Annotated in this window: 54 protein-coding genes (2 of these 54 cut by a window edge); 28 read left to right on the top strand and 26 right to left on the bottom strand. The window is 62.0% G+C overall.

The window, feature by feature from the left end; genetic code table 11:
- Both QCE79_RS16285 and QCE79_RS16280 read right to left on the bottom strand, forming a co-directional pair.
- A protein-coding gene (locus QCE79_RS16285) for a maleylacetate reductase (RefSeq protein ID WP_309845983.1) crosses the window boundary here: on the bottom strand, window positions 1-796 show its 5' portion. It extends 284 nt beyond the left edge of the window; 796 of the gene's 1,080 nt are visible here — the first part of the coding sequence; it begins with the start codon at window positions 794-796; its stop codon lies off the left edge, out of view.
- Window positions 796-1,395, bottom strand: a complete 600-nt coding sequence (locus tag QCE79_RS16280; RefSeq protein ID WP_250494843.1) for a nuclear transport factor 2 family protein — start codon at window positions 1,393-1,395, stop codon at window positions 796-798. The genes QCE79_RS16285 and QCE79_RS16280 overlap by 1 nt, the downstream gene beginning before the upstream one ends.
- Before the next feature lie 215 nt (window positions 1,396-1,610).
- Between QCE79_RS16280 and QCE79_RS16275 the strand changes: the two genes are divergently transcribed.
- The 10 genes from QCE79_RS16275 to QCE79_RS16230 all read left to right on the top strand — a co-directional run bounded on the left by QCE79_RS16275 (window position 1,611) and on the right by QCE79_RS16230 (window position 10,419).
- Entirely contained in the window at window positions 1,611-3,041 is a 1,431-nt protein-coding gene (locus QCE79_RS16275) for an MFS transporter (RefSeq protein ID WP_250528192.1), read from the top strand.
- Window positions 3,038-3,940 carry a shikimate dehydrogenase gene (locus tag QCE79_RS16270; RefSeq protein ID WP_250528193.1) on the top strand — a complete coding sequence of 301 codons (903 nt, stop codon included), beginning with the start codon at window positions 3,038-3,040 and terminating at the stop codon, window positions 3,938-3,940. Before QCE79_RS16275 ends, QCE79_RS16270 begins: the two co-directional genes overlap by 4 nt.
- Window positions 3,941-3,943: 3 nt before the next feature.
- The gene (locus QCE79_RS16265; protein WP_250469599.1) at window positions 3,944-4,846 is read left to right on the top strand and encodes an alpha/beta fold hydrolase; all 903 of its coding nucleotides are present in this window, start codon (window positions 3,944-3,946) and stop codon (window positions 4,844-4,846) included.
- A gap of 20 nt (window positions 4,847-4,866) precedes the next feature.
- On the top strand, window positions 4,867-5,910 hold the full coding sequence (locus tag QCE79_RS16260) for a Gfo/Idh/MocA family oxidoreductase (RefSeq protein WP_309845975.1): 1,044 nt from the start codon (window positions 4,867-4,869) through the stop codon (window positions 5,908-5,910).
- A 57-nt stretch (window positions 5,911-5,967) separates the two neighbouring features.
- Window positions 5,968-6,228 (top strand): DUF3072 domain-containing protein, encoded by a 261-nt coding sequence (locus tag QCE79_RS16255; protein WP_244831600.1) that lies wholly within the window; start codon window positions 5,968-5,970, stop codon window positions 6,226-6,228.
- Window positions 6,229-6,362: 134 nt separating this feature from the next.
- Complete coding sequence (locus QCE79_RS16250) at window positions 6,363-7,445, top strand: ABC transporter substrate-binding protein (RefSeq protein ID WP_309845972.1); 1,083 nt, start codon at window positions 6,363-6,365, stop codon at window positions 7,443-7,445.
- Window positions 7,442-8,272, top strand: a complete 831-nt coding sequence (locus QCE79_RS16245) for an ABC transporter ATP-binding protein (RefSeq protein WP_244831593.1) — start codon at window positions 7,442-7,444, stop codon at window positions 8,270-8,272. Before QCE79_RS16250 ends, QCE79_RS16245 begins: the two co-directional genes overlap by 4 nt.
- A 109-nt stretch (window positions 8,273-8,381) precedes the next feature.
- Entirely contained in the window at window positions 8,382-9,137 is a 756-nt protein-coding gene (locus QCE79_RS16240) for an ABC transporter permease (protein WP_244831955.1), read from the top strand.
- A complete protein-coding gene (locus QCE79_RS16235) occupies window positions 9,130-10,008 on the top strand; it encodes a transporter substrate-binding domain-containing protein (RefSeq protein WP_309845969.1) in 879 nt (292 codons plus the stop codon). Before QCE79_RS16240 ends, QCE79_RS16235 begins: the two co-directional genes overlap by 8 nt.
- A 69-nt stretch (window positions 10,009-10,077) precedes the next feature.
- Window positions 10,078-10,419 (top strand): hypothetical protein, encoded by a 342-nt coding sequence (locus QCE79_RS16230; RefSeq protein ID WP_244831589.1) that lies wholly within the window; start codon window positions 10,078-10,080, stop codon window positions 10,417-10,419.
- A gap of 243 nt (window positions 10,420-10,662) precedes the next feature.
- Here QCE79_RS16230 and QCE79_RS16225 read toward each other — a convergent pair whose 3' ends face one another.
- Window positions 10,663-10,941, bottom strand: coding sequence for a hypothetical protein (locus QCE79_RS16225; RefSeq protein WP_244831587.1), 279 nt, complete (start codon window positions 10,939-10,941; stop codon window positions 10,663-10,665).
- Between the two features lie 390 nt (window positions 10,942-11,331).
- On the opposite strand from QCE79_RS16225, the gene QCE79_RS16220 reads away from it, so the two are divergent.
- From QCE79_RS16220 to QCE79_RS16205, 4 genes are all read left to right on the top strand, one after another.
- Window positions 11,332-12,342: a hypothetical protein gene (locus QCE79_RS16220; protein WP_244831576.1), complete on the top strand. Its 1,011-nt coding sequence runs from the start codon at window positions 11,332-11,334 to the stop codon at window positions 12,340-12,342.
- Window positions 12,343-12,352: 10 nt separating this feature from the next.
- Window positions 12,353-12,790 carry a phosphate ABC transporter substrate-binding protein gene (locus tag QCE79_RS16215; RefSeq protein ID WP_244831575.1) on the top strand — a complete coding sequence of 146 codons (438 nt, stop codon included), beginning with the start codon at window positions 12,353-12,355 and terminating at the stop codon, window positions 12,788-12,790.
- Between the two features lie 13 nt (window positions 12,791-12,803).
- Window positions 12,804-16,070, top strand: a complete 3,267-nt coding sequence (locus tag QCE79_RS16210; RefSeq protein WP_309845963.1) for an EAL domain-containing protein — start codon at window positions 12,804-12,806, stop codon at window positions 16,068-16,070.
- 113 nt (window positions 16,071-16,183) lie between these two features.
- Window positions 16,184-16,912: an SDR family oxidoreductase gene (locus QCE79_RS16205; protein ID WP_309845960.1), complete on the top strand. Its 729-nt coding sequence runs from the start codon at window positions 16,184-16,186 to the stop codon at window positions 16,910-16,912.
- A gap of 21 nt (window positions 16,913-16,933) precedes the next feature.
- Here QCE79_RS16205 and QCE79_RS16200 read toward each other — a convergent pair whose 3' ends face one another.
- The 4 genes from QCE79_RS16200 to QCE79_RS16185 all read right to left on the bottom strand — a co-directional run bounded on the left by QCE79_RS16200 (window position 16,934) and on the right by QCE79_RS16185 (window position 20,494).
- Entirely contained in the window at window positions 16,934-18,109 is a 1,176-nt protein-coding gene (locus tag QCE79_RS16200) for a tyrosine-type recombinase/integrase (RefSeq protein ID WP_244831954.1), read from the bottom strand.
- Window positions 18,110-18,221: 112 nt separating this feature from the next.
- Window positions 18,222-18,560, bottom strand: a complete 339-nt coding sequence (uraH, locus tag QCE79_RS16195; RefSeq protein ID WP_244831569.1) for a hydroxyisourate hydrolase — start codon at window positions 18,558-18,560, stop codon at window positions 18,222-18,224.
- Window positions 18,561-18,588: 28 nt separating this feature from the next.
- Complete coding sequence (locus QCE79_RS16190; protein WP_309845957.1) at window positions 18,589-19,113, bottom strand: hydroxyisourate hydrolase; 525 nt, start codon at window positions 19,111-19,113, stop codon at window positions 18,589-18,591.
- Between the two features lies 1 nt (window position 19,114).
- Entirely contained in the window at window positions 19,115-20,494 is a 1,380-nt protein-coding gene (locus QCE79_RS16185; protein WP_309846561.1) for an MFS transporter, read from the bottom strand.
- A gap of 360 nt (window positions 20,495-20,854) precedes the next feature.
- Between QCE79_RS16185 and QCE79_RS16180 the strand changes: the two genes are divergently transcribed.
- Together QCE79_RS16180 and uraD are read left to right on the top strand one after the other, a co-directional pair.
- Window positions 20,855-21,799 carry a LysR family transcriptional regulator gene (locus QCE79_RS16180; protein ID WP_244831564.1) on the top strand — a complete coding sequence of 315 codons (945 nt, stop codon included), beginning with the start codon at window positions 20,855-20,857 and terminating at the stop codon, window positions 21,797-21,799.
- Between the two features lie 142 nt (window positions 21,800-21,941).
- Window positions 21,942-22,469, top strand: a complete 528-nt coding sequence (gene uraD, locus QCE79_RS16175) for a 2-oxo-4-hydroxy-4-carboxy-5-ureidoimidazoline decarboxylase (protein WP_250469589.1) — start codon at window positions 21,942-21,944, stop codon at window positions 22,467-22,469.
- Here the strand turns inward: uraD and QCE79_RS16170 are convergent.
- Window positions 22,449-22,913 (bottom strand): cupin domain-containing protein, encoded by a 465-nt coding sequence (locus QCE79_RS16170; RefSeq protein ID WP_244831561.1) that lies wholly within the window; start codon window positions 22,911-22,913, stop codon window positions 22,449-22,451. The two genes, uraD and QCE79_RS16170, sit on opposite strands and share 21 nt — an antisense overlap.
- 547 nt (window positions 22,914-23,460) lie before the next feature.
- Here QCE79_RS16170 and QCE79_RS16165 point away from each other — a divergent pair.
- Window positions 23,461-24,288: a class I SAM-dependent methyltransferase gene (locus QCE79_RS16165; RefSeq protein ID WP_309845952.1), complete on the top strand. Its 828-nt coding sequence runs from the start codon at window positions 23,461-23,463 to the stop codon at window positions 24,286-24,288.
- Between the two features lie 88 nt (window positions 24,289-24,376).
- On the opposite strand, the gene QCE79_RS16160 is transcribed toward QCE79_RS16165, so the two are convergent.
- The gene (locus tag QCE79_RS16160; protein ID WP_250469588.1) at window positions 24,377-24,664 is read right to left on the bottom strand and encodes a hypothetical protein; all 288 of its coding nucleotides are present in this window, start codon (window positions 24,662-24,664) and stop codon (window positions 24,377-24,379) included.
- An 851-nt stretch (window positions 24,665-25,515) separates the two neighbouring features.
- Window positions 25,516-26,427: an AraC family transcriptional regulator gene (locus QCE79_RS16155; protein ID WP_250469587.1), complete on the bottom strand. Its 912-nt coding sequence runs from the start codon at window positions 26,425-26,427 to the stop codon at window positions 25,516-25,518.
- Window positions 26,428-26,528: 101 nt separating this feature from the next.
- Here QCE79_RS16155 and QCE79_RS16150 point away from each other — a divergent pair, with 101 nt between their 5' ends.
- The 4 genes from QCE79_RS16150 (at window position 26,529) to QCE79_RS16135 (ending at window position 32,558) form a co-directional block, all read left to right on the top strand.
- Window positions 26,529-27,284 carry an SDR family oxidoreductase gene (locus QCE79_RS16150; RefSeq protein ID WP_309845944.1) on the top strand — a complete coding sequence of 252 codons (756 nt, stop codon included), beginning with the start codon at window positions 26,529-26,531 and terminating at the stop codon, window positions 27,282-27,284.
- Between the two features lie 452 nt (window positions 27,285-27,736).
- The gene (locus tag QCE79_RS16145) at window positions 27,737-30,130 is read left to right on the top strand and encodes a filamentous hemagglutinin N-terminal domain-containing protein (protein WP_309845941.1); all 2,394 of its coding nucleotides are present in this window, start codon (window positions 27,737-27,739) and stop codon (window positions 30,128-30,130) included.
- Between the two features lie 180 nt (window positions 30,131-30,310).
- The gene (locus QCE79_RS16140; protein ID WP_309845938.1) at window positions 30,311-31,039 is read left to right on the top strand and encodes a TonB family protein; all 729 of its coding nucleotides are present in this window, start codon (window positions 30,311-30,313) and stop codon (window positions 31,037-31,039) included.
- Window positions 31,040-31,358: 319 nt separating this feature from the next.
- Complete coding sequence (locus QCE79_RS16135; RefSeq protein WP_250469583.1) at window positions 31,359-32,558, top strand: mechanosensitive ion channel family protein; 1,200 nt, start codon at window positions 31,359-31,361, stop codon at window positions 32,556-32,558.
- A gap of 35 nt (window positions 32,559-32,593) precedes the next feature.
- On the opposite strand, the gene QCE79_RS16130 is transcribed toward QCE79_RS16135, so the two are convergent.
- The 11 genes from QCE79_RS16130 to QCE79_RS16080 form a co-directional block, all read right to left on the bottom strand.
- The gene (locus QCE79_RS16130; protein WP_309845935.1) at window positions 32,594-33,529 is read right to left on the bottom strand and encodes an MxaL protein; all 936 of its coding nucleotides are present in this window, start codon (window positions 33,527-33,529) and stop codon (window positions 32,594-32,596) included.
- The gene (locus QCE79_RS16125; RefSeq protein ID WP_309845932.1) at window positions 33,526-34,071 is read right to left on the bottom strand and encodes an MxaL protein; all 546 of its coding nucleotides are present in this window, start codon (window positions 34,069-34,071) and stop codon (window positions 33,526-33,528) included. The genes QCE79_RS16130 and QCE79_RS16125 overlap by 4 nt, the downstream gene beginning before the upstream one ends.
- Entirely contained in the window at window positions 34,068-35,048 is a 981-nt protein-coding gene (locus QCE79_RS16120; RefSeq protein WP_250528206.1) for a VWA domain-containing protein, read from the bottom strand. Before QCE79_RS16120 ends, QCE79_RS16125 begins: the two co-directional genes overlap by 4 nt.
- Window positions 35,049-35,052: 4 nt before the next feature.
- The gene (locus tag QCE79_RS16115; protein WP_309845927.1) at window positions 35,053-35,922 is read right to left on the bottom strand and encodes a hypothetical protein; all 870 of its coding nucleotides are present in this window, start codon (window positions 35,920-35,922) and stop codon (window positions 35,053-35,055) included.
- Entirely contained in the window at window positions 35,919-36,782 is an 864-nt protein-coding gene (locus QCE79_RS16110) for a VWA domain-containing protein (RefSeq protein ID WP_309845925.1), read from the bottom strand. The genes QCE79_RS16115 and QCE79_RS16110 overlap by 4 nt, the downstream gene beginning before the upstream one ends.
- Before the next feature lie 4 nt (window positions 36,783-36,786).
- Window positions 36,787-37,806, bottom strand: coding sequence for a MoxR family ATPase (locus QCE79_RS16105; protein ID WP_309845922.1), 1,020 nt, complete (start codon window positions 37,804-37,806; stop codon window positions 36,787-36,789).
- Window positions 37,807-37,989: 183 nt separating this feature from the next.
- A complete protein-coding gene (locus QCE79_RS16100; protein WP_244831535.1) occupies window positions 37,990-38,250 on the bottom strand; it encodes a hypothetical protein in 261 nt (86 codons plus the stop codon).
- Between the two features lie 218 nt (window positions 38,251-38,468).
- Complete coding sequence (locus QCE79_RS16095; protein ID WP_244831533.1) at window positions 38,469-38,792, bottom strand: hypothetical protein; 324 nt, start codon at window positions 38,790-38,792, stop codon at window positions 38,469-38,471.
- 254 nt (window positions 38,793-39,046) lie between these two features.
- Window positions 39,047-40,654 carry a GMC family oxidoreductase N-terminal domain-containing protein gene (locus QCE79_RS16090; RefSeq protein WP_309845919.1) on the bottom strand — a complete coding sequence of 536 codons (1,608 nt, stop codon included), beginning with the start codon at window positions 40,652-40,654 and terminating at the stop codon, window positions 39,047-39,049.
- Window positions 40,655-40,660: 6 nt separating this feature from the next.
- Entirely contained in the window at window positions 40,661-41,518 is an 858-nt protein-coding gene (locus QCE79_RS16085) for a TIM barrel protein (RefSeq protein WP_309845916.1), read from the bottom strand.
- Window positions 41,519-41,522: 4 nt separating this feature from the next.
- Complete coding sequence (locus QCE79_RS16080; protein WP_309845914.1) at window positions 41,523-42,488, bottom strand: NAD-dependent epimerase/dehydratase family protein; 966 nt, start codon at window positions 42,486-42,488, stop codon at window positions 41,523-41,525.
- A 143-nt stretch (window positions 42,489-42,631) separates the two neighbouring features.
- Here QCE79_RS16080 and QCE79_RS16075 point away from each other — a divergent pair, with 143 nt between their 5' ends.
- From QCE79_RS16075 to QCE79_RS16060, 4 genes are all read left to right on the top strand, one after another.
- Window positions 42,632-43,318, top strand: a complete 687-nt coding sequence (locus tag QCE79_RS16075) for a TetR/AcrR family transcriptional regulator (protein ID WP_309845911.1) — start codon at window positions 42,632-42,634, stop codon at window positions 43,316-43,318.
- Between the two features lie 127 nt (window positions 43,319-43,445).
- Complete coding sequence (locus QCE79_RS16070) at window positions 43,446-44,603, top strand: Gfo/Idh/MocA family oxidoreductase (RefSeq protein WP_309845908.1); 1,158 nt, start codon at window positions 43,446-43,448, stop codon at window positions 44,601-44,603.
- Window positions 44,600-44,725, top strand: coding sequence for a hypothetical protein (locus QCE79_RS16065; RefSeq protein ID WP_309845906.1), 126 nt, complete (start codon window positions 44,600-44,602; stop codon window positions 44,723-44,725). The genes QCE79_RS16070 and QCE79_RS16065 overlap by 4 nt, the downstream gene beginning before the upstream one ends.
- 39 nt (window positions 44,726-44,764) lie before the next feature.
- Window positions 44,765-46,411: a glycoside hydrolase family 15 protein gene (locus tag QCE79_RS16060; protein WP_309845905.1), complete on the top strand. Its 1,647-nt coding sequence runs from the start codon at window positions 44,765-44,767 to the stop codon at window positions 46,409-46,411.
- 227 nt (window positions 46,412-46,638) lie between these two features.
- Here the strand turns inward: QCE79_RS16060 and QCE79_RS16055 are convergent, their stop codons facing one another.
- Window positions 46,639-48,060, bottom strand: coding sequence for a DHA2 family efflux MFS transporter permease subunit (locus QCE79_RS16055; RefSeq protein ID WP_244831515.1), 1,422 nt, complete (start codon window positions 48,058-48,060; stop codon window positions 46,639-46,641).
- 284 nt (window positions 48,061-48,344) lie between these two features.
- Here QCE79_RS16055 and QCE79_RS16050 point away from each other — a divergent pair, with 284 nt between their 5' ends.
- Window positions 48,345-49,334, top strand: coding sequence for a molybdopterin-dependent oxidoreductase (locus QCE79_RS16050; RefSeq protein ID WP_309845903.1), 990 nt, complete (start codon window positions 48,345-48,347; stop codon window positions 49,332-49,334).
- 19 nt (window positions 49,335-49,353) lie between these two features.
- Here QCE79_RS16050 and QCE79_RS16045 read toward each other — a convergent pair whose 3' ends face one another.
- Window positions 49,354-50,289: a GlxA family transcriptional regulator gene (locus QCE79_RS16045; protein WP_309845900.1), complete on the bottom strand. Its 936-nt coding sequence runs from the start codon at window positions 50,287-50,289 to the stop codon at window positions 49,354-49,356.
- 133 nt (window positions 50,290-50,422) lie between these two features.
- On the opposite strand from QCE79_RS16045, the gene QCE79_RS16040 reads away from it, so the two are divergent.
- Both QCE79_RS16040 and QCE79_RS16035 read left to right on the top strand, forming a co-directional pair.
- Window positions 50,423-51,217 (top strand): SDR family oxidoreductase, encoded by a 795-nt coding sequence (locus tag QCE79_RS16040; protein WP_244831504.1) that lies wholly within the window; start codon window positions 50,423-50,425, stop codon window positions 51,215-51,217.
- Window positions 51,218-51,250: 33 nt separating this feature from the next.
- Window positions 51,251-52,012: an SDR family oxidoreductase gene (locus tag QCE79_RS16035; protein WP_250469568.1), complete on the top strand. Its 762-nt coding sequence runs from the start codon at window positions 51,251-51,253 to the stop codon at window positions 52,010-52,012.
- A gap of 48 nt (window positions 52,013-52,060) precedes the next feature.
- On the opposite strand, the gene QCE79_RS16030 is transcribed toward QCE79_RS16035, so the two are convergent.
- From QCE79_RS16030 to QCE79_RS16020, 3 genes are all read right to left on the bottom strand, one after another.
- A complete protein-coding gene (locus QCE79_RS16030; RefSeq protein WP_404989377.1) occupies window positions 52,061-54,190 on the bottom strand; it encodes a TonB-dependent siderophore receptor in 2,130 nt (709 codons plus the stop codon).
- A gap of 293 nt (window positions 54,191-54,483) precedes the next feature.
- Window positions 54,484-55,380 carry an NAD(P)-dependent oxidoreductase gene (locus QCE79_RS16025; protein ID WP_309845891.1) on the bottom strand — a complete coding sequence of 299 codons (897 nt, stop codon included), beginning with the start codon at window positions 55,378-55,380 and terminating at the stop codon, window positions 54,484-54,486.
- A 46-nt stretch (window positions 55,381-55,426) separates the two neighbouring features.
- Window positions 55,427-56,220, bottom strand: the 3' portion of a protein-coding gene (locus QCE79_RS16020) for an MFS transporter (RefSeq protein WP_404989376.1). It continues 532 nt past the right edge of the window; only the last 794 of its 1,326 coding nucleotides appear in the window; its start codon lies off the right edge, out of view — the gene reads right to left on this strand; the stop codon is at window positions 55,427-55,429.

Genomic DNA, 56,220 nt, shown 5'->3' with positions numbered 1-56,220 from the left:
CGATCATGATGGCATGGGTCTGCGCGTGCGGCAGATCGAATGCGCCGCCAAGCACATGGCAGATCTTGTGATGCAGACCCATGCCGACCGAAGCCAGACACGTGCCGCACAACCACGCGCCATATTGCGCGGCGCGTCTTGCGTCGATCGATTCGGGCGCGCGCGCCACGTCGGGTAACGCCGCCGCCAGCGACGCGATACCTTCCTCCGCCATCAGCGATGTGATCGGATTGCCGTCCATGGCATAGAGCGCCTCGACCGCATGCGCAACGGCGTTGAGCCCGCTTGCCACGCTCATCGCAACGGGAAGACTCAAGGTCAGCTCGACATCGTAGATGACGATTTCGGGCAGCACCTTGAGCGTGCGCTGTGTGCGTTTCTCGCCGTCACGCGTCTCGCCGATGATCGGCGTGACTTCGGAGCCCGCATACGTAGTAGGCAGCACGATCTGCGGCAGGTCCGTCTGCAATGCAATGGCCTTGGACAGACCGACCGCCGAGCCGCCGCCAATTGCGATCACACAGTCGGCGTGCGCGCGGTCTACGGCTTGCAAGGCGCGCGCCGTGACGTCCCAGGGCGTGTGCATGGTGGCATCGGCGAAACGGTGTGTCGATTCCGGATCGAACTGCTGCGCGATGGCATCGCCCAATGCGGCCTGTTCGCGCGTCGTCACGATGAGTGGACGCGTACAGTCGAGCCGTGCGGCTTCGGCGGCCGTCTCCGAGCGCCGGCCCGCACCGAAGATCACGCGGGCGGGCAACGCGTTATAAACGAACTCTGTTGCCACGGCGTTCATCACAGCGTGCCTGTATCGAGCCACGCACGGCCACGCGCATAAAGCGCTTCGACCACGGGACCGGTTAGTCCCGGCATGTCGCGCTTGACCTTGTAGCCGATCTTCGTCTGAATGTACGCGAGATGCCGGTAACCCTCGGGAAAGAGCCCGAGTATCTCGGGATCGAGTTCGAGCCGCACACCCGTTTCGACGGGGTCCAGACGGTCTTTCTCGTAGATAGGCTGACGCAGGCGCAAGAGCCACTTGCCGTCCACTTTCTCGTAGAAGTCATAGAAGCGCCCGGTGCAGACGACATCGCAACGATGACCTTCGACCTCGCCGCGCTGCGAGATGGTCATCTTCGTCTGCGCAATGGCACGTGTGCCTTCGAGATCGATAGCCGTGCCGCCGAGGAAGTGAAGAATACTGACGCCGCGCGCCCAGCCTTCTTGTGTCACGCGGATGAATTCCGGCCCCGTGCCTTGAAACCACGTGGCCATCATCACGCCCTCGGGATGCCAGAGCGTGGCGAAGCGTTCCCAGTCGCCCGCGTCGCGCCACACGGCCCAATTTTCGATTGCCTCGCGTATTGCCAGCCGTTCCAGCAGTGTCTCGTTCATTGTGTGACCTCGTGTTCTCATATGGAAAGTGGTTTCCATGGTGAGTGAGCGCAGGCCGTGCCGTCAAGCGTTATCTGGGCTTTGTAGGGACTATCCCTAGTTTGTTCTCATACGGGAATTGTGCGTGAAAACGCGTTGACAGTTTTCGATGTGAGTTTCTAAGATGGAACGAAAATACGGATGAGAACGCACCTACATCACCAATGGAGACATCGATGTCCAACGCAGCAGACCATGAGCCGCACGGACGGCATCAGTCGAAACTGGCGGCCGCGAGCGGCTGGATCGGTTCGGCGCTCGAGTACTACGACTTCTTCATTTACGCGCAGGCCGCGGCGCTGATCTTTCCGCAGATCTTCTTTCCGAAGGGCGATCCCAAGGTGGCGATTGCCGCGTCGCTCGCGACTTACGGCATCGGCTACGTTGCGCGTCCTATCGGCGCGGTCGTGCTCGGGCATTGGGGCGATACGCACGGTCGTAAGTCGGTCCTGCTCGTCTGCATGTTCCTGATGGGCTTCTCGACGATGGCCGTCGCGTTCCTGCCCACTTACGATCAGGTCGGCTTGTGGGCGCCCGCGTTGCTCGTCGTGCTGCGGCTCGTTCAAGGCTTTGCGGTGGCGGGCGAAATCTCGGGCGCGAGTTCCATGATTCTCGAACACGCACCGTTCGGGCGGCGCGGTTATTACGGCAGCTTCGGCATGCAAGGCGTCACCGCCGGGCAATTGCTCGCGGCCGCCGTGTTCCTGCCGCTGAGTCACTTCATGCGCGAGGACGCCTTCAATTCATGGGGCTGGCGCGTGCCGTTCTTAATGAGCGCGCTCGTGTTGGTCGCCGGTTACTTCATTCGACGCAAGGTGCGCGAGACGCCCGCGTTCGCGCAGGAAGGCGAGCGTGGCGCGGTGCCGCATGCGCCCGTCAAGCTCGCGTTCAGGCATTGCTGGGACGACATGCTGCGCGTGATGTGCATGTCGATCATGAACGTCATTCCCGTGGTCACGACCATCTTCGGCGGCGCGTATGCGGTGCAGCAGGCCTATGGCATCGGCTTCAGCAAGAGCCTTTATCTGTGGATTCCGGTGCTCGGCAATGTCGCTGCCATGATCGTCATTCCTTACTGGGGACGTCTGTCGGACAGAGTGGGCAGAAGGCTGCCGATCATCGTCGGGTCGGTCGGTTCCGGGCTGCTTTCGTTTGCGTATCTCTATGCCATCAGCATTCATAGCGTGACGCTCGCCATCGTTTTGTCGATACTGATGTGGGGCCTCGTGTATCAGGGGCAAAACGCGGTGTATCCGAGCTTCTATCCCGAGCTCTTTCCAACGCGCATGCGCGTGACGTCGATGGCCATTTCGCAGAACGTGGGCGTCGCCATTTCGGCGCTGCTGCCGGCGCTGTTCACGACGGTCGCGCCGCCCGGCTCGCAAAACATCTGGCTGATCGTTGGCGGTATCACGTTCGGCATCACGGTGTTGTCCGCGTTCGCGACATACTCGGCGCGCGAGACGTATCGCATCCATATGAACGATCTTGGCCGGCGCGATGCGGTGCCGGTCCCCAAACACGAATACGAACGCCTGCGCGAAGAAGCGACGCAAGAGCGCGCCAATACGGCGAAGCCGCTAAGCGGACAGGAGCGCGGCGCATGACGGCGTTCGACACACAAGAGAAGGCCATGACGACGACATCATCCGGTTTGACCGAGGAAAGGCTGAGGCTCGATGCACCCGCCGACGCGCTCACGCGCCTCTTCCATATCTTCGGCTCGCCGATTGCGCATGTGCGCGCCCCTGTCGTGTGGAGCACGTTGATGAAGCGCTACGGCATCAACGCGCTGATGCTGCCCGCCGATGTCGATAGCGCGCACTTCGATGCCGCGCTCGCCGGCACCAAGGCCATTGCGAACGTGGACGGCGTCATCTTCACCATGCCGCATAAAGTGGCCGCCATGCGTCATGCCGATACGCTCACGGAGCGCGCCGAGCGCATCGGCTCGATCAATCTGCTGCGGCGCTGCGCGGATGGCGGATGGGAAGGCGACAACGTGGATGGCGCGGGCTTCGTCGCGGGCCTGCAGGCGGATGGCGTGCGTCTGGAAGGCGCGCACGTCTATATGCATGGCTGCGGTGGAGTGGGGCGCAGTATCGGCTGGTCGGTCGGGCTGGAGAAAATCGCGAGCCTGACTATCTTCGATATCGACACCGAGCGTGCGCGCGAATTGGCCGATGCCATCGCCTCGGTCAGCGATGCGCGCATCGAAGCCGGCACGCCGGATATGCGCGGTATCGGTCTCGCCATTAATGCAACGCCCGTTGGCTTGCATGCGCATGACCCATTGCCCTTCGCGCTGGATGAACTTGCACCGCACGCAGTCGTCGCCGATGTAATCATGGAACCGCGAATGACGGCTCTGTTGAAGGCGGCTCAGGCACACGGTCTGAAGGTTCATCACGGACGCAACATGATGAACTACGCGATGCCCATTTCCGCGTCCTTCCTTGGCTTGCCTGCATCGTTCGACTGGAACGGCAAGTCACTGCAAGGATGAGCCATGAATCAAGCTGCGAATGAATGGTTCGAAGGATTTTCGAAGCTGGATGTCACGGCGGGCGATGTGCACTTCAACGGCATGATTGGCGGCTCTGGCCCACCTGTGTTGTTGTTGCACGGCTATCCGCAGACGCATTTCGTCTGGCGTTATATCGCGCCTGTGCTTGCGCGCTTCTACACGGTGATTGCGCCCGACCTGCCCGGCTATGGCGCAAGTGTCACGCTCGCGCACGAACAACGCTGGACCAAGCGGCGCGTGGCGCACGCTCTCGTTGAACTCATGAGCGCACTCGGTCATGAGCGCTTCGCTGTCGTCGGACACGATCGCGGCGCGCGCGCGGGTTATCGGCTGGCGCTGGATCATCCCGAGCGTGTGGCGGCGTATGCCTCGTTGACGGTGGTGCCGACCATCGACGCGTTCGCATCCGTGAATAAAGCCTTCGCCGTCAACGCTTGGCACTGGTTCTTTCTCGCGCAGCCGGCTGACTTGCCTGAACGCATGCTCGCCGCCGATCCCGACGCCTTCATTGAACGCGCGCTCGGCAAGATGGCAGGCGGCCTCGAACGCATGGATAGCGACGCACTCGATGCCTATCGCCGCGCCTTTCGCAACCCGGACGTGCGCCATGCAATGTGCGAGGACTATCGCGCGGCAGCCGATGAAGACTCGGCGCACGACAGCGCGGATCGTGCGGCGGGCCGCAAGCTCGTGTGTCCCGTCATGGTTCTCTGGAGCCTGGAAGAGCGTAAAGGGCAGGCTCATACGCCAATCGAAATCTGGCGCGCATGGGCCGATGAAGTCAGCGGACGCGGCATCGGCGGCGGCCATTTGCAACCGGAAGAATCGCACGAGGAAGTCTTGCATGACCTCGTGCCGTTCCTTCGGCAACACACCTCATCGTGATAGATCAAAAGGTTGGATACATGGAGAAGATTGGAATAGCCGTTATCGGCGCGGGCGTGATTGGCCGGCGTCACGTTCAGGAGATCGCGCGTAACGAGTCGTGCAGGCTCGTGGCTATCGCCGATCCATCGCCCGGGTCGGCGAGTTATGCGGCGTCGTTGTCCGTGCCGCTTTATGCCGATTACCGCGAGTTGCTGAAGCACGAACGTATCGACGCGGCTATCCTGTGCACGCCCAATCACACCCATCTCGAAGTGGGACTCGCGTTTATCGAACGAAAAATTCCCGTGCTGATGGAAAAGCCCGTTGCAGACGATCTCGAATCTGCAAACGCGCTTGCGGATGCATCCAAGGAAGCGGGCGTTGCCATGCTCGTCGGGCATCATCGGCGGCACAATCCGGTAGTGCGTGCAGCGAAGGAAGCCGTGGCAAGCGGAAAGATCGGCACGCTCGTCATGGCGAACATCATGTGCCTGTTGTACAAGCCCGATGACTACTTTAACGTGCCGTGGCGCAGACAGCCAGGCGGCGGTCCTATTCTCATCAACCTGATTCACGAGATCGACTTGCTGCGGTTCATCTGCGGCGAGATCGTGTCGGTGCAGGCGGTATCGTCGAACAAGGTGCGCGGTTTCGACGTGGAAGACTCGGCGGCCTGCACGCTGCGACTCGCGAATGGCGCGCTTGCCAACATCAGTCTCTCCGACACGACCGCGACGCCTTGGGGCTGGGACACGGCAGCGGGCGAGGACCGTGAACTCTTCGCTTATCGTCCCGTGCCCACGCATTTTTTCGCGGGCACAAACGGCGCGGTCACCATGCCGGACCTGACGATGTGGTCGTATCAAGGCGCGAAGGGACGCGACCAGCCTATTCACGATGCGCGCCTTGCCGTGCCCGAGGAGAACACGTATGCAAACCAGCTCGAACATTTCGTCGATGTCGTGAGAGGTTCGGTGCGTCCCGTCATAGACGGACACGACGCCGCACGCACGCTTGCGGCAACGCTCGCCGTGGAGGAATCGGCGCGGCTGGGGCGCCTGATCGAACTGAACGTGACCTGATGCGGCACGCTCCTTGCGCCAGACCTCTATATGTCACCACGCCAAGAGGATTGCGCCATGAACGATAAAACCATCGACGATACCAATGCACAAGCCGGCCCGTCCGACGACCCGAAATCGCACCCGACATCGAATGCCGAAAAAGACCCGAGCGATTGGGTTACGGGGGACGAAAAGATGACGGGCGCGCAGGCTTCCTATCTGAAGACGCTTTCCGAGGAAGCGAAAGAAGAGTTCGACCCGTCGCTGACGAAAGCGGACGCCTCGCTCAAGATCGAAGAATTGCAAGCGAAGACGGGGCGCGGCCAAAAGTCTTGAAGTATTCGAACGCTGCCATCTAAACAAAGCATGTTTTGTTGGTTTGCGCGTCGTGACTGCTGAGTGAGAATCGCGGAGTACGGTGCTGGTTTGAATCCAGCGCCGCCTCTAACCGTGCTCTCCCAGCGGAAATCATGATGGCGTCCCTTTTGCACCGCCGGCCCCGTCGCGCCGGAAAGATTCTCTTCGCGGCTTGCGCGGCTGCCGTACTCGTTCTGCAAAGCGGCTGCAAGCCGGACACCGAGAAAGTACAGAGCTCGTCGGCATTGGTAGACAAGTCGGCGAAGCAGGAAATCACCTACTTCAAATATCCCGACAACCCCGCGTTCGACCTCGTCTATCTCGCCGACAAGCTCGGCTACTTCGAGAACACGAGCACACGGCCCAAGTACGTCGGCAAAATCTCCGCACCGCAGATCATTCCGCTCGTCGGCACGGGCGAGATCGACTTCGGCACGCGCATGGTGCCGCTCGTCATCTCGGCCATTGCGAGCGGCGCGGACATCAAGGTGGTCTCGGCTGGCGGCGAGACGCTGCCCGATGCACCGCACATGAAGTATTTCTCCCGCGCCGATTCGGGTATTCGCGGACCAAAGGACTTCGAAGGCAAGACGGTGGCGTTCAACAGCTTCGGCGCATGCGCGGAGTTCGTGACGAAGAAGTATTTGTCGCAGCATGGCGTGGATGTCTCGAAGGTGAACTGGCTCGTCGTGCCCGACAATCAGTCGCAGCAGGCGCTCGTAACGAAGAACGTGGATATCGCCATCATTCACCCGCCGTTTTCCGGCGCGGCGGAAGCCGATCCGCAATTGCACAAGTTATGGAGCGATTGGGACGAAGACGGTGGCCTCGGCGGAATGGCGCCGTATAGCGTGAATGGCGCGTTTGCGCGGGCGCATCCGCAAGCGGTGAAGGACTTCGTCACGGCTATTGCGAAGGCGGGGAACTGGGTCAACGCGCACCCTGACGAAGCGCGTCAGCTTACGGCGGAGCGGTTGGGTATCGACGTGAAGCTGGTCGAGCGTTATGCCTATGTGAAGGATCTCGTCGTAACCGAGCCGCCGATCCAGTACTACATCGACATTCTCGAACAGGCTGGCAAGATCCCGAAGGGCAAGGTTGCAGTCAAGGATGTCTACACGAACGACTACAACCCGTACGCTGGCAAGTCGTCGCAAGCGAGCGCCAGCACGCATGCGCAGGGCAATCCGTCATGAGCGAGAAGATCGTCGCGCGTGGCCTCGGCCTCACATATGAAAACGAGGCGACAGGTTCGAGCCTCACGGTGCTCGATAACTTCGATCTGAGCGTGCGCGAGGGAGAGTTTCTCGCCGTGCTCGGACCGAGCGGTTGCGGCAAGTCGACGTTCCTGAGCATTCTTGCCGGCCTCGTGCCGCAGACAGCGGGCGAGATTACCGTGGATGGCGAACCTGTCAGCGCCGCGCGGCAAAAGCTTGGCGTCGTGTTTCAGGGCTACGCGCTCTTTCCGTGGCGCACGGTGCGCAAGAACGTTGAGACAGGGCTCGAGATTCGCGGCGTGAAAGCCGTGCAACGACGCAGCGAAGCCGAACGTTTTTTGCGTCTCGTCGGGCTGCTCGACTTCGCCGATCACTATCCGCATCAGCTATCGGGCGGCATGCGCCAGCGTGTGGCCATTGCGCGCGTGTTGGCTTATGGTCCCGAGATACTGTTGATGGACGAACCCTTCGGCGCGCTCGATGCGCAAACCCGCGAGTCGTTGCAGCAGGAGTTGCTCGCCATCTGGGAGCAAAGTGCAAAGACGGTCGTCTTCGTCACGCACAGCATCGACGAGGCGATTTTTCTCGCGGATCGCGTGGCCATCATGGGACGCGGGCCGGGCCGCGTGAAGGAAATTATCGATATCGACTTGCCGCGTCCGCGCGATGCCTCTTTGCGCCATTCCGCCGCTTTCATGGCGTTGCGGCAGCGTGCATGGGCAAGCCTGAGTCTGGAACTCGGCGAAGCGCTTGTTCCGTCGCGCGAGCAGCACGATGAACTGAACACGGGGGCATTCCGTGCCTGAGCAAAACACCATCCGCAAGCTGCCGGGCCTGATCGCGCCGCAAACGCCGCAAACGGCACAATCGCCCAGGGTTCGCACGGCCGCGCCGCGGCGGAGCATTCGGCTTTCCATGGCCTTCGAACGATCCATCGCGCTTATCGTCTTCGTGCTGCTGTGGGAGTTGTTGCCGCGGCTCGGTGTCGTGAGCACGGCGTATCTGAGTCCGCCTTCGCAAGTGGCGGTTGCCATCGCGCATCTCGTCGATAGCGGCGAAGTGTGGAAGCACCTCGGCGCAAGCGCGCTGCGCTCGCTTAGCGGGCTCTTGCTGGCCGTTGTCGGCGGCGTGGTGTGCGGATTCGCGCTTGGGTGGTTCCGGCGCGCAGAGCGCATCGTCGATCCGCTTTATCAACTGCTGCGGCAAGTTTCCGCGTTCGCGCTCTTTCCGGTGTTCATGCTCTTTCTCGGGATCGGTGAATCGTCGAAGATCGCGATCATCGTATGGGCGGCGTTCTGGCCCGTGCTGCTCAACACCATCTCTGGTGTGAAGCAAGTCGAACGCGTGTTCATCGATTGCGCGCGTTCCATGGGCGCGGGGCAAGGCTTCATCTTTACCAAGGTCGTGTTGCCCGCCGCGTTGCCCGAGATACTGACAGGTATCCGGCTCGCGGGCGCCTACAGCATCACGGCGCTCGTCGCGGCAGAGATGATCGGCGCGCGCTCGGGTCTCGGTTTCTACACGCTCAACTCTCAGGAGACGTTCCAGATTCCCGACATGTATGCGGGCATCGTGCTGCTCGCGCTGTTCGGCCTTCTGATCAACAAGAGCCTTTCGCTGCTCGAACGGCGTTTGCTGCGCTGGCGTGTGGGCCTCGCACAGAATGGCTAGAGCCGGACAAGCGGCGTCGCATGAAGGCGGCTGGCGGCTGTGGATGCCGCTTGCGGCAGTCGCGTTATTTGCCGCGTTCCTGTTGTCGCCCTTGAGCGCAAGCTGGCGCAATTCACTCGCCGATGACCGGCCGTTCGCAGCCGCCTATGCACGCGGCAAGCTGATCGTCGCCGTGCCGTCCCAACCCGCGCCTATCCTGACCGTCGGCCACGTCGACCGTTCCGTGCGCGCACCCGAGGCATACTCCGCCGCGCTCGCCGAGGCACTCGGGCGCCGCGCCGGACTGCCCGTCGAACTCGTGTTAGCCGAACAAGCCGATGCGCGCCACGCCGTGCAAGACGGTCGCGCGGATGTCGCCATCGCCGGGCTGGCGTTTTCGCCGGATGCGTCCGTCGCCTTTGCGCCCGGCAACTACGCTTCCGGGCGAGGCGTTGCGCTCGTTCTTCGGCACGGCAACATTCAGGACTGGCGCGATCTCGAGGGCCGGTCGATCTGCGCGTCGCGCGAGAGTCCGTTTGCGGCGCGCGCCGCGCATCGGTATCGGGCGGCATTGCAGGGCTTCGACAGGCCGCTTGACGCATTGCTCGCGTTTCAGGCGGGAGAGTGCGCCGCGCTCGTGGACGACGAACTCGTCGTGCGCGCGCTCCTCAAGCAAGCCGACTGGTCGTACTACCGGACGCTGCCGGGCGCGGTTGCGCCCGCGCCGGCGTTCATCGCATCGCGCGGCGGCGATATCGCGAGCGCGGCGTTCATCGAACGGACGGTGAACGGGTGGCGGCGCGAGCGCTGGTTCACCACCGTGCGGCAGGATCAGGCCACTCGCCTTGCGTTCGAAATGTTCAACGCACAGAACGATTTGTATTGCCATTGAAGAGTCGACAAAGGGGCGGCGGTCGCCTCGTCGCGCCCGCCCAGCCTTGTAAGGAGCGGTTTTTGCTGAATGCTCGATGCCTGGATCTACCTGTCATCGATTATGAAAGCCACGATTGTTTCGCACGAGGAGCCGCATGGCTCCGCCGCCGAGATCCACCGCTTCCGCTTTCTGCTGGAAGACGGCAACGAAAAGCCACTTGAGGAAGCCATTTCACTACGTACGGCACGTGTCATCGTCGAAAATCTCGCCGATGGCAACGCGTTCATCAAGATGCTCCATGCCATTGTTTCCTCGGACCCCGCCGACTACGACGCGCTGATCGGCAAGGCGTTTCCGGATCATTTCCGCGATCAGCCCGCAGCCAACCGCCCGATGCCGGGAAAGGAGAGCGAAGGCCCGTGCCCCTGACCAGGCAAAAAATGCCACTGCCGTGCCGATTCCGGGAATTACGGGGAAATTCGTCCGTTTATCGGGACTTCGAATTTCCTGGACGTAGCTAGAATTCATTCTGTTGCCACGCTCTTCCACCCCCGGGACGAGCGATTTCCGCGCCGTGCGCTTCTCCTCGCGCACGGCGCTTTTTGTTTTTTTAGCGCCGTCAGGCCGGGTACGAAGTTGCGCGCTCGGCAGGCCCGATGCGTCTGCGTTGCCCTAATTCGACATCAACGAGCGCGCCTGCTCCAGAAGCGCGGCGGCCGCGAGAAATTCCTTGCGGCCTGCCATCGTCAGCGCGGCCATCGCGGAGTCTTTGAAAAGCTCGTCGTTCGAGATCAGCGGTGTAGTCGTTTCTATCAGTCGATGCTGCCGCAAACGAAAGAACGCGAGCGACTGGAACGCGCTCATCTTCTGGTCTTCAGGCATTCCAGAGACGACGAGTTCGGCGGCGCCAATCAGTTGGGCGAGGGCTTGTTCGTAGTCGGTGCGGTTCATCGTCATTCCCTTCGCGGATGAGTTGCATGGGGCAAGGTTAGCATCGTGCGGATGCACTCATGCCAAGCGAACGCAGTGGTGCAGGCAAACCGTTGAACCGCTTCTCCAGCAAGCCTTACCGACTGGCCTGCGGGAGATGCTGAACGAAAATTCGACATCCGCCGAATCCCTGAAAATCCCCCATTCCCAAGCGAAATCGACGCTCGAAAACGATAAAGCCGCACCCATCCGTGCCGTTAAAGGAGGCTTAACTGAGTCCATCCATCAGAAGCCTTCGTCGCTCGTCACATGATCTTTTTCGAACACCGGCTGGCTCGCATCGCACGCGTCGCGGTTCTTCTCGGAGGCGTTTTCGCCTCGATGACCGCGCGCGCCGACGATGCTCCCAAAATGTTCACGCTCAGCGGCTTCGGCACGCTCGGCATGACGCATTCGTCTCTCGATACCGCCGACTATGTGAGCAGTCCGCTCGAACCGAACGGCGCGGGTGCATCACGCAAGTACGACTTCGAGAACGATTCGAAGATCGGCCTGCAACTGAGCGCGCGCCTCACGGACAAGCTCTCGGCCGTCGTGCAGGTGATCTCGCAGCATGAATACGACAACACCTTCAAGCCGCGCCTCGAATGGGCGAACGTCAAGTACGCGTTCACGCCCGACTTCAGCGTGCGCGTGGGCCGTATCGAGTTGCCCACCTTTCTGAACTCGGAATATCGCAACGTCGGTTACGCGTTTCCGTGGGTGCGTTTGCCGGTCGAGATGTACAACACGCAACCGCTCACCAATAGCGACGGCGCCGACGTTGCTTATCGCATCGCGGCGCGCGGCATCTCCAACACGGTGCGCTTCGTCTACGGCTACTCGGTCTTTCACGTGAACCCCGGCGCATTCCGCACCGAGGGCAAAAACATTCTCGCCTTCGACGATACCGTGGAGATCGGCAACTTCACGGGTCACGTCGGTTATCAGCACGCGTCGGTCAAGCTCCCATTCCTCGCCGACCAACCCGTGAACGTCTACAGCATCGCCGCCGCCTACGATCCAGGCGCGTGGTTCGTGCAGGCCGAACTTGCACGCGTGACGGTCGAGCAGGTGACGCCTGGCTATATCAGCGGCTACGTCACGGGCGGCGTGCGCTACGCGAAGGCCACGTTTTTCGCGACCTACGCGCAGTCGCACGGGCTCAACCGGCCCACCGCCATTCCCAACTACAACAACGGCCAGCGCGATGTTTCCATCGGTGCGCGCTGGGATGTCGTCAAGAATATCGACCTCAAGGTGCAGTTCGATCATGTCTGGGTGCCGTCCAATTCGACGGGCACGTTCCTCAATCAGCAGCCGGGCTATCAGTTGGGAAGCGGAAGCAATGTCTTCAGCGCCGCGCTCGACTTCGTCTTCTGAGGAGCCCGACATGCCACTCCTCAAACTCATCGGAACAGCGTCGCTCTTCGCGGCCCTTTGTATGTGCACGTCATCGGCGATGGCGGATGTCGTGGTCGTCGTATCGGCAAAAAGTCCGCTCACGTCGCTCAACGAAAGTCAGATCGCGGATATCTTCCTCGGTCGCGTGGGCGCATTCCCCTCGGGCGACGAAGCCGTGCCGCTCGACTTGCCTGACGACTCGCCCTTGCGCGCCGATTTCTATCGCGATTGCACGGGCAAGTCGGCGTCGCAATTGCGCGCGTATTGGTCGAAGCTCATCTTCACTGGCCGCGCGCAACCGCCGCGCGAGATGGCCGACGCAGCCGCGGTCAAGCGTTATCTGCAAGCGCGTCCATCCGCCATCGCCTACATCGACCGCAAGGATGTGGACGCGAGCGTGAAGGTCGTCCTCAGCCTGCGTCCGTGAAGCGCGCCCGTTCATGATCTTCAACATCGACAAGATGCGCGCGATCAAGCGGCTGATCGAACCGGACGCGGCGCGCGGGCCTTCGCACGTGCAAGGCGACAGCCAGGAAGCGCGCTTGCCGCCTTCGCTGCGCCGGGCCATGCGCCGCGCGCTCGAAGCGCACGTGATGATTCCGGTATTCGCGGTCTTTCTGCTGGCGATCATCTGGGTGATCGTGCTGCAACTCGTCCACACGCAACGCATGGCCGCCGAAATCGCCGCGAGCGAGCTCGGCCGTGAACTCGCCGATACCTACGAAGCGCAACTGGTGCGCAATCTCGCGACCATCGACCAGACGCTCAAAACCGTGCAGTTCGCGTACGAGACGAACGGCGCCGCAAGCTTCAAGCGCCTCAACGATCAGGGGCTTCTGCCGTCCGCGATCGTGTTTCGCGTCGCTATCGCCGATGCAAACGGTCAGCTCGCCGCGTCGAACCGCTCGGGCATGCCGCCCAGCGTGGCCGACGAGCCGTGGTTCATCGCGCAACGTCAGCGCCAGGACGACGCGCGTGCGCCGTACATGAGTCTCGTCGCGCCTTTTGAACACGCGGACATGCCGGAGATCATCTTCAGTCGCCGTCTTCGCGATGCATCGGGACACTTCGGCGGCGCGGTCATGCTCTCGCTCGATCCCGGTTATCTGACGAGCAACTACGACACGGCGCGCATGGGCAAGCATGGTCTGCTCGCGGTGTTGGGCGCGGACGGCGTCGTGCGTGCGCAGCAGATCGGCGATACGGTCTCGTGGGGCCAACGCTATCCCGACGCGGCATTGCGCGCGGTGCGCGATACGCCGGTCAGCAACGCGGTCGTGCATGAGTGGGACAACGACGCACACCGCTATACCAGCGTGCGCGAACTGAACGGCTACGCGCTGATTGCGCTCGTCGGTCTCGACCAGGACGAACAACTCGCCGATTTTCGCAGCCGCCGGCGCGCCGACTTCATCTGGACGAGCGTGCTGAGTCTCGGCGTCATCGTGATCGCGTTCATTCTCAGTCGTTCGAGCTGGCAACTCGCTGTCAGCCGCCGACGCGAACGGCGCGCGCAACAGACTTACTACGCGGCATCCGAATCGAGCATCGACGCGTTCCTCGTGTTTCGCGACGAGCGCGGTCCGGCAGGCGAGATCGAGAAGTTCATTCTGACCGGCACCAACCGGCGCGGCGTCGAGATTCTCGGCGTGGCGCGCGAACGGTTGATTGGCAGCACGCTCGACGAAGCGTTCGTCGACGCGCGCGACGGCGGCGTCTTCGACGAGTTCGTCGAGGTGGCCGAGTCGCTGCAGGTGCGCGAGCACGAATGGCAGTATCGGCGCGCGGATGGCGAGACGCTGTGGCTGCATCGGCAAGTGGTGCCGGTGGAAGACGGCGTCGTTGCCATCGTGCGCGATCTGAGCGCGCGCAAGCGGTCGGAAGCGCGCAGGCAGGAGCAGAGCCGAATCCTCGAAATGATCGCGAAGAGCGTGCCGCTCGAAGAAGTGCTCGTGCGCGTGGTGAGCGTGCTCGAAACGCAGATTCCCGGGTCGCGCTGCGCGGTGCTGCTGCGCGACGGCACGAGCAACTGGCTGCGCGTCGGCGCGGCGCCGAGCATGTCGGAGCGATACCGCGAAGTGGTCGGCCAGTCGCGTATCGACGAAGATGCGTTGTTGAGCGGCAAGGCCATTCATACGCGTCAGACGGTATGCGTGATCGACGTGGCGCGCGACGAGGCCCTGAGCCGCGAACTCGCGCGCTGCGGCCTCGCCGACGTCATGTCGTGCTGGGCCTTTCCCGTGCTCTCGCACGACGGCTCCGCGCTCGGCGTCATCACGCTGTATATGCAGGAGAAGCACTATCCGAGCGAGCCGGAATCGCAGGCGGTTGCGCTGTCGACGCGCATTGCGGGTATCGCGATTCAGCGCAGCGAGGCCGAGGAGCGCATTCGCCATATGGCGAACCACGACGCGCTCACCGGTTTGCCCAACCGCACGCTTCTAAGCGACCGTCTCAAGCAGGTGCTGTTGCAGGCGGAGCGTTATGGGCGCGGCGTGACGGTGATTTTCATCGACCTCGATAACTTCAAGCTCATCAACGATAGCCTTGGCCACCGCGCGGGTGACGATCTCCTGCGCACGGTCGCTTCGCGCATGGTGCAATCGGTGCGCAGCACGGACACGGTCGTTCGTCTGGGCGGCGACGAATTCGTGATCGTGTTGCTCGAAGACGATCAGAGCGGCGCGGGCGTCACGGCCATGGTCGAGCGCTTGCGTCAGACCATTTTGCAGCCTGCGGAATTGCAGGGACAGCATTATCAGGTGAGCTGCAGCATGGGGCTTGCGAGCTATCCGAACGATGGCCGCGACGCCGACACGCTCCTCATGAACGCCGACGCCGCGATGTATCACGCGAAGGAAATGGGCCGCAACAATTATCAGGCCTACACGGCGGACATGAATCAGAAGGTGCATGAACGCCTGCGCTATCAGGAGCAGTTGCGCCACGCGCTTGCCAACGACGAGTTCCGGCTCGTGTATCAGCCGCAGGTGGATCTGGAGACGCATCGCGTATTCGGTGTGGAGACGCTGCTGCGCTGGGAGCATCCGACCGAAGGCCTGATCTCGCCCGCGACCTTCATCCCGATTGCGGAAGAAACGGGTTTGATTCTGCCGATTGGCGACTGGGTGTTACACGCGGCCTGCCGACAAAATCAGGCGTGGCAGGACGAAGGTCTGCCGCCGGTGACGGTGGCGGTGAACGTATCGGCGCGGCAGTTTCTGCAAAAGGAACTCGTGGAACGCGTGCGGCATGCGCTCGACGAAAGCGGGCTCGACCCGCAGTATCTCGAACTCGAGATTACCGAGAGCGTCATCATGCAGGATCTCGATGGCGCCATCGCAACCATGTGCCGGTTGCAGGAAATGGGCGTGAAGCTTTCCATCGACGACTTCGGCACCGGGTATTCGAGTCTCTCGGCGCTGAAGCATTTTCCGATAGCGCGTCTGAAGATCGATCAGTCGTTCGTGCGCGAGTTGCCGGGCGGCGACGACGATCGCGCCATCGTCATGGCCGTGATTTCGCTCGGACGCCAGCTCGATCTGAACGTGATCGCCGAAGGCGTGGAGAGCGAGCAACAGCTGAAGTTCCTGCAGGAAAACGCGTGTTCGGAGATTCAAGGGTATCGATACAGCCGTCCGCTCACGCCCGATGCCTTGAAGACGCTCTTGTTGCAGCCATTCGAGTGGCCCGCCGAAGCGGCTTGAGTGCGGCGCTAACGACTTTAGTCTTGACAGTGTTCCCGGCCTACACAATCATCGTTCGTTGATGCGCGGCGTTTCATCGGCGCGCGACGACGGTCAACGCAAGGACGACGAATATGGCAAGAGAACTGGAAGGCAAAGTAGCCGTGGTGACGGGCGCGGCCTCGGGCATCGGGCTTGCCAGCACCGATGCAATGCTGGCGGCAGGGGCGCGCGTCGTGCTGGTGGACCGCGACGAAGCGGCACTGACGAAGCTCTGCGCCGAACGCGGCGATGCGGCGCTCGCGCTCGTCATCGACCTTCTCGACCCCAAGGCCTGCGCGACGCTCGCGCCGCGTGTCATCGAGATGGCGGGGCAAATCGACATCCTGCATGCGAACGCGGGCACTTACGTGGGCGGCGATCTCGTCGATGCCGACACGAGCGCCATCGACCGCATGCTCAATCTCAATGTCAACGTCGTGATGAAGAACGTGCACGACGTGCTGCCGCATATGATCGGCAGGAACACCGGCGACATTGTCGTGACGAGTTCGCTCGCGGCTCATTTTCCGACACCGTGGGAGCCGGTTTATGCGTCGTCGAAATGGGCCATCAACTGCTTCGTCCAGACCGTGCGGCGTCAGGTGTTCAAACATGGCATTCGCGTCGGCTCCGTTTCGCCAGGGCCGGTGATCAGCGCATTGCTGGCCGATTGGCCGGAAGAGAAGCTCAAGGAAGCGAAGGAGTCGGGCAGTTTGCTCGACGCGAGCGAAGTCGCAAACGCCATTCTCTTCATGCTGACACGACCGCGCGGCGTGACCATTCGCGACGTTATCCTGATGCCGACGAACTTCGACTTATGACGCGCGAAACGGACGCGTTCGCTACCAGTCGATGCGATGCTTCTCGTCCGTCTCGCGGTGCCGCCGGTCGTCGTCCATATGCAGATAAAGACTCGTCGTGGCAAGCGATGCGTGCCCAAGGTTGTCGCGCACGAGCCGCAGATCGACTTTTTGATCCGCCATATGCGAACCGGCGCTGTGACGCAGCCAGTGCGCCGACGCCTTCTCCAGCAAGTCCGCGTTCGCGGATGCGCCGTCGCGTTCGCGGAGCCGGGCCGCTGCGCTCGCAAAAATATCCTTCACGATGGAATGCAGCGCGGCGCGCGTGAGCGGCGCGCAAGTCTTCGTGCCGTCGTTCGCGGCCGTTGCGCCGACGGGCAGCACGAGCGGCGTGTCTTCGCTGGGCGAGGGCATTGCGCTCAAGCCCAGATGCTGACGATAGCGCGAGAGCTCCGTCATCATCTCGCGCGTGGCGGGCACGAGGCGCTCCTTGCCGCCTTTGCCGAGGATGGTGAGCCACCAGCGCATCGTGCCGTCCGCATCGCGTCGCACGAAAAACTGCCCCATGTGATTGCCGCCAACTTCCGCTATACGCAAGCCCCCAAGGTAGAGCAGCGTGAAGAGCCAACGCGCGCGCGACGCATGGGCGCGAGCGCGGTCAGTTTCGCGCGGCATGGCCGCGATGGTGTCCTTCACTTCCTGCCAAAGTGCCGGTTCCAGATAACGCGTGATGCGCGGCGCGGCATGCTTTGCGCGTTGACGAGACAGCGCGAGCGGATTGCCCGCGAGATAGCCTGCTTGTACCAGCCACGAAAACAGCGCGTTCAGGATGACGACCGCCTGACGCTGACTCGCGGGCGATAGCGGCCCGTAAAACGGCCGCCAGCGCGCGTCGCTGCGCGCATGCTTGCGCCCGCCGCCCGCGACCCATGTCGCCGCCGGTTGCGGGTCGGCGAGAAAGTGCTGATAGCGCAGACAATCCTCGTGCGAGAGCGACGACAGCGGCTTGCCGAGCGTCACGATAGACCAGAGCAGAAGGCGTTCGGCTTCCTTGCGATAGTTCTCGAAGGTGGTCTTCGTTGCGTGGAAGCGCGACAGCCAAGCGCGGATGGCGTCGAGGTCGCTGTCCGCCTCGATTTGCGCGTGCTTGCGAAGCTCGCGGTTCGTGCCGTCGCGGCCATCTATTTCCGCTGGAATTACGAGCGCTTCAAGCGGCATCGGCTGAAGCGCGACGCGGGACGATGCTCGCAGAGTTTGGTTCAAGGTGGGGCGTCGTCGGTGGGTCGAACTGAACGACATTATAGGTGGATGTGCTTGCCCCGATCCATGTTCAGCTCCCGCGATAAGTCCCGAAGCTCCATGGCGAACAGAGCAGCGGCACATGGTAATGCTGTGTCGCGTCCGAGACGGTGAAGCGCACGGGAACGACATCGGCGAAGACATCCGGCGTGCGAAAGTAGTCGGCGACCCAGAAGCGCAACTCGAAGCTCCCGGCGCGCGCCTGAGCGGCGGGCAAAATCGGCGCGTCGGTGCGGCCATCGCGATTCGTCCGCGTCCGCGCGATGAGCGTCGGCGGCTGCGTGGTCGTATCGAATAGCTCGATCTGCATGCCGGCAGCGGGCTTGCCGGTGGATACATCGAGGACGTGTGTGGTGATGCCTGCGGCCATCGTGATGCTCCTGTTCGAAATTACGGAATTAGCTGCCGCGATAATAGTTGTAGCTCCACGGCCCGAAGAGCACGGGCAGATGGATGCGCTGCGAGGCATCGGTGATGCGAAAGCGCAGCGGAACCTTCGAGAGGAACAGCGGCGTCGGCAGCTCGGTCTTGAGCGCGGCGAAGTAGTCGTCGGCGTGCAGCAGTAGTTCGTAAGTGCCGACGCGGTAGGTTTCGTCGATCAGAAGCGGCGGTTCGCTGCGGCCGCTTGGGGCGAGCGTGATCGTCTGCATGAGTTTCGGCTGGCCATTTTCAATGCTGAACAGGTCCGCGCGCATGCCTGCGGCCGGCGTGCCGTGCCAGGTATCCAGTCCATGCATGGTCAGGCGCGGACTCAGGCCGTCCTGCTGCACGGGACCGGTGTTCTGATTCGGCGCGGGCGCGGCCTCCATGCCAGCGGCGTGCGCGGTTCCGGCAAAGAGCACGCTGCTGCCGAGCGCCATGGACTGCAGCGCGAAGCGCCGGCGGCGGGCATCGAAGGCGGGAAGGGTGGTGTCGTCGCTCATGTCATGCCTCTTGTCGTGTGCCGCCAAGCTTGCGGATACCCGCGATGACCAGCACCGCGGCGAGAATTTCGATGATGGCCACGAGATACAGCCCGGTCGTGACCTTGCCGGTGGCGTTTTTGATGAGCCCCATTACATACGGCGCGCCGAAGCCCGCGAGATTCGAGACCGAGTTGATCAGCGCCACGCCGACAGCGGCCGCGCTGCCCGCCAGATAGCGGTTCGGCAACTGCCAGAACACGGGAATGGCGCTCATGGTGCCGGCAAGCGCCAGAGTCATCGCAATGAGCGAGACGATGGCGGGCAGTCCCGGCACGCCCATGAACAGCGCGAGCGCGGCCATCGACACGCCGCCTGCTATCGCCGGGCCGCTGAAGTGCCAGCGCACCTCGTTGCGCCGGTCTGAGCGCGCGCCGTTGAAGATCATGCCCGCCGCGCCGCACAGATAGGCCACCGCCGCAATCCAGCCCACGGCAATCGGCGAGATAAAGCCCACGTCCTTGATGATGGTCGGAATCCAGAACGTCAGCGTGGAGTTCGCGCACAGCAGGCAGAAGAAGATCGCAATGAGCAGCCACACCTTGCGGTTGGTCACGAGCGAGCGCCAGTCGTGTCCGCGCTCGCCCATCGAAGCGTTGTCGCGCTGCAGGGCATCGAGCACGACGCGCTTTTCATCTGCCGTGAGCCAGCGCGCTTCATCGGGCTTGTCGGTCATGTAGAAGTACGCGAAGAAGCCGGCCAGCACGGAAGGAATGCCTTCGATGATGAAGAGCCACTGCCAGCCGTGCATGCCGTGAAAGCCGCCCATCGAAGTCATGATCCAGCCGGCGATGGGACCGCCGAGCACACCCGCAATCGCGGATGCCGACATGAACGTGCCGAAGGCGCGCGCACGGCGCTGCGTGGGATACCAGTAGGTGAGATAGAGGATCACGCCCGGATAGAAGCCCGCCTCGAAGGCGCCGAGCAGAAAGCGCAGGAGATAGAACTGTGTCGGCGTGGAGACGGTCGTCTGCAGCATGCAGATGACGCCCCAGCAGATCGTGATGCGCATGATGGTCTTCTTCGCGCCGATCTTCTGCAAAAGCATGTTCGAGGGCACTTCGAAGAAGAAGTAGCCGAGAAAAAAGATACCGGCGCCGAGCCCGTACACCGCCTCGGAGAAATGCAGCGAGTCCAGCATCTGCAGTTTGGCGAAGCCGATATTCACGCGGTCGAGCCATGCCAGCACCCAAAGCACGCCTAGAAACGGCAGCAGGCGCCACGAGACTTTGCGATAAGCGCTGGCCTCCGCGTTCGCGATGACGTCAGCCGTTGCGCTGACCGTTGCGCCGTTCGGCCCATCGGCGTACGCCGGCATGACTTCCTTGATGATCGACATGATGAGTCCTCCAAGCGCGATGAAGTAAGCCGCCGCGGCGGTGCGTTCGATGGAGCCAGTATTGAAAATCAAAAAAAGCTTGGGAACGGCGGGCGTTTGAATAAGCCCGATAGCAACTTCGATATGCGCCGCAAAGCCTTGCGGCGCAAGGGTTTGCGGGGTTAGACAGAGGTGCGTTCGCCGTTATGGATTACCCTTGGGGCGCGCGTTCAGGCGTTGTTGCACCGCCTTCGTGCAGGAATCGGCCGAACGCATCGAATTAATTCGGCACGTTGCCCTCGATGCTTCTACACGTTACAACGTCAAACAGGCAAGCGCTGCCCCGACGCTGCGCTGTTCACGGGCCACGGACCTCAAAACATGAATCGCGCAGACGATCCATTCGATACCTATCTGTTGCGCGTGCTTTGCACGTTGATCGCCGAGCGCAGCGTGTCTCGCACGGCCATTCGCATGAATCAGTCGCAGCCGGCCATCAGCAGCGCGCTCAAACGGCTGCGTACGATCTTCAACGACCCGCTTCTCACGCGCGAGAAGAACGTGATGGTCCCGACCGAGCGGGCGCTACAACTCGCCGAGAACGCGCAAGCCGCGCTCGGCGCGCTGGATAACCTGCTGGTAGCGGACGACCGGTTCGATCCCGCCACCACCGAGCAGACCTTCACGGTCGGCATGCCCGACTATCTGGCGCCGCCGTTCTTCGCGCATGTGGTGCGCGAGTTCCGCCGCACGGCGCCGAGGGCGCGTCTCGTCGCGATGCCGCTGTCCGCGACCTTCAACTACGAGCAGGCGTTGTCGGAAGGCTCGCCGGATATCGTCATCGGCAATTGGCCGAATCCACCGGAGCATCTGCATTTGTCCGTGCTGCTTGAGGACGAGGTGGTGTGCGTCGTGGCCGAGGACAGCGTGCATGCGCGACCCGGCGAGTTCACCGCGCAGACTTATCTGGACGCGGCGCATATCGTGCCAACGCCATATTCGCGCGATCAACGTGGCGTCGTGGATACCGGACTCAGCACGATGCGCGTGCATCGGGACAATCGCGTGAGCTGTCCGTACTTCAATCTCGCGCCTAGCCTCATTCCAGGCACGGACCTGATCCTGACCACGGGCCGCCACTTCGCCAACTATCACGCGCAATCGCTGCCGGTTGCCGTGCTCGAACCGCCGATCGAGTTCCCGCTCATGCGGTTCTATCAGCTGTGGCATCCGTCGCGGCATCGCTCGGCATCGCATGTGTGGCTGCGCGGCACGTTGACGGCGGCGTCGCAAGCGCTGCGCGAACTGCGCGACATGAAGCGTTAGGGTAGCCGGCGCTCGTTATCGGGTTCTGCTATGCGGTCTATAAGGCCGCGGTTCTCGCCCGCCGCGCTTGCGCTTCCTATACTCGGCCCGTAATCGTCATCCACGCCTGGCCTCGATCAAGCGGGCTTTACGGGAGCACTACATGTCTCAGTCGATCGATCTCGCGCCGATCAATGCGCTCGATCATGCAACCTTCCTGCGCGCCTTCGGGAGCGTCTTCGAGCACTTTCCACAGGCAGCGAGCGGCGCGTGGGAACGGCGGCCGTTCGGCTCCGCGCCGGAACTGCATCGAGCGATGATGGACGTCATCCGCGCGCTGAACGAGCGAGGCCAATGCGACTTTCTGAACTTGCATCCGCTATTGTCGGGTTCGAACATTCGTGCAGGCACGATGACGCGCGATTCGAATGCCGAACAAAAGGGCGCCGGACTGGACGCGCTGACGCCCGCGCAAGAGGCCGCGCTCGACCGGATGAACGCGGACTATCTCGCGCGGCATGGCTTTCCATTCATTATCTGCGTGCGGCATTACACGCGGGAGGGGATTTTCGCGGCGTTCGAACGCCGTATCGGGCGTGACACGCCACAGGAGATGGACGAGGCGCTCGCGCAGATCGAGGCAATCACTCGGGCGCGGCTTTATAAGCGCTTAAGCGCTCTCGTCTCCTGACGATCGGAACGACGAGCGGGGAAAGGAGCCGTTGAGTTTGCGGCTGAACTTGCGGCTCACCTTGAGCGCGAGCAGCGCAGGCTTGGTGATATGCGGACGCAAGATGGCATGCTTGCGCACGTATTTCGGAACGTACCATTCAGAATGGGTTCCGGCATAGAACAGCGCGGCATGGCCTTCGCGCAGCGTGCGCGGTTCCTGACCTTCGGCCGTGATGATGACTTCGCCTTCGATGACGTAGATGGTCTCATCGGCATTGAAGTACCAGTTGAAGCGCCCGGCGGTGCAATCCCAGACCCAGGAAGTCGTGGTCGTGTCGGGACTCTGCGACCACTGACCGCTGCGCGCGACGGGATTGCCCTCGAGTATCCACGCCGGGTCGATCGGGTCGGGCTTGAGCAGAACGTCATCCAGACGAACTGACTCGAAAACGGGAGTGGCCATGAGAGTTCCTTTGCCGGTACTGGCGATCGATTAAATAGGGCAGCAAAAAAAGCGCCTACCCGGCGAATTCATCGCCATGACTTGCGGGAACATGGGTTCGGTCGATGTCGGCGTGCTCGGTCAAGACCATCAACGGATATGCATTGGTCCGCGTGAGCGTTATCCGCAAAGGGTTTTAAGTCTTTGAGCATGTCGTGATAGGTTGGTCGGCATGTGCTTCGTATGAACAAACCAAAGTAATCTTGCGACGCCCGGCAAAGCGTCGACAACTGGCTGGCCATTCGACAACCTACTGAAAATTCTTCCCGATGCCAAGGCTTTGCGTGATGACGTGCATCGCCTCAGGAACGGTCTGACGCTTATATGCCCGCTGAGTTCCGTTCTTGATCACGGCTGACGCGCACATGTATCATGCCGAGCGCTATTTTGAATAACCCGGCGGCAAAATTAAACGACTGCTACACTTCATTTGTCATTCAAGTGCGGTGGCGGCCGACTTTCGATGCGCCGCTCCGGTTCTTTGGTTATCGCTCAGCGCGGGTGCCGTATGGGATTTTCCCAACAACGCTTTACCGTGCAAGACCGCGTCAACCGGTCTGCATGGCGCACCCGTAGCGCGCTCCGATGGTACGACAAGCTGAGCGATTGGACCGATCCTGGCGAGGCTGCGGCTATCGCTTATGTGCGCGCGGAAGTACGCGATCAACCTTTGCTCGATGTCGGTGTAGGCGGCGGACGCACGGTGCCGCTGCTGTCGCGCGTGAGCCCGGATTACACGGGTGTCGATTACACGCCCGAGCTGGTCGCGATATGCCAGAGAAATTATCCGAGCGTCCAGGTGCGTGTCATGGATGCGCGCAACCTGGCCGAATTCGAGGACAACAGCTTCGCGCTCGTGATGTTCAGCTTCAATGGCATCGATTCCATCGACAGTGAAGGCAGACGCAAAGTGCTAAGCGAGTTTGCACGCGTGCTCAAGCCAGGCGGTCTCGCATTGTTTTCCACCCACAATCTCGCCGGGCCGGGCTACAGGGAAACGTTTGCGCAAGCTTCGCATGTTTCGCAGGCGGAGAATGTCCTCGAATTCGGCATCAACTGCGCGCGAGCTTTATATAACCTTCCAATGGCGGCGTTCAATTATCTGCGTTATTCGCCTCTCAACCGCGAATACGACGGCTATGCACTACGCGTCTGCGCCGCTCACAGGTTCGGCATTCTGATCCTTTACACGGATATCCAGACGCAGCGCCAACAATGTGCCGAGGCCGGCCTGCTTACCGAGGCCGTTTTCGGAAGTAATAGCGGCGCTCAAGTATCGGAACTGGCCGACGTTAGCGGCGAGAACTGGCTGCATTTCGTCGCGCGAAAGGTCTAGCGGTTCACTTCTGCGTTGCAATCGATTGATTTCTGCGTCGTCGATCATCTCGCCGTCCAGTCCCTAAGGAACGTGGCCATCGTTCGCGCTAGCGGCGATTGCGCATCGGCACGATACCGAAATGACTTTCGATGAGATCGGTGAGTCGCCAGAGCGAACATGGGCGACGGACGTGACCGTCGAAGCCGGCTTCTTTCATCGATGGCAGCGAATCGAGTGGTTGAATGTTGCTCATTGCAATGATCAATAAACCCGCCGTGTGTTCCGTTCGACGCAACTGCCGGACAGTTTCAAAGTCGGGTGGCGTGTCCATTCTCGTGTCGAGCAGCAGCGCATGAGCTTTCCAGTGCTGCAGGAAACGCTGGGCGTCGCCCATTTCGCTTGCGTGTATTGCTTCGAATCCTCTCGTGGACAGAAGAAGCGCAAGCGACTTGCCTATTGGTCTGTCCTTATGCCCGATTACGATTCGCCTTTTGCTGGTCACGACAACCTTGCTGTCGGGCCGCCACAGCGCGAACTCCTGCTCGTCGTCCAACGGTAAGCGCCCTGTCACGATGTGCTCCTCTGACCTGCGTTGATCGACTAATCATTGATTGCGGGTCTTTGCCGATGCGGGCGCCGCGTTGCCAACAGACGTTGTCACACAGTGGCGCTATTCTGACCTGATCTAAACCGCGAACCGGTAATGACGTGCATCTCGCGCATTGCTGTTGTAAGTGCTTGCAGCACTCGGAACGAATCCCGGCGTGCTAGGTTACGCGCTCTGCGTGCGGGGCATAGAGCCAAAGCCGCACTGCGCTCCCTCATTGGTATTCATAGATATCAGATGAGTTCGGAATTGCCTAGATCATTCCTGTTGTCGTTGTCCAACGTGTCGGAGCCCGCGAGCACTTCCACATCAGGTGACTCGCATTCTTCACAACGAAGTGCCTCTTCCGACAATTGCGACGAAAACAATTTTCCGCAAGACTGACAGTGGCACGTGAGCATTAGGCCTCCGAAGTGCAGCGCATACAACGTTCTGAGGAAAGGTTAGCACGTGGTTTCGCCAGTTTCAGATTCTTCTTCTCAATGAAGCAAAACGATTCATGCATTCCAACGAAGTGGGATGTGTGGAAATTCTTAAATAAATAACGTCAGTTGATTGAAGAGGTTGCGCGTGATCGTGAGCGTCGAACGAGCGTTATTGAGCCAGGCAATGAGCAATCGATCTGCATATCGAAGTAATTAGTCTTCTGCCGCTTGTCCGTCGCGCGCGTATTGCGACGGCGAGCGGCCGACATGCCGGGTGAACGCGACGCTGAACGTGCTGGCGGAGCTATAGCCGACACGCTGCGCGATCTCCGCGATACGCCCTTGACTTCGCCGCAACAGATCCTTGGCGAGCGCCATGCGCCACCGAAGCAGATATTCCATCGGCGCCACGCCCACCGCGCGACTGAAGCGCTCGAAAAAGGTCGAACGCGAAAGCGCGGCCTCTTTCGCCAACTCGGCCACCGTCCACGCGTGCGCGGAGCGTTCGTGCATTCCGCGTAAGGCAGCCGCTAAACGAAGGTCCGACAGCCCACGCACGAGACCCGGTGACGCGTCCGTTCCGGCCGTCGAGCGCAGCGCCTCGATCAGCAGCACTTCGAGCAATCGAGAAAGCACGACTTCGCGCGCGGGCCGCTGTTCGCGCGATTCCTCGCGAACCAGTTGCACGAGCGTGGCAAGCCGCCGTTCCCCGCGAACATGCACGAAGCGCGGCAACAGCGAAACGAGCAGAGCCGCGTCGGGTGAACCGAAGCTGCAGTGACCCGCCATCATGCGCGCGTCGATCGGGCTATCCGGCGGGCCGATCCTGAACTCGCCATTGCCGAGCGCAACGGGCGATTGCGTTTCGGAACCGGGCGGCGGCGCTTCGAGACTGGACACCGCAACGCCGTAAGCGGCGGGAATCAGCATGAAGTCGCCGGACAACAGTTCGATCGGCTCGTAGCCGTCGATTGAGATACGGCATCCGCCTTCCAGAATCACGCAATAAAAAGGCTGACCTGCGTCCGAGCGGCTGATGTGCCAAGGACTTGCACCATGAACGAGCTTGGAGAAATTGGCAGCCGGTTGAAGCAGCGTCACGACTTCGGCCAACGGATCGATCATTGCCGGACTCCTGCAAATGAAATCTGGATTATCGATTGTAGCGAGTACGAGAGCGGCGATCTATTGTGGTGGCACACGCAAACCACTTCAAAGGAGTCGTCATGCAAACCGTGTTGATCACCGGTTGTTCGTCCGGATTTGGGCTCGAAATCGCCCGTCACTTTCTGAGTCGCGGCTGGCAAGTCATCGCGACGATGCGCACGCCGCGCACCGATGTGCTGCCGCCGTCCGAACGCCTGCGCATCTTGCCGCTCGATGTCACGAACGCCGAAAGCATTCGCGCGGCAATCGAAGCCGCAGGACCGATCGATGCCCTCGTCAACAACGCGGGCGTCGGCGCGGCGTCGCCCGCCGAACTCGTGCCCATTGCCACGGTGCGCGACATCTTCGAGACCAACACCATCGGCACCATTGCAATGACGCAAGCCGTGCTGCCGCAGTTTCGCGAGCGCGGGGCGGGCGTCATCGTCAACGTGACGTCGAGCGTGACCATCAAGCCCTTGCCGCTGATCGGCGCATATCGCGCGAGCAAGGCGGCGGTGAACGCCTTCACCGAGTCGATGGCGCTTGAACTCGAACCGTTCGGCGTGCGCGCGCGCCTCGTTTTGCCGGGCCGCGCGCCGGACACGCGCTTCGGCGACAACGCGCGCGCGCATATGCATGGCCTGGAGCACGCGGCCTATGCCGATCTCGTCAAGCGCGTCTTCGAGCAGTTCCAGGACACCGCGTCGCCGACCACGCGCGCGGAGGACGTTGCCGAAGCGGTATGGCGCGCGGCCACCGACCCCTCGGCGCCGATGCGTATTCCCGCTGGCGTCGATGCCGAGGCATGGGCCGCCGAAGCGCGCCAAAGATGAAGCGAAAAATAATCCCAACGAATCGACAGGCTCGAAATGCGCGGGGAGGGTAGTGTTGCCTCGTTTGACGCGGGCGGTCCGCGCGTTGGGAAAATCAAACGATTTCACCAAGACGTGATCGTTCGCGATCGAAGCCGGGCCTGACATCGTGCTTCAGTACCGCACGATGTCGGGGCACGAATACATCCAGCGCGCGATCATGGTGCCGGCGTCCGCACTGAAGGACGTCATTAACACGTTGAAATTACCGATTATCCCCACTCCCCGTTGTTTGCATTTCACGCTTATCGCTAAAGAACTCGTAAGCATAATTACAGCCCGTTGAGCAAGCCCTGAAAACGATCATCTTTCGTCTTTCGATATGGACATTACGCTCTGTTACACTGCACTACCAACTAAAAAAAGCTGTCTACTTAGCGATTAAATCGGGGAAACACTCTGTTGGGGGCGGTATGCGTCTTTTTGTTTACCGTCTCGCGGGCGTCTCGACGCTCGGCGATGCGGCCTGCGTCTCTACGTTTCGCGCACCGGGCTTTACAGTTCGGGCTCTTCCACTTCTCATCGCACTTGCATCTGCTGGCAGTTTCCTTCACGCGCCGGGAGCCGAAGCTGCACCGCCTCTTCCTCAAGGCGGTAAATATGTCGCGGGCTCGGGAACCGTCGCACAAAGCGGCGGAACCCTGAATATCAAGCAGTCGGGCACGAACGGCATTATCAATTGGACGAGTTTTTCCATCGGCGCGGGCAATACGGTTTCCATCAACAACGGAACCGGCGCAACTCTCAACCGCGTCACCGGCAACGACATGTCGGCTATCTACGGCACGCTCAAGAGCACCGGCAGCGTCTACCTCATCAATCCGCATGGCGTGCTCATCGGGCCGACGGGCGTGGTGGCGACCGGCGGACGTTTCGTTGCATCGACACTCGATACCGATAACGACTCGTTCATGAACAGCCCGGATTACTTCACGCTCGGCGGCAGTTCGAATGCCAGCGTGATCAATCTCGGGAAAATCAGTTCGTCGGGCGGCGACGTCCTCCTCATTTCGGCGAAGAGCGTCATGAATGCCGGATCGATCAGCGCGCCGAAGGGCACGGCCGAACTCGTCACGGCGCGCGAAGTCGTGCTTGCGGACAGCGCATACGGCCAGCAAGTTGGCGTGCAGACGACGGGCACGGGCGGCGACGTGACCAACTCGGGCACGATCCAGGCGGCGCTGATCAGCCTGCAAGCGGCCGACGGCAACATCTTCGCGCTTGCGGGCAAGTCGGGCGCGCTGCGCGCCACCGGCACCGAAACGCGCGATGGCCACGTGTGGCTCGTGGCGCAAGGCGGTACGGTGGACGCACGCGGCGCCACCATTTCCGCGCGCAACGCGGATGGCAGCGGCGGCACCGTCGACATGACCGGCAACGCCATCAAGCTGAGCGAGGCGAAAGTAGGCGCGGGACAGTGGAACATCACGGCCCCGACCTTTACCGCCGACGCAGCGCCCGCCCGCACGCTGGCCGCGAACCTGAGCAGCGGAACGTCGATCACGGTCCATGCGAATGGCGCGGATGCCACCAAGGGCGCGGGCGACATCAACGTGACATCGAATATTCGGTGGATCGGGTCGTCGTCGCTGACGCTCGACGCCGGGCATTCAGTGACCATCGCGCCGGGCGCGACCATCGCCAACACGGGCGCGGGCAGTCTCACCTTGCGTGCGGACGCCAGCGCGGTCGACAACGGCGGCAGCGTGACCAATCGCGGCACGCTCGACTGGTCGCACAGCACGGGTATCGTCTCGGCGCTGTACGACATGACCGGCAGCTACACGCCCGGAACCGTGCATGGCAACGCGAGTTGGAGCGCGGCGCCGTTCAGCGGTCTGCTCACGCAGGTCACGGCTTATCAGCTCGTCAATTCGATTGCCGATCTGCACGCCGTGAAGAACAACCTCGGCGGAACTTACGCACTCGGCTCGTCGCTGGAGCTGGATGGCGCAACGGGCCTCTCGGGCATCGGCAGCGCGGCGCAACCGTTCACCGGTCAGTTCGACGGCATGGGGCATCTGCTGAGCGATCTGAACATTCCGAGCGGAGCGAATACGGGCTTGTTCGGCGTGGTCGGCCCGACCGGCATCGTGCGCAACGTACTGGTGGATAGCGCCACGGCGTCGTCGTCGGGCGGTCCGGTCGGTGTGCTTGCGGGCACGAACTACGGCTACCTGGTGAATGTCGCGAGCACGGGCATCGTCAACAAACCCACGGGTACGGCCACGGCAGCGGGGGGGCTGGTCGGCATCAACCGCGGACGTATCGAGCGTTCGTGGAGCGGCGCGCAAGTCAATGGCGATGGCGAAATCGGCGGTCTAGTCGGCGAAAACGATGGTTACATCGGCCAGTCGTACACCATCAACTTCATGACGGCTGCCGCAACAGCGACGATCGGCGGGCTCGCGGGCGTGAACAGCGGCACCATCGAGCAGTCGTATTCGCAGAGCTTCGTGAATGGCGGCGCATATATCGGCGGTTTGGTGGGCAACAACACCGGCACCATTCGCCAGTCGTACAGCACGGCATCGCTTTCGCCGGGCACGGGGTCGCATAAGCCGGGCGCCATTGCGGGCACGAATAGCGGCACGATTGCCAAAGACGTCTTCTGGGACAAGGAAACGTCTGTCGCGACAGCGGGTGTCGGCAGCGGCAAGGCCATGTCCGCTTCGAGCGGTCTGACGAGCGCGCAAATGGCCACGCCGGCGAGCTTCGGTCCTACGTGGGACTTCAGCTCCAAGGGAACGTGGTCGCTTCCGGATGGCGCGGAAGAGCCGGTCCTGCGCTGGACGGCCGGGCTGTAACGTAGAACGGACGCGGGCGGACATCGTTCCGCCCGCGTCGATATCGAGATCGACGTGGGCGCGCATAAGCGTCGTGCCGTCGCGCTAAGTCGTCCTGGCGCGCGCGCCGCTTTCGCACACCGTCATCGCTAAGGTTTCCCCAGGCGCTTGCCGTTATCCAGACAGGCTCAGGAAAACGGCATGTCAGCGATGGCTTCGACGCACACGCATTACGACAATCTCAAAGTGACGCACAACGCGCCGCCCGAAGTCATTCGCGCGGCGTACAAGGCGTTGAGTCAGCGCTATCACCCCGATAGGAACACGAGTCCGGACGCGACAAAAATCATGAAGATGCTCAACGACGCCTACGCCGTCCTGAGCGATGCCGAATCGCGGCGCGGTTACGACGTGACGATTGCGCAACAGCTTCCGAAATCAGCTGCTTGGGGCGAGGTCGGTTCGCGTTCGTCGATCGGTGAATCGAATGCGACTATCAAGCGCGGGAAGCTGCGCGGCTGGGCGTGGCTTCTGGCCGTCGGCGTCGTCGTGTCGATACAGTGGTCGGTCAGTGAACCGGCGACGCACAAGCCGAGCGTCGCTGCCGCCTCTTCTGGCGAGCAGGTTGCCCGCGTCGCGGCAAAGGCGGATGAACCCGTCGCAACGGTTGGCTACGCCGAGCGCGTCGGACGGCGCGTGCGGACGAATATCGCGTGGACCAATGGCGTGGCTGGACTCGAAACGGTGATCGGCGCGCGCTGTGCGCCCAATGGCGCGTTGCTGTCCGCGTCCATCGTACATTCGAGCGGCAACGCGCAATGGGACGAAACGGCATTGCGCGCCGTTCAACGCCTCGACCCGATGCCTGACGATACGAACGGCGAGACACCCGCCGCATTCGCCGTCACCGTGCGCTCGTCGGGCAATTGACGCGAATTTCTCAACCAGCAACCCTGGCGCGATGTTCCCGCATCGAGCGTCTCTGAGCGCTTGTGCGCTATTGCGGGACTATTGTCGAGCATGTCTGCTCCGCAGATTTCCAAGGCATCGAAGAAAAGCAGGTCTTGCGCAGATCGGGTTATCGTGCGACAGGCGTCGGCGGCTTCTTAGCCTCTACATTCTTTCGACGATAGGGGCATGCGCTTCTCATGCGGCCTGGCGCGCTAAGTCCGTGCTGTTGCCGCCACTAAAATAGCCACCGTGCGAAAGGCCTCTTGCCCAACATCGGTTCGCCTGTTCCGGAGAGTACATGTTCGAGAATATGCTGCGTGTCGAAAGGGGACCAGACTGGCAGTTCCACGTCTACACGGATAGCTGGCTGGTCGCGGTCATGCTCGTGGCCGCCTTGCTGCTCGCCATTTTGCTGGCAAGCGCGATCTGCTACTACCTCACGCGCTGGATCATGCTCATGATCGTCAGCCGGCTCACGCGCAACGAAGGGCGCAAGTGGTTGATCGCCGCCGAGCGTCATCGCGTGTTTCACCGGCTTGCGCCGCTCGTGCCCGCTGCGATCGTCTATGCATCGGCGCCGACGCTCTCGGGTCTCACAATACCGTTTATCGCGGTGCTCGGACGGCCATTGGGCATTCTCGCCGCTTGCTACATGGTCTACACGCTGCTGCGCGCCGCGCTGGCACTGCGCGACAGCATCGACGAACGCTATAGTCACTTTCCAACTGCGAGCGAGCGGCCAATCAAGAGCTTTCTGCAGATCGCCACCATCGTGGTGTATCTCGTCGCGCTCATCTCCGTGGTCTCGCTCTTGATCGAGCGTTCGCCGGTCTATCTGCTCACCGGCCTCAGCGCGGTGACGGCGTTGCTCATCATCATCTTTCGTGACTCGTTGCTCGGCTTCGTGGCCAGCATCCAGCTGGCAGCCTACGACATGCTGCGCGTGGGCGACTGGATCGAAGTGCCGGGATTCGTCGCGGATGGCACGGTCATCGATATCGCGTTGAATACCATCAAGATACGCAACTTCGACAACACCATCGTGATGCTGCCAAGTCAGCTCTTGCTCACGAACAGCGTGAAGAACTGGCGCGGCATGAGCGAGTCGGGCGGGAGGCGCTTGAAACACGCGATTCATTTCGATGTCGATACCGTGCGCTTCCCCGACGACGCAATGCTCGCGCAAATGCACGACGCCATCCGCTTGCCGGTGGGCGCTTTCGAAGGCGAGCGTCGCACGAACCTTGGGTTGTATCGTCGCTATCTGAGCGCTTATCTTCGCGATCATCCGGCGGTGCGGCGCGACATGCCGCTCGTGATTCGTCATGTCCAGACAGCGGCGCCGGTGGTCGCGCTGGAAATCTGTCTCTATCTCGACGAGATACGCTGGGAGCCGTACGAGGCGATGCTCTCGGATATGCTCGATCACGCGTATGGCGTCGTGCCGTTGTTCGGTTTGCGGTGCTGGCAAGAGGAGCGTAAGGGTTCAGCGGTTTGAAGACGGCGTTGCAATCAGGCGGCGTGCGTCTACAGTCAGCGTCGCGCGCGCCGCATGCCTTTCACCCAACGCTCCGGCCAAAACCGCCACACGAGCAACAGCAAGGCAAGCGCTGCCGGAATCCAATTCAGCTTGGTCGGCACGCGTTCCGAATGCGCAAAGCGCGCATCCGTCATGGCCATCAGCAAGTCCTGCGGCAATCGCAAACGTCGATAATCGAAGCCGATTTCTTTCGCAATCGACGCCAGATATTGTCCGCGCAATTCCGACAACTCTTCGTGACTCTCGACTTGAACGCTCGCGCCAGGTTGTGTCGGCACTTGAATGACTTCATCGGCGCGCCAGTAGCCGATACGATTGCCGTCTTTATCCGTTCGCGGGATGGGCGCGGGCTGATCGCCGCCTATGCCAATAAGCCAACCCTTGAGTTGCGAGCGTGGAATGTCGCGCACGCGCTGATCGCCGGGAAGAATGGGCGGTGCTTCCTGGCCGTCCGTGATCATGAGAACACTGGCGTCTTGCCCGATACTGCGCGCCGTACGCACAGCCGCGAAGATACCGCCTTCGGCTACTCGGCTCCAGTTGGTCCAGCGCATCGTGCCATCGATAACGGCAAGCGAGGCAAGCAACGCATCGAAGTTGGCGCACACCTCGACGGGCGGCACCAGAAGCAAGGTGCTCTGGCCTGTGAAGATGCTCCAGCCTATCTTCGAGCCGCACGGCAAATGCTCGATGCTTTCGCGCATCGCGGCCCGCGCGAAGTCCAGTCTGCTGATCGGCGCGCCGCCGACGACGCCCACGTCCTCGACGCTCATGCTCTGCGTGATATCGAAAGTGACGATATAGCTGAACACGTCGCGTTGGAACATCGCGCCGGGCATCCAGACGGCGGCAAGCAGCAACGGCACGGCGGCTACCGTGGCCCAGTGTCGCCGCCGAAGGAACGCGAGTGTCGCCGCGACTGCCTTCATGGCAGATCCTCGCTTTGCGCGCCACGCGCCTTCACCGTGGCCTGATGCTTGTAGTCGCGCTCTTCGTCGCTCGTCTGGCCCTCGGGCGCGAGCCACAACGCGCGTTCGAGGTTATAACGCGCGTCCCAGTCGTCGGGCGTGAGCCGCAGCGCCGAACGATAGCGTTCCTTGGCTTGTTCGAGCAACGGAAGCGAGCGAACAGGACCGCCCGCATCGGGACCGGCCGCCTGACGCAACGACATGTTGGCAAGATCGAATAGCGCGGCCGTCTGCAACGCGGCATCGTTGTCCTGCACGAGCACGGAGTCGTAAAGCTTCTGCGCGCCCGCATAGTCGCCTGCCTTCGACGATACGACCGCACGCGCCAGCCGAACTTGGGCGGCATCGTCCAGTGACTGCGGCTGCGCGCCTTTGGCGCTTACCGCCGACACCGCGCGCGCGACAGCATGCGCATGCTGCAATGTCGCCAAGTCGAAGAGCGCGACTGCTGCAAACACGAGCGTTGCGCCGCCGAAGGCAAGATGAACGGCCAATCGCTTCATGACCAGCTCCGTACCTGAACCGCGCGCAGCGCAAGCAACGCCGCGCAACCGAGCAATGCGGCGGCATAGCACAACGCGCTTTCGTCTTGCCGCGGCAAGCGCTCGTCGAAAGATACGACCGCGTTGTGCTGCTTGTTGATCTCCGACATGGCGGCGGCCATTGCGCCCGCGTCCTCCGCCTGATACAGCCGATACGGCGAGCCCAGCGTCTGAAAATAGCGATGCAGTTCAGCTTCGGCCGAGGCGTCGTCGGCGGGCGCCATCTTCGTCAGATCGGGGCTGTAGACGCCGCTGCGCAGATACACGAAGTAAAGCGCGATCTGATTGCGCGCAAGGCCCTCGCTGATCGCCGCGCGTGCAGCGGCATCGAGATGCGCGCCGCCATCGGACACCAGCACGATGGCGCGACGGCCCGCGTATTGCCTGCCATCGAACTGTTTGATCGCCGCGATGAGCCCGCGATCGAGCTTCGTATCCGGCATGCCGCGGCCTATTCCCGTGCCTGAGATCGCCTGCGTGATGATCTCGTGATTCGACGTGAACGGTACGGCAAGAACCGGGCTGATGCCGAACATTAGAAAGGCAAAACGGTCGTCGGGTCGCTCGGCGACGAAGCGTTCGAGCGAGTGGCGAGCCACCGCGTTCTTGGACTGGCCGCTCGGTTCGGAGACAGGCGTCTTCGACATCACCGAGTCCATGCTCGCGCTACGGTCCATCAAAATGAGAATGTCGGCCGCCGTGCTCGTGCGCAAGACGTGCAGATGTGAACGTCCCGGTCCCGCGAGACCGATGATGATGGCCAGCATCGCGAGCACCGCGCACGCACGCCGCAGGTGTTCGACGGTCGCGCCGACAGTATCCGCTGGCAGCCAGTTCACCGACGAGAAAGCGAACGCCTCGCTCGGTCTCGGCAACAGCGGCAAGAGCGCGATTGGCAGTATGAGCAGCAGCCAGGGCCGGAGAAAGTCGATGGGCATGAGGTCATTGCCCTCGCTCGGCCCGATACAGCGCACGCGCGAAGTCACGCAAGTCGAACGGCGCGGGAGCGGCATCGCGGACAAAGAAGCGTTCCTGCGAGCGCGTGTAGAACTCTTCGAGTCGCGGCTTCATCGATTGCAGATACGGCGCGCGCATGAACAACGTCGGTAGCGATGCCGCATGTACGACTTGCCCGGCCGTTTCGTCGAGCGCGCGATGCACGTGAACCCAGGCATCGTCGTTCGCATCGGCGTCGGTGCGTATATGCCGCCATGCGCGAGCGAACGGACGTTGCCTTGCATAACGGCGGCTCGACCACCACCACCACGCGACCCAGCTTGCGAGCGTGACGAGCAGCAACGCAAGCATGACGATCATGCGCCGATGAACCGCCGGATCATCCACGGGAATGACGAGCCGATCGGGCCTGAGCGCTTGCAGATCGCCCGCGCGAAACGAGGCGCGCGGCGTCAACGGCCCGACGCTGATCGGCCATGCAGGCACGCGCAGCACCGCGCCCGCAGCCGGCCTCAATTCGAGCGCGGGCAATTCGATGTTCGTGAGAGCCTGAGCCGCGTTGGTTATCTGATATTCGAGCACCAGCCACGAGCGGCCCTGCGTGTCCTTGACGATTCGCGACGCACGGCGCTCGAACCACACGCCCACGCGCCCGACCGATGGCAAGGCGACATCGTGGCCGTCGGTGCTCAAGAGGACGCGCTGCGTCAAGACATCGCCGAGAATGTGGCCGAAGGCGCGCGGCTGCTCGACCGTCGCGTTGACCGTCTGTTCGGCTCGCGCCGGTTTTATGCCGATCAGACCGAAGACGATCAGCATGAACGCGAGGATCATCGCCCGGTTGCCGCGCATCATGCGGACGTTTCCAGGAAGTGGCGCGAGAGGGCTTCGGCATTGAAGGCGCCTTCGACAAAGAAGGGATACGCGCCGCGTCTGCCGAAGGCCGTCTTCAAATCGTGGCGCCGCTTGGCGACGTTATTGCGCCATTGCTGAACCACGCGAGCACGCAGCCAAAGCGTGCGGTTTCTGCCGGTCTCCAGATCGCGGACCGAGAGAAATCGGCCTTGCGCAGGCGGCTCGATTTCGGCCGTATCCCAGATGACCATCGGCACGACTTGCGCGCTGACGAGACGATCCAGCGCCGTGTCGATACGGTCGAGCGGCCAATGAAAATCCGAGACCAGAAAGACGAGACCGCGACGCCCGGCAAGACGTTCGAGTGCGCGCTCCAGCCCGGCGTTTTCTGGCGTGGCGTGCGATGCCCCTTCGAAACCGCGCAGCAGCGCCGCCATGTCGTCGCCGATGCCGCGTCCGTGTCGCGCAGGCATGAAGAGGTCTTCGCGCTCCTGCTCGTCGAACGCGAGCATGCCGACCTGATCGCCCGCGCGAAACGCGCTATAGCCGAGTGCTTCGACGAAATCGGCGGCCAGATCGAGCTTCGAACGTTCTGCGCCGAAGAGCATCGATGCCGATACGTCCACCACGACTTGCACCGGCACCGCGACCCGCTGCAAATGCAGACGCACGAGCCACTGCGGCGGAACGGAGCGCTGGCTTGCGCGCAAGTCGAGGCGTCGCGGGTCGGGATGATCGAAGAGACGCGCGTGCATCGCGAATTCCTGCCCCGCGCCGAAACTCGTGCCGGGATGCGAGCCGGGCCGGAATCCGCTGGCGCGCCCCGGCAGCCGATAGTGGAATTCGACTGGGTTCTTCATGGCATCACGGCACCGCGATTTTCCGCATGATCGTCGCGGTCAATGCCTCGGCGAGTTCCTGCCGACGCATCTCATAGACGGGCGTAAAGAACACGCGATGACCGAGCGCGGGCAGCAGCACCGTATGAACGTCTTCGGGAATGGCGTGCAGACGGCCGTCGAGCCAGGCGTTCACGCGCACGGCGCGCACCAGCGCGCTCATGCCACGCGGACTTGCGCCGGCAAGGATCAGCCGCTCCATGTCGACGCCATCCAGTTGAATGTCGAAGCGCTGAGGCGTTTCCGTCGCCTCCCAGATCTTCAGGATGTAGCTTTCCATGCTCGGACTGAGCGTCACGCTACGCTGGATCGCCGCGCCGATATCGTTGAGACGCGTCGAATCGATCACGGCGGACGGGACGCTTTCGATGAGCGCATCGGCGTCATGGAACGCAGGATCGAAAACGAGCGCGCGACGCACATCGGTGTCCGAAGGCGTCGGCATGTTCAGTTCGAACAGGAAGCGGTCGCGCGCGGCGGAAGCCAGTTCGAAGGTCTCGTCCTTCTCCACCTTGTTGCGGTCCGCGAACACCGTCATATGCGGAAAGCGATATTCGCGGCCGAAGGCGGAGACGGAACGCTCGGCCATCGCCCGAAGCAGGAGCGATTGAACCTGCGGGCGCGACCGGTTGATCTCGTTGAAAAAGAACGTGGTCAGACCTTCGCCGTGCCGCAAGAGCGGACCGGGATCGATGCGCGGTTTGCCGTCGGCCTCGACGAAGGTGTGATAGATGAGATCGCCCGGCATCAGGTCGATGGTGCCTTCGATCCGTTCGAAGTCGCCGCCGGTCGCGCGAGCGAAGGCGCGCAGCAAGGTCGTCTTGCCAACGCCGACGCCGCCTTCGAGCAACACGTGCCCGCGAGCGAAGAGCGCAATCTTGATTAGATGGATGGTTTCACGCTGTCCCACCACGGCGCTCGCCACGGCCAGTTCCAGCTTTTGTGCGGCGCGGCGCCAGTCTTCCAGTTCGGTTTCCGATGCCATGGTCGTTGTTATGAGGCAGTGCGGTCTTTTCAGGATTACCGAAGTGAATGCATAAGATATGCCGATGTAGTCCGGGCTTGGCTTTCAAGCGGAAAAGGGGAGAGTAGAGCGGAGCATAGTGTCATCCATCGACAACACTGTGTGGCAGCGTTTCGGTGTGAAGCGTGTGAGGCGTGTGAGCGTTCAACTCGCCTTCGCAAGCGGCGTTTCAGTCTCGACAGCCGAATCGATCTGCGCGAGCAGGGCTGACGCGACGGCCAGTTGCGCGGGCACCAGATGCCTCGTTTCCAAAATCTGCATGACACGCCGCCGCCAGTATGCAAGCGGCAGCACGCGGTTTCGATCGCGCACTTCGTCCGGAATGACGATGCGCAAGTGCGCCAGGTCGGCGTCCGTCAAGCGCAGTTCGTATGATCCGGTGGGAAATGGGTCGTTGGGTTTCATGCCTGTATATCGGCAAGGAACATGAATTTCCTAAGTGCTTTGGAAGCCTGTCTCCAGCCCAATGACCGGCACTAAAATTTTTACACGGTTGCTGAAATGTTTTTCCGATTACTGGAAATCGCTTTTCGCGTGATCAAACGAAAAAGGCCGCATTCCCTGAGGAAAGCGGCCTTTTCACGCGGCGCACGATGCTGTCTCGCCGCTATCTTCACGCCAGGTTATTGACCCGCTGCCGGCGAAACCACGCTCGGGGTAGCCAGCGTGTTATTGGTCTTCGGTGCGCTCGTGGCCGACGTCGAAGTGCCGTTCGTGCCGCTAGGAAGCCCCGAATTCGGCGCACGAGCGCCCATGCCGCTGTCCGAGTTCGTCACGCCCGGCGTGCCGTAGCCGCCCGTTGCGCGGTTCACCTGATTCGCCGGGCTGGCCGTGCTCCCGGAAGAACCCGCGCCACCGTTCGAACCGCCTGCCGACTGCGCGAAAGCGCCGGCCGACAGGGTGAGTGCGGCGACGGCCGCGACTAAAGTGCTGATTGCTTTGCTCATGATCCGTCTCCTTTAAGGGATTGGAATATGGAAACAGACGAATGCCGCCTGCTTGCTTTTGAGGCAGCAAACAGCGTGCCGCAGGCTTTCAATTCGCATAGAGCAGGCCGGCATCAAGTGAGGAGCTTTTTCAGCATGAAAGCCGTGAAGCCAGCCCCCATGCGACGCCTATCTCATGCATCGATGTTCGATCGTTAGCCAGCTTCAGGCATCCCGTGGCCCATTTCGTCGATGACGTCACAGATTGACGATAGTCAATGTCGTAATCTCGATTCGCCCACATCCTCCATCAACATCCGCGCGCCTTTCTCCGCCACCATGATCGTCGGCGCATTCGAATTGCCGGACGTGCAACCGGGCAGAACGGATGCATCGATCACGCGCAAGCCTTGCACGCCGCGCACGCGAAGCCGGGGATCGACCACGGAATCTTCGCCGCCGCCCATTCGACACGTGCCGACCAAGTGATACCCCGACACACCGCGAGCCAACGCATAGTCGAGGAGCGCATCGTCGGCGATGACGTTATCGCCCGGCAGCGTCTCGTGCTCGATGTATCGCGCAAGCGCGGTCATCGAAAAAATCTTGCGGCCAAGTTTGAGGCCCGCGACGACGGTCGCTTGATCGCGCGCATCCGTGAGGTAGCGTGGAGAGATGACGGGCGCCGCGTGAGCATCGGGCGAAGCGGCGTGCACGCTGCCCTTGCTATGCGGGTACGACTGATAGATGGCGAGTGTCATGCCCGGCTCGCGTTCGAGCGCATACGTGCCTGGCTCGAAGCTCGCGGGCGCGAAGCTCAGTTGCAGATCGGGCGCGTTGGCTTCAGCGCTGCTGCGGGCAAACGCGGCGCACGTGCTTGCGCCGCACGTAAGCAGGCCCTTTCCCGCCACATAGCGCGACAGTTCCTTGAAGAGCGCGACGCCATGCGTGCGTTCGTTGAAGGTCGACTGGCCGCGCACGCGTTGAGTGACGCGCACGGAATAGTGATCGCGCAGATTCTCGCCGACGTTGTCGTTCTCGTGCACGACGTTCACGCCGAGCTTCTGAATCAGCGAGCCCGGCCCGATGCCCGACAACTGCAATAGATGCGGCGAGCGGATCGCTCCGCACGCCACGATCACCTCGGCACGCGCGCGAACCTTGATCGTGCGTCCCGCTTGCGACACCTGCACGCCAACCGCACGCGTGCCATCGAAGAGAATGCGTTCGGCAAGCGTGTCGGTCATCGACCCGAAATTCGCTCGTTTGCCGATACCCCGAAGATACGTCTGCGCCGGCCCCGCGCGAAACCGTCCCGCGCGATTCTGCTGAAACGGCGCCGCGCCTTCGCGCTCGACGCCGTTATGACTTGCGCGGACCGTCATTCCGGTTTGGCCGCACGCATCGAGAAACGCCTGACTGAGCGGATGCGTCTCCATGAAATCATTCACCGGCAAGACGTTCGCCGGGCTCGCACCGCCCGCATTCTCCATCTGTTCGTAGATGGGCAGGATGTCGTCGAAGGACCAGCCCGCGCAACCTTCATCGACCCAACGCGCATGTTCCGCTCTGGCCGAACGCACATAGAGCATGCCGTTCATCGACCCGGTGCCGCCGAGCATGCGCCCCTGCGGATAAGCGATCACGCGCGAATCCATGTGCGGCTGCGGCGCCGACCGATAACGCCAGCTCAGAACCGGATGCTCGATCAGCGAAAGAAAGCCAGCAGGAATATGGATCATCGGATGACGGTCGCGCGGGCCGGCTTCGATGAGAAGCACGCGATGCGCGCCGCTCGCCGATAACCGGTTCGCCAAAACGCAACCCGCGCTGCCGCCACCGACGATCACGAAGTCCGCTTCTCGATCCCATTGCGTCGACATGTGGCCTCAGTAACTCGTCACATTTGCGCGCCTGCCGGCAAGCGGACCCGCAGCGGCGGCTTCGGCGATGAGCGCTTCGCTTGCACGGCGCAACGCACGCGCACGCTCCACGGGCGGCGCGAGATTCGGCAAGCCGTGCATCGGAATCTCGACGGATATCACGGTGTCGGGCGGCAGCGCGCGGACCATCGAGCGCAGATCGATACCGCCATCGCCCGGTGGCAAGCGCGCCTGCCGCGCCTGGAAGATGAGTTCGGCGTCGGTCGTCGGACGTTCGCGCGGCGCATCGCATAACTGAAAATACGCGAGCTGGTTCGCGGGCAATGCTGCGATTTCCTCCGCGCTGCCACCCGAACGATCGACATGCATGGAATCGACGATGATCGAGCCGGTGCCCGCAAGCGTCAGCACGCGACGCGCGGACGCCATGTTCTTGATGCCTGTCCACGGCATGAATTCGAGCCCCATTCCAATGCCATAATGCGCGCCGAGTTCGAAGAGTCGCGCATAGCGATCCGCGATGGCCGCTTCGTCCGGACTGTCGCCCGCAACCAGCATGTGACGCGCGCCGAGTTCGGCGGCCGCCGCAAGCAAGGGCTCGTGCGCGTCGATGTCGGTATCGGGCAGCAGGCGCACGATTTCGACATCGTGCACGGCTACGTTCAGATCGCACATGCGGGCGAGGGTCTCGCGCATCATCGGCGTGAGCGTGGCGCCGATCATCGGATGCTGATGCTCGCCGGGCGCCACGGGCGCAAGCCGCAGATTCACCGAACGAAAGCCCGCCGCGCTGGCGGCCTCGATCATTTCCGGCGGCGTGAGTTCGATCAGGGTCAGGTGCGCAAGGGAGAGCAAATGCGTCATGGCGTCAGGCGTTCAGGCTGATGGGTTGAATGTCCTGGGCGCTTTCAGCGCCGTCTTCGAGCGTGTCATGCTTGGCGAAGAACGCGAGCGAGCGCGCGACGCCATCTGCGAGCAAGGTCACGGGCAAGCCGGGAAGCACGCGGTTCAAGTCGTCGGGCGGAAGGTCCGCGACAATCGGCAACGGCGGGCCGCTAGCGGAAAGACGCGCGCCGGGCACTTGCCTGCCGATCTCTTCGATGAGCGCATCGGTGCTTTGCACGTCGCCGCATAGATTGAAGACATGCGCGCCTTCGACCACGCGCGTGAGGGCGGCCCAGAAGGCTCCGACGACATCGTCGACATGGATCATGCCGGTGCGGCCGGTGAAGGGAATCGTGTAGAGCTCGCCGCGCGCCGCCGCCTGGCACGCGAGACTCACGCCCGCGCTTGCGCCGTCTTCGCGCCCCGGACCGTAGACCACGAATGGACGAAAGCCCACGCTGGCCACCGCGCGTCCGTCCGGACCGGCGTTGTACCAATAGCTACGCGCGCAGCCTTCCGTGGCGAGCTTGAATGCGCCGTAGTGCGTGGTCGGTTCGGGATACGCCGCGTGCTTCGGTCCGTAGACGCCCGCCGAACTCGTGTAGACCACGCGCGCGATGCCGTGCTTCTTCGCGGCCTCGAAGACGTTCAGCGTGCCGATCACGTTGATGGTCGCGCCGCGCACCGGATCGTTCTGGCAGAAGGGCGTGAGCACGCCGGCGAAATGCGCGACGGCATCGCAAGCCGCGAGCGCCTGATCGACCGCGCGGGTATTGCCGATATCGCCTTGCAACCATTCCACGCGTTCAAGCGATGCACCTAGCAGCACACGAATCAGCTTGCCCGGCGGATTCAGGTCGAACACACGCACCGTTTGTCCTTCGGCGAGCAGGCGTCTGACCAGCCACGCACCGATAAAGCGATTGCCGCCCGTCACGCAGACTCTCATTGCCGCCTCCGATGTCTCGTTCGTTCCTCGATTTCACTGACTAACTAGTAGGTTCGTTAAATCGGTGGTGGTAGATTAATCGATGGAGAAACATGGACACTTGGGGATAACCCCAGTCGCCAGCCATCTACTTGAACGACCCGATGCCATCCGATACCTACGAACCCGTTCCCGCGCCCGAGCCGAAGCGGACGAATCAGCGCGATCTGGCCGCTGTGCGCACGCGCGCCGAGATTCTGCAAATCGCCACGGAAGAGTTCGCGCTGCACGGCTACACGGGCGCGCGCGTGGACGCGATTGCCGAGCGCATGCGCGTATCGAAAGCGATGATCTACTACTACTTCACGAACAAGGACGGGCTCTATCTCGCGGTGCTTGAGCACGTTTATTCGTTGATCCGCGATGCCGAGGAAGCCACGCGTCTCGATCAAGAAAGTCCGGCCGAGCAGTTGCTCTCACGCTATATCGAGAACACGTTCGAGTTTCACGAGAATAATCAGGTGTTCAGCCGCATCATCAGCATCGAGAACATACACAACGCCGCGTTCCTGAAGAAGTCGCCGACCATCAAGGCGACGAATCGTCCGGTGCTCGAAACGCTGACGAGCATTCTCCATCGCGGCATTGCGGCGGGTACGTTCCGACGCGACATCGGCGCGGTGGATTTGCACTATCTGATCAGCGCGCTGTGCATCTATCGCGTGTCGAACCGGCATACGTTCGGCACACTGTTCGATGTCGACTTCGCCAAAAAGTCGACACGCAAGAAGCAGCGGATGCTCGCGGTCGAGTCGGTGTTGACGTTGCTCATGAAGCCGGCCGCGGATTGATTGGCCGTTCGTAACCGTCGCACGAAATTAACCCCTTGGAACAAAAGTTGCGCCTTCCCTGAGTCTCACGGCCGGCGTTCGGGCGCATGCCTGTCCGTCACCGTCACTCTCCAAAAGAGGCGCAACGATGAGTATTTTGTCCGCAGTAGGTTTGGGTTCGAGCGAGAAAGTCCGCTATGCGATCGTAGGTTTGGGCGACATCTCGCAGGAAGCGATGATGCCCGGCGTGAGTCACACGGATAACTCGGAGATCACCGCGCTCGTAACGAGCGATCCCGAGAAGGCGCGCAAATTGAGCGAGCAATACGATGTAGCGCACACCTATGGCTATGAGCAATTCGATGAGATGCTCGCCTCCGGCAACATCGATGCCATCTACCTTGCCACGCCGAACTGGCGCCATGCGGAGTTCGTCATTCCGGCGCTGAAAGCGGGCGTGCATGTGCTCGTCGAAAAGCCGCTGGAAGTATCCACGCAGCAATGTCAGGCGATCATCGAAGCAGCGAAGGCATCGACGGCGAAACTGATGGTCGCTTACCGTTTGCATTTCGAACCCGGCACGTTGTCGACCATCGAACGCATTCGTTCGGGAGAGCTCGGCGACATCATTCTTTTCACGTCCACGTTCGTGCAGAAGGTGGACCCGGCAAACCATCGCGCGACGAGCGGCATCACGGCGGGCCCGATCTTCGACATGGGACCGTATCCGCTCAACGCCGCGCGCTACGTGTTCGAGGACGAGCCGACCGAGGTTGTTTCGGCTGTCGGCGTGCGGCATCCGGAAGCCGGTCTCGGCGATTTCGACGACACCGTCGCCGTCACGCTGAAATTTCCCGGCGACCGGCTCGCGCAGTTCGTCGTGTCGTATGCGGCCAACGCACTGGAGTCGTTCTTTGCTGTCGGCACGAAGGGAAGCATCGCAATGCAGCCGTGCTATACGTACGGCAAGCCGCTCGAACAGGCCGTGACCATCGGCCAGGACGAAGAGAATCATTCGTTCAAGAACACGGACCACTTCGGCGGCGAGATGAAGTACTTCTCGGAGTGCATCTTGAACGACACGCATCCGGAGCCCGACGCGGAAGAAGGTTTCGCCGATGTGCGCGTGATCGAAGGCATCGTCAAGGCACTTGAAACCGGTGGACCGGTCAAGCTCGATCCGTTCGTGCGCACACGGCGTATCGACACGTCCGCGCAGTTGCAGACGCTGCGCGCCGTGAAGTCGCCGGAACTCGTGAACACGAGCAATCCGGCCGAAGGCATCGACAAGGTGCCGAAAAATTGAATTCGCGCAAAGAGAAGACTCGACGTGACGCCGATGGCTTTCTGCCGCTCGATGCCTACGGCGCGTTGGGCGATGGCCGCTCCGTTGCGTTGAGTGGAGCGGATGGATCGATCGACTGGTAGTGCGTACCGAGCATCGACTCGCCGCCGCTTTTCGACCGGTTGCTGAATCCGCAAACAGGCGGTTTTTTTGCCATTACGCCCGCCGAAGCCTTCGAAGTCGAGCGGCGTTATCGCGACGACAGCAACGTGCTCGAGACCGTCTTCACCACCGCGTCGGGCCGCGCGAGGCTGGTCGAGTCGCACAACAGCGGCGGCGCGGGCAGACTCCCCTGGGCCGAGTTAGCACGGCGCATTGAAGGCATCGAGGGTGAGATGCGATTCGACTTGCGCATCGTCTTCGGGCGTCAGGACGATACGATCAATCCGTATTGTTCGATGATCGGCAAACGCGCGGTGTTTCATGCGGGCCGCGTGTTGGGGCTCTTTCTGCATAGCGAAGGTGTGGTCGTCGACGAACGCGCGGATGCCGGTGTCGTCGCGCATGTGGTCGTGCGTGAGGGACAGCGCGAGACCGTGGCGATCGTCGCGGGCGAAGACGAGCCGCTCGTCGTGCCGCCAATCGAGGATATCGACAGGCGCATCGACAAGTCCGACAACGAATGGCGCGAGTGGACCACGAAGCTGCGCTATGACGGGCCGTATCGGCCGCTTCTGATTCGCAGCGCGCTTGCGCTCAAGCTCTTGCTTTTTTCGCCGAGCGGCGCGATTGCAGCGGCCGCGACTACATCGTTGCCCGAGCGGATTGGCGGCAAGAAGAACTTCGACTATCGCTACGCCTGGATACGCGACGCGGGCTACACCATCAAGGCGTTTTTGCGCATGAATGCGCAGGAAGAAGCGAAGGCGGCCTTTACGTGGCTGCTGAAGCGGATCGAGACGCAAGGCGCGCGCGTGTTGTTTTCATTGTCGGGCGACGTCGTCGCGGATGTGCACGAGACCGGCCTTCCTGGTTACATGAATTCTGCGCCGGTCATCACAGGCAATGCCGCGACCAATCAGCATCAGCACGGCATTTACGGCGATATTTTTGGAACGGCCGCGGCTTTCGTGCGCGCGGGGAATATCCTCGATTCACAGAGCGCTCAGACGCTCTCGCGTCTCGCGGATCAATGCGCCGACCGCTGGCGTCTGAAGGACGCGGGCATTTGGGAACTCGAGGAAGCGCAGCATTACACGATGTCCAAACTCAGCGCGTGGGAAGCGCTCGCGCGTGCGGTCGAACTGGCCGATAGCGGGCAGTTGCCGACCACATGCCGCGATAGATGGGCGCGTGAGCGCGATCGCATCGAGCAATGGATCGAGGAACATGGCTGGTCCGAAGAGAAGGGCGCATATGTGATGTATCCGGGCAGCGACAAGCTCGACGCGTCCATGGCGCTCGCCACACGCTTTCGCTATGACGGCAAGGAACGCGCCGAACGTACGCTCGACGCCATTCAACGCGAACTGGGCGAAGGCGCATATCACTATCGATACAGCCGTGCGTCGGAAGAAGAAGGGTGCTTTCTCGCGTGCACGTTCTGGCAGATCGAAGCTCGCGCGTTGCTGGGACAGAAAGACCGCGCGACGAAGGCCTTCGATGCGGTCATCGAAGCGCTCGCGCATGGCGTCGGAATCTACCCTGAGATGGCGGACCCGCAAACCGGCGAGTACCTCGGGAACTTGCCGCAAGGGTTGACGCATCTCGCGATCATTCAGGCTCTTACGGCATTGCAATCATCGGGGCGAATGGAGGACGACATCTAATTCGTGGCGAACGGTGCCGTCTCGACCGTCAGCGCGGGCATTCACCTATGTCATTGCGTTTATTAGACCCATACTGTGGGACATCACCGAGGGTCGTGTCAGAGACACCCCGTTCCTGACGCGCGGTGTTTCTCCGGTAGGCAGAGAGTCGTCAATGACCCGCCATGGAACACGCCCGCGACAGGTCCGTCGCGGGCGTTTTTTTATCGCTGCTCATGCGGCGGGCTTCATCGTGATGCGCCGCTGAGTTTGTGCCCGGCATCCCGCGAGAGCTTCACGTAGCCGTAGATCGACACGAGCGTCACCACGCCCGCAGCGAGAAACGCAAGGCGGAAGTCGTCGAGTGTGAAGGTGTGCGCGTGCGCGCCGTCCTTGCCGTGATAAGCCGATGCCGTGCGCAACGCCAACGCGCCGAATGCAATGCCGAGCCCGATGCTCATTTGCATCGCCGCGTTCCACATCGTGTTGGCGGCGCTCATTTGCTGCGTCGGTACATCGGCGTAAGCGAGCGTGGCGAGCGACGTGAACTGCATCGAGCGCGTCACGCCATAAACGAAGATCACGAGCAGCGTGAGTACGAGCGGCGACGCCGGCGTGAGCAGGCCGCATGCAATGGTGAACGCGCCGCATACCGCACAGTTGATGATCGCCACGTTCCTGAAGCCGTGGCGCTTGAGGATGCCGGTCGTGAGCGCCTTCATGCCGAGATTGCCCAGAGCGCTTGCAAGCAGTAACAGGCCCGACTTGAACGCGGACAGCCCGAAGCCGATCTGAAACAGAAGCGGCATGAGATAAGGCACGGCGCCGATGCCGATACGCGTAAACGTGCCTGTCACCACGGTCACCGAGAACGTGGGGATACGCAGCGTCGTCACGTCGATGAGCGGATGCCGCGCGACGAGCGCATGCCGATAAGCGATCACACCGATGACGAGACCAACCGCGATCACGGCCAGTCCGACCCACGGATTGGTATCCGGCTGACTTGCCATATCGGCGCCATAAAGGATGGCGGTGAGCGACAGGCCGCTCAGGATGAGCCCGGTGACATCGAACGGCCGGCGTTCGCCGCTGCGCAGATTCGGCACCCACTTCAGCACGGCCAGCAATACGACGAGGCACACCGGAAGATTCAGCAGAAAGATCCAGCGCCATGATGCATACGTGGTGATGAAGCCGCCGATGGGCGGCCCGACCACCGGCGCGACGATGCCCGGCCACGTGATGGTAGAGATGGCCTGCATCAACTGCTTCTTGTCGACGCTGCGTACCACGGTCAAGCGGCCGACCGGCACCATCAACGCGCCGCCGATGCCTTGCAGAACCCGGGCCGCCGTGAACTGCTCCACGTTCTGCGAGATGCCGCAGAGCAAGGACGCCAGCGTGAAGGTCACGATCGCGCTGAAAAACACGCTGCGCGAGCCGAAGCGGTCCGCCACCCAGCCGCTTGCGGGAATGAAGATGGCGAGCGCGATCATGTAGGCGCTCATGCCGAGACTCAGCGCATTGGGGCTCGTACTGAACGAATGCGCCATCTGCGGCAGCGCGGTCGCGATGATCGTGGTGTCGAGATACTCCATGAAGAACGTCGCGGCCACGACATAGGGAAGCGGGCCGAGCGAGACGGTGCGGTCGGTTGAGTCTGTCATTGTCTTGCCGGAAGGCGGGGTGCGGGCTGAGGGTGGATGCTACCAGTATTACTGCGTTCCCGAACCCGGCCGTGATTCAACGCGCCGTTGCGAACGCTCGCGCGGCCGGCTTTTTCGAATTCGGTCGGCGCCGCTCTGTATGACCAATACGCTCATCGTTGTTCCTAGTTGCTACTACCCATTGCCATTTCCCTTCGATTCTGTAAGCGTTATGCGTTGTATCGGCGTAGATATAGCGAGCCGATATATCGACGATAACGATCCCGGAATAAAGGACCTCACCGATGAGCTTCGCACACGACTTCAAGCGTCTTGCCTCGCTGCTGCTTTTGCTCGCGTTGCTCCCGTTCGCGGTCACGGCCTGCGGCGGCAACGACGACTCGCCACCCGCACCGAAGGCGACCTTGTCCGTGTCCGGTGAAGTCGCCACGCCGGGCAATCTCACGCTCGCGCAGATCCAGGCACTTCCAGCCACCACGCAAACCGTTTCCTTCGGCAGCGGCACGGGCCAGCAAAGCCACGTCTACACCGGCGCGACGGTGTGGTCCGTGTTGAACCAGGCTGGCATCGTCGTCAATTCGGCGGTTCACAACGACGTGCTGGGCAAGTATGTCGTGGCGACCGGCAGCGACAACTATCGCGCGCTGTTTGCAATGGGCGAACTGAGTCCGGACTTCGGCAATCGCGGCGATCTGGTGGCCTATGCCGAGACGCTCAACGGCGCGAGCGCGGCTCTCAACAGCACGGACGGTCCACTGCGCGTCACTGCTCCCGGCGACGTCAAAGGCGGCCGATACGTCTCGAACCTCGTCAAGCTCGAAGTCCATTCCGCGATGTCCACGGTCACGGCGGGCGGCGGCGGTCTCACGACGCAGTTCCAGCTTCTCGGTGCGCTGAATCACCCGGCGACTTTCGACACGGCAGCATTGCAGGCGCTGCCTCCCGTCACGCGCACGGCTGGCGGAAATAGCTACACGGGCGCGAGCCTGTGGGACCTGATCAACGCAGCGGGCATCCAGACCAACACTGCGACTAAAAACGACTTGCTCGGCTTCTACGTGATCGCAACCGGCAGCGATGGCTATCGCGTCGTGATTTCGCTTGCCGAACTGTCGTCGGACTTTGGCAATCAGCCCGACATCGTCGCTTATGCGATGAATGGCGCCCCGCTGACATCCACCGGTTTTGCGCGCCTCGTGATCCCCAACGACGGCAAGGCCGGGCGCTATGTTTCGAACCTCGCGGCGCTCGAAGTCGTATCCGCGCCGCGCTGATTAGCCTGCCTATGCAACGCTAAACCCGCCGCCTGACCTCTTGCGGCGGCAAGCCAAACCCGCGCATGAACGCCTCGCGCATATGCCGGCGATCCCGAAACCCTGTTTCCTTCGCGATGGTTTCCAGCGGATGCCGGCTTTTTTCGATCATCAGGCGCGCTGCTTCCAGCCGCAACGCTTCGATGGCCTTCGCAGGCGATTGCCCCGTCTCCTCCGTGAACACGCGGCTGAATTGACGCGGACTGAGATTCGCCTCGCCCGCGAGTTCCTCGACCGTCAGCGGCCGGCCCAGATTCTTGCGTGCATAGTTGAGCGCGTTCTGAATGCGGTCTGATTTCGGCGCGAGATCGAGCATCTCCGAATGCTGCGACTGGCCGCCCGAACGCCTTTGCGGCATCACGAGCTTATGCGCGACCGAGCGCGCAACGTCCGCGCCGAGATCCTTTTCGACCATCGCGAGTGCGAGATCCAGACCGGCAGTCATGCCCGCAGACGTCCAGATAGGACCATCGACGATATAAATGCGATCGTCCTCGATGCGCACATCGGGAAAGCGGCTTTGCATCTCGCGTGCGTAGAACCAGTGCGTGGTCGCGCGCCGGTTCGACAGCAATCCGGCTTCCGCGAGCACGAAGCTGCCCGTGCAAATGCCCGCGATACGCCGCGCCCGCGTACCCGTGCGACGCAGGAACGCCAGTATTTCTTGAGGTGGCGGCGTGTCGAGCGGCGTGTTCACGCCCGCCGCGATCCATGTGTCCACGGAGGCACGCGCACTGACCCGGCGCGTGCCGACGCTCATGCCTAACGACGAACACACCTCGCCGCCGCGCGCCGAATAGTTGGCCATCCGATAAAAGGGTTCGCCCGCTACGTGGTTGGCGTATTCGAACACCGACTGCGACGCGATTGCCATCACCTGAAAGCCGTCGCTCAACAAATAGCCGATGCTGTGCATGTTTCCTCGTCCTCGATGTCCGAAAAAAGTCGTTTGTCCGAAAACACGACCATATACGTCATTTCGGTCGCGGTCAATTTCGCGCAGAATCTACTCACGGATTCACCACCACCATTCGAACCGGAGTGACATCATGTCTCAGAACCATCGCGGCACGGCCCTCGTCACGGGCGCATCGTCGGGCATCGGCGCGGTCTATGCCGAGCGTCTTGCGCGTTCGGGCTACGACCTTATCCTCGTGGCGCGCAACCGCGAGAAGCTTGCCGCGCTAGCCGAACGTATCAGTAATGAAACGCAGAAGGGCGTCGAGATCATCGATGCCGATCTCAACGACCGCACGGCGCTCGCGCGTGTCGAAGCGAAGCTGAAGGACGACGCGAGCATCACGCTGCTGGTGAATAACGCGGGCGTCGGTACGCATACGCCTTTGCTCGACAGCGACGTCGATGCAATGACCCGCATGATCGACCTCAACGTGACCGCGCTCACCCGCCTGACTTATGCGGCGGTGCCGGGCTTCGTCGCGCGCGGCAAGGGCGCGGTGATCAATATCGCGTCTATCGTGAGTATTGCGCCGGAGTTGCTCAACGGCGTCTATGGCGGCACCAAGGCGTTCGTGCTGGCCTTCAGCCAGTCGCTGCATCACGAACTCGCGGCGAAAGGCGTGCGCGTGCAGGCCGTGTTGCCAGGCGCGACGGCGACGGACTTCTGGGAAAGCGGCGGGCTCCCTATCGACAATCTGGACCCCGCAATCGTGATGTCGGCGGCCGACATGGTCGATGCCTCGCTAATCGGCTTCGAGCGCGGCGAACTGGTGACGATTCCCTCGCTGCACGACGGCGCCAAGTACCAGGCGTACGAAGCCGCGCGTCAGGCGATGGCGCCGGAACTGTCGACCAACGCACCCGCCGCGCGCTACGCGGCCTGAACCATCGTTCTCTTTTCCACATTTGGACTGACCATGAAAACCACGGGCAATACCATCTTCATCACGGGCGGCACTTCGGGCATTGGCCGCGCGTTGGCGGAAGCGCTTCATCAGCGCGGCAATCAGGTGATCGTCGCGGGACGGCGCCGTGCGCTGCTCGATGAAGTGGCAAGCGCGAATCCGGGCATCGACACGGTTGAACTCGATATCGCCGACGCCGCGCAGATTCGCAGCGTCGCCGCGCAATTGATCGCAAAGTATCCGGCGTTGAATGTCGTCATCAACAACGCGGGCATCATGCCGTTCGACGATGCAGGCGGCGCGCTCGACGATGAAGCCGCGGTGCGCCTCATCGACACGAATCTGCTCGGCACGGTGCGCGTGAGCGCGGCGTTCGTCGAACATCTGAAGACGCAGCAACAGGCGTATATCGTCAACAACAGTTCGGTGCTCGCGTTCGTGCCGCTCGCCGCGACCGCGCTGTATTCGGCGACCAAGGCGGCAATCCATTCGTATTCGATGTCGCAACGCTTCGTGCTGCGCGATTCGAGCGTGCGCGTGCTGGAGATCGCGCCGCCGTGGGTGGACACGGACTTGGTCCACAAGAGCGGCGATCCTCGCGCGATGCAGCTGGAAGCGTTCATCGCCGAAATCATGCAGAAGCTGCCGGAAGCGACGACGGAAGTCGTGGTCGATGCCGCGAAGCCGCTGCGCGATAACGCCGGACCGAATGAACATGCGTTCGTCGAGCAGTTCAATCAGTTCGTGACGGACAATCCCATTCCGGTCGCTTGAGCGTGAAGGCGAGAAGGGGCGCCCAGGTTGCAACGCCCCCGATCCTCCTTAAAACTCCAGACGCGCATTGATTGAAACCGTGCGCGGCTCGCCAGGCTGAATGTAGTCGGCATATTGGAATTCCCAGTAACGCCGATTCGTCAGATTGTCGATAGCCGCGCGCACGCCGACGTTATGTCCCGCGATGCGTGTCGTGTAAGTCGCGCCAAGGCTGTAGATCATGAAGCCCGGCACGTTCAGATCGCCGGACGGACGCAGGTTCGTGTTGCCCGTGAACTTCGCATTGGCGCCAAGCGTCAGGCCCGGAACCACGGGCACCGCATAATTCACGTGGGCCGCCGCGACGAAGCCGGGCGCACCCGCGACGCGATTGCCGTCGAATGTCGAGCCTTTCTTGTAGTGCGTCGCGATCCACATCAGATCGCCGCCGACCGTCCAGTCCCGGCCGATGCGAACATCCGCGCCCGCTTCCATGCCTTCGAAGATGGACTCGCCATCTTCCACGAAGACGTTATCGCCATTGGCGTATTGCGCGCCGCGCTCGATGCGGAACAGCGCAGCCGTCGCGCTCCAGCGCTCGTTCTGACTCTTCACGCCGACTTCGTATTGCTTGCTGCGCAGCGGATTGAGGATCGCTCCGGCATTGGCGTAGAAGTCGCCGACGACATTGCCCGCTTCCAGCGATTCGACGTAGCTCGCATAGAGCGTCGTGCCCGGCGTGAGCTTGAACATCAGCGCGACGCTCGGCGTGACCACGCCGTTTTGCGAGTAAGTCGAAGTCGTCGTGCCGTCGATACCGTAGCCGTGCTGCTCGTAATTCGTATAGCGCACGCCGCCGAGCACCGACCAGCGTTCGGTGAGCGCGATGGTATCGCTTGCGAACAGCGCTTTCTGCGTGATGTCCGCGTTGCGATAGGTGTAGAAGCCCGAACTGTCGTAGCGATTGACGTTCGGCTGATAGATGTTGCCCGTGCCGATCTGGTCGTAGAAACTGTTCGCGGTGTTGTCGTTGGTTTGCTTCTGATACGCGGCGCCGAACACGAGCTGATGTTGCAGCGGCCCCGTCTTTACGAGACCTTCGGCCATGACCTGCCACGCATTCAGCTGATGCCCTTCCTTGCCTTCGAAGCGAAAGTCGTCGTAGTTGCCCGCTGGATCGAGCAGATTGTACGTGCTCTCGTTCCGATACCGCGTGCTCTTGCTAAAGCTGTATGAGGCCGAAAGCGTCCAGTCCTGATTCAGGTTGTAGCGCAAGCCGGCAGTATAGAGTTGCAAGTTCGTGTTCAGATGCTGGTCCGGCGTGACGAGCGTGCTGCTGCCGCCACTGAGCGTCGCGGGCAACGAGGCGCCCGTGTATTGCGCGGTCGAGATGGCCGTCGTGATGCCCGACGCATGGCGTTCCTGATACAGCGCGCCGAAGGTGGCGGTGAGGTCTTTCGTGAGGCGTGCATCGGCGGAAAGGGAGAACGAATCGCGGCGCACGTTGCCGTCGTTATAGGTCTTGCCTTCCTCGTGCGTCGCGTTGAAGCGGTAGCCGAACATGCTGTTCGGTCCGATACGCCCACCCAGGTCGACATGCTCGGACCATACGGCCGTCGACGCATAGCCGACATCGACGCTGGCGATCTGCTTATCCGTGACGGGCGGCTTCTTCGTCACATAGTTGACCACGCCGCCGGGCGCGCCGAAGCCGTACATGAAGCCCGACAAGCCCTTGAGCAGTTCGACGCTTTCGAGTTGCTCGTAGGGCATGGTGATGCCGTAGGCGTTGAACGGCTGGCCGTCGATCCTGTAACCGTTCTGCCAGTCGAGTTGCATGCCGCGCACGGTGATATAGCTCGCCCACGCGTTGTACGGATTGCTGTTGTCCGACACGGATGCGTCCTGCGCGAAGACATCGCCGAGCTTTTTCGCCTGACGATCCGCGAGTTCTTCGCCGGTGACGATAGTGGTCGAGTAGGGCGTGTCGAGTTGCGTGCGGGTGCCGAGCGCGCCAGTGCTGACGTCGCGGCGCAGATGCTGGCCTGGGTCGGTGTCGGATGAAGCGGTGACGGAGACTGCGGGGAGTGTGGCTTCGGTGGCGTTGCCGGATGTCGATGAGCCGGTGTCGCTTTGCTGCGCAAGGGCCGATTGACTGGTGGCGAAGAGCAGGAGCGTCGCCAGTGTGGACGGGCGCATCGCCCATTTGCCGATGGTTGTACTGCCCCGTGGTGCTGATTTCATCCCTAATTTTCCGTCGTCGAGTTATTGGCCGTAAATGCGAACTATTCGCATTAGGACGGGCGCAATTCTGACGGGTGTTTGGGAATTTGTAAACTTCGATGTTTGATCTAGGGGCGCCGAGAAGGGCTGCTGGCGGCCTTTTGCGGGTAGGCGTCGCTGATTAATTCGTTCGAGGCGGCGCGAAATGTTCGATCAAACGAGCTTCACGCGCCGCCTGCTTATGCCGCAATGTGCGGCCAGCAATACCGTCAACGTCGCTCGGAATCCGCAGCCGCATCACCCAACAACCCCGGCAACTCCAGCAACGTCCTGTGCGCTCCCCCAAGCTCGACCGCCGCTGCGTAAGTCGACTGCACGGCGGTGGCAATGGCATCGACGGCATGGGTGTCGCCGGCCATCGTCACGTAGTAGCCGAGGTCTTTCAGCGCGTTCGACATATGAAAAGGCATGCTCGAAGGATCGCCGTCGATAAGCGATGGCCGCAGCCGCTCCAGCGCCGCGCCGCCTCCGCCGCCCTTCGCGAGCACATCGACGAAAGTTTGCGGGTCCACGCCCGCACGCTTCGCGCAGGCAGCCGCCTCGGAGATCAACGCAATCGTGCCGAGCGACACGAAGTTGTGCAGCAGCTTCATGCTGTGTCCCGCGCCAGTGCCGCCGACCAGCGTGATGTTCTCCGCGAACGTGCGCAGCAGCGGCTCCACTCGCGCGAACACTTCCGGGTCCGCGCCCACCAGCAAGTTCAAACGTCCTTCGTGCGCTTCCTTGGCGGTGCGCGTCATGGGCGCATCGATGAAGAGGCCGCCCGCCTGCGTCACGCGATCGGCCACGCGCGTCGTGGATGCGGGCACGGCCGTCGAGCAATCGATCACGATGGTGCCTGGCTGCAAACCCGCGAGCACGCCATCGGGCGCACTCAGAACCGCTTCCACTTCGGGCGATCCGGTCACGCACAGAATGACGATCTCGGACTCGCGCGCGAGCGCCTCGCCCGTGGTGAAGGTCTTGACTCCCCCCGCCAGCAGTTCGTCGAGCGGCTGGTTGCCGGGATGCTCGACCACGCTCAACGGGTAGCCGTGCTTCATCACGTTGCGCGCAATACCGTGTCCCATGAGACCGATACCGATCATGCCGATGCGTTGCTTCATGCTCTATCTCTTCGAGTTGTCGTTTGGAAAGCCGGTTGCATCCGCATCAACGGTTGACGAGCCTCTTGGGCAACATCACCGCCAGTACGAAGCCGAGCAGAAGGCAACCGACCATCGAGAAAATCGGCAGCGTGAGGCCGCCGGAAAGCTGTTTCAGATACCCCACCACATAAGGACCGAAGAAGCCGCCGAGATTGCCGAAGGCGCTGATCCATGCAATGCCGATAGCCGCGCTCGTGCCCAGCACCGCCGTCGGCATGCTCCAGAAAAGCGGCGGCAACGACAGCAATCCCGCATTGGCCATGCACAGCGCAAGCATGCCGAGCCACAGGTTGTCATGCCAGAGCACCGAGAGCGACAATCCTGCCGCGCCCATCAACAGCAAGGCCGCGACATGCAAGCGCCGTTCGCCGCGCTTGTCGGCGCTGCGCCCGAACAGCACCATGACGACGACCGCAACCGCGTTTGGCAGCGCCGCGAGCAGGCCGATCACGAAGTCGCTCTTGATGCCCATCGACTTGATCATGGTCGGCGCCCAGAAGGTGTAGCCGTAGATGCCGAACACGTCGAGAAAGTAGATGAGGCAAAACGCCCACACGAGCCAGCTCGACAAAAGGCCCTTGTGATTGGCTTCGGCGGTGATCGCACGGTCAGCGGCGAGCACGCGCGACAACAAAGCGCGTTCGGGTTCGCTGCAGTGTTTGCTTCGCGTGACATCGTCTTCCAGACCTCGCCACGTGTAGACCGCCGCGAGAAACGCGGGCAGCGCCTCGATGATGAATATCCACTTCCAGCCCGGCAAGCCCATCAGGCCGTTGAAGTATTCCATGATGAAGCCGG

This window comes from Caballeronia sp. LZ003 (genome assembly GCF_031451465.1).
GTDB lineage: Bacteria > Pseudomonadota > Gammaproteobacteria > Burkholderiales > Burkholderiaceae > Caballeronia.
The sequence above is the reverse complement of the archived record's forward strand: the minus strand, read 5'-3'. Positions and strand labels throughout refer to the sequence as shown.

Bases quoted from the DNA above. Each gene is read 5' to 3' on its own strand.
- QCE79_RS16040 (WP_244831504.1), top strand. From the start codon at position 50,423: ATGTCTCAGAACCATCGCGGCACGGCCCTCGTCACGGGCGCATCGTCG.
- QCE79_RS16225 (WP_244831587.1), bottom strand. From the start codon at position 10,941: ATGAACCGCACCGACTACGAACAAGCCCTCGCCCAACTGATTGGCGCC.
- QCE79_RS16145 (WP_309845941.1), top strand. From the start codon at position 27,737: ATGCGTCTTTTTGTTTACCGTCTCGCGGGCGTCTCGACGCTCGGCGAT.
- QCE79_RS16045 (WP_309845900.1), bottom strand. From the start codon at position 50,289: ATGCACAGCATCGGCTATTTGTTGAGCGACGGCTTTCAGGTGATGGCA.
- QCE79_RS16180 (WP_244831564.1), top strand. From the start codon at position 20,855: ATGAATCGCGCAGACGATCCATTCGATACCTATCTGTTGCGCGTGCTT.
- QCE79_RS16155 (WP_250469587.1), bottom strand. From the start codon at position 26,427: ATGATCGATCCGTTGGCCGAAGTCGTGACGCTGCTTCAACCGGCTGCC.
- QCE79_RS16230 (WP_244831589.1), top strand. From the start codon at position 10,078: ATGCTCGATGCCTGGATCTACCTGTCATCGATTATGAAAGCCACGATT.
- QCE79_RS16205 (WP_309845960.1), top strand. From the start codon at position 16,184: ATGGCAAGAGAACTGGAAGGCAAAGTAGCCGTGGTGACGGGCGCGGCC.
- QCE79_RS16160 (WP_250469588.1), bottom strand. From the start codon at position 24,664: ATGGGCGACGCCCAGCGTTTCCTGCAGCACTGGAAAGCTCATGCGCTG.
- QCE79_RS16115 (WP_309845927.1), bottom strand. From the start codon at position 35,922: ATGATGCGCGGCAACCGGGCGATGATCCTCGCGTTCATGCTGATCGTC.
- QCE79_RS16105 (WP_309845922.1), bottom strand. From the start codon at position 37,806: ATGGCATCGGAAACCGAACTGGAAGACTGGCGCCGCGCCGCACAAAAG.
- QCE79_RS16035 (WP_250469568.1), top strand. From the start codon at position 51,251: ATGAAAACCACGGGCAATACCATCTTCATCACGGGCGGCACTTCGGGC.
- QCE79_RS16120 (WP_250528206.1), bottom strand. From the start codon at position 35,048: ATGCCCATCGACTTTCTCCGGCCCTGGCTGCTGCTCATACTGCCAATC.
- QCE79_RS16030 (WP_404989377.1), bottom strand. From the start codon at position 54,190: ATGCGCCCGTCCACACTGGCGACGCTCCTGCTCTTCGCCACCAGTCAA.
- QCE79_RS16100 (WP_244831535.1), bottom strand. From the start codon at position 38,250: ATGAAACCCAACGACCCATTTCCCACCGGATCATACGAACTGCGCTTG.
- QCE79_RS16185 (WP_309846561.1), bottom strand. From the start codon at position 20,494: ATGTCGATCATCAAGGAAGTCATGCCGGCGTACGCCGATGGGCCGAAC.
- QCE79_RS16080 (WP_309845914.1), bottom strand. From the start codon at position 42,488: ATGAGAGTCTGCGTGACGGGCGGCAATCGCTTTATCGGTGCGTGGCTG.
- QCE79_RS16125 (WP_309845932.1), bottom strand. From the start codon at position 34,071: ATGAAGCGATTGGCCGTTCATCTTGCCTTCGGCGGCGCAACGCTCGTG.
- QCE79_RS16140 (WP_309845938.1), top strand. From the start codon at position 30,311: ATGTCAGCGATGGCTTCGACGCACACGCATTACGACAATCTCAAAGTG.
- QCE79_RS16050 (WP_309845903.1), top strand. From the start codon at position 48,345: ATGAGCTTCGCACACGACTTCAAGCGTCTTGCCTCGCTGCTGCTTTTG.
- QCE79_RS16025 (WP_309845891.1), bottom strand. From the start codon at position 55,380: ATGAAGCAACGCATCGGCATGATCGGTATCGGTCTCATGGGACACGGT.
- QCE79_RS16150 (WP_309845944.1), top strand. From the start codon at position 26,529: ATGCAAACCGTGTTGATCACCGGTTGTTCGTCCGGATTTGGGCTCGAA.
- QCE79_RS16070 (WP_309845908.1), top strand. From the start codon at position 43,446: ATGAGTATTTTGTCCGCAGTAGGTTTGGGTTCGAGCGAGAAAGTCCGC.
- QCE79_RS16275 (WP_250528192.1), top strand. From the start codon at position 1,611: ATGTCCAACGCAGCAGACCATGAGCCGCACGGACGGCATCAGTCGAAA.
- uraH (WP_244831569.1), bottom strand. From the start codon at position 18,560: ATGGCCGCAGGCATCACCACACACGTCCTCGATGTATCCACCGGCAAG.
- QCE79_RS16240 (WP_244831955.1), top strand. From the start codon at position 8,382: ATGGCCTTCGAACGATCCATCGCGCTTATCGTCTTCGTGCTGCTGTGG.
- QCE79_RS16090 (WP_309845919.1), bottom strand. From the start codon at position 40,654: ATGTCGACGCAATGGGATCGAGAAGCGGACTTCGTGATCGTCGGTGGC.
- QCE79_RS16200 (WP_244831954.1), bottom strand. From the start codon at position 18,109: ATGCCGCTTGAAGCGCTCGTAATTCCAGCGGAAATAGATGGCCGCGAC.
- QCE79_RS16210 (WP_309845963.1), top strand. From the start codon at position 12,804: ATGATCTTCAACATCGACAAGATGCGCGCGATCAAGCGGCTGATCGAA.
- QCE79_RS16215 (WP_244831575.1), top strand. From the start codon at position 12,353: ATGCCACTCCTCAAACTCATCGGAACAGCGTCGCTCTTCGCGGCCCTT.
- QCE79_RS16265 (WP_250469599.1), top strand. From the start codon at position 3,944: ATGAATCAAGCTGCGAATGAATGGTTCGAAGGATTTTCGAAGCTGGAT.
- QCE79_RS16190 (WP_309845957.1), bottom strand. From the start codon at position 19,113: ATGAGCGACGACACCACCCTTCCCGCCTTCGATGCCCGCCGCCGGCGC.
- QCE79_RS16135 (WP_250469583.1), top strand. From the start codon at position 31,359: ATGTTCGAGAATATGCTGCGTGTCGAAAGGGGACCAGACTGGCAGTTC.
- QCE79_RS16095 (WP_244831533.1), bottom strand. From the start codon at position 38,792: ATGAGCAAAGCAATCAGCACTTTAGTCGCGGCCGTCGCCGCACTCACC.
- QCE79_RS16220 (WP_244831576.1), top strand. From the start codon at position 11,332: ATGTTCACGCTCAGCGGCTTCGGCACGCTCGGCATGACGCATTCGTCT.
- QCE79_RS16270 (WP_250528193.1), top strand. From the start codon at position 3,038: ATGACGGCGTTCGACACACAAGAGAAGGCCATGACGACGACATCATCC.
- QCE79_RS16280 (WP_250494843.1), bottom strand. From the start codon at position 1,395: ATGAACGAGACACTGCTGGAACGGCTGGCAATACGCGAGGCAATCGAA.
- QCE79_RS16260 (WP_309845975.1), top strand. From the start codon at position 4,867: ATGGAGAAGATTGGAATAGCCGTTATCGGCGCGGGCGTGATTGGCCGG.
- QCE79_RS16055 (WP_244831515.1), bottom strand. From the start codon at position 48,060: ATGACAGACTCAACCGACCGCACCGTCTCGCTCGGCCCGCTTCCCTAT.
- QCE79_RS16250 (WP_309845972.1), top strand. From the start codon at position 6,363: ATGATGGCGTCCCTTTTGCACCGCCGGCCCCGTCGCGCCGGAAAGATT.
- QCE79_RS16130 (WP_309845935.1), bottom strand. From the start codon at position 33,529: ATGAAGGCAGTCGCGGCGACACTCGCGTTCCTTCGGCGGCGACACTGG.
- QCE79_RS16245 (WP_244831593.1), top strand. From the start codon at position 7,442: ATGAGCGAGAAGATCGTCGCGCGTGGCCTCGGCCTCACATATGAAAAC.
- QCE79_RS16235 (WP_309845969.1), top strand. From the start codon at position 9,130: ATGGCTAGAGCCGGACAAGCGGCGTCGCATGAAGGCGGCTGGCGGCTG.
- QCE79_RS16075 (WP_309845911.1), top strand. From the start codon at position 42,632: ATGCCATCCGATACCTACGAACCCGTTCCCGCGCCCGAGCCGAAGCGG.
- QCE79_RS16165 (WP_309845952.1), top strand. From the start codon at position 23,461: ATGGGATTTTCCCAACAACGCTTTACCGTGCAAGACCGCGTCAACCGG.
- QCE79_RS16085 (WP_309845916.1), bottom strand. From the start codon at position 41,518: ATGACGCATTTGCTCTCCCTTGCGCACCTGACCCTGATCGAACTCACG.
- QCE79_RS16170 (WP_244831561.1), bottom strand. From the start codon at position 22,913: ATGGCCACTCCCGTTTTCGAGTCAGTTCGTCTGGATGACGTTCTGCTC.
- uraD (WP_250469589.1), top strand. From the start codon at position 21,942: ATGTCTCAGTCGATCGATCTCGCGCCGATCAATGCGCTCGATCATGCA.
- QCE79_RS16110 (WP_309845925.1), bottom strand. From the start codon at position 36,782: ATGAAGAACCCAGTCGAATTCCACTATCGGCTGCCGGGGCGCGCCAGC.
- QCE79_RS16255 (WP_244831600.1), top strand. From the start codon at position 5,968: ATGAACGATAAAACCATCGACGATACCAATGCACAAGCCGGCCCGTCC.